41 protein-coding genes and 1 pseudogene (1 of these 42 cut by a window edge) are annotated in these 57,671 nt (G+C 69.9%); 20 read left to right on the top strand and 22 right to left on the bottom strand.

Annotated elements, in window-relative coordinates; all coding sequences use genetic code 11:
* The 3 genes from ACLQ28_RS20225 to ACLQ28_RS20215 form a co-directional block, all read left to right on the top strand.
* A protein-coding gene (locus ACLQ28_RS20225) for a hypothetical protein (protein WP_425687838.1) crosses the window boundary here: on the top strand, positions 1-172 show its end. The gene continues 254 nt to the left of window position 1, outside the view; 172 of the gene's 426 nt are visible here — the last part of the coding sequence; its start codon lies off the left edge, out of view; it ends in the stop codon at positions 170-172.
* Positions 165-1,073, top strand: coding sequence for an alpha/beta fold hydrolase (locus tag ACLQ28_RS20220; RefSeq protein WP_425687837.1), 909 nt, complete (start codon positions 165-167; stop codon positions 1,071-1,073). Before ACLQ28_RS20225 ends, ACLQ28_RS20220 begins: the two co-directional genes overlap by 8 nt.
* A 120-nt stretch (positions 1,074-1,193) precedes the next feature.
* Positions 1,194-1,880 (top strand): type 1 glutamine amidotransferase domain-containing protein, encoded by a 687-nt coding sequence (locus ACLQ28_RS20215; RefSeq protein WP_425687836.1) that lies wholly within the window; start codon positions 1,194-1,196, stop codon positions 1,878-1,880.
* A 121-nt stretch (positions 1,881-2,001) separates the two neighbouring features.
* On the opposite strand, the gene ACLQ28_RS20210 is transcribed toward ACLQ28_RS20215, so the two are convergent.
* A complete protein-coding gene (locus ACLQ28_RS20210) occupies positions 2,002-2,577 on the bottom strand; it encodes a hypothetical protein (RefSeq protein WP_425687835.1) in 576 nt (191 codons plus the stop codon).
* Positions 2,578-2,768: 191 nt separating this feature from the next.
* Between ACLQ28_RS20210 and ACLQ28_RS20205 the strand changes: the two genes are divergently transcribed.
* The 3 genes from ACLQ28_RS20205 to ACLQ28_RS20195 all read left to right on the top strand — a co-directional run bounded on the left by ACLQ28_RS20205 (position 2,769) and on the right by ACLQ28_RS20195 (position 5,572).
* Positions 2,769-3,155, top strand: coding sequence for a DoxX family protein (locus ACLQ28_RS20205; protein WP_425687834.1), 387 nt, complete (start codon positions 2,769-2,771; stop codon positions 3,153-3,155).
* Positions 3,156-3,198: 43 nt separating this feature from the next.
* The gene (locus tag ACLQ28_RS20200; protein ID WP_425687833.1) at positions 3,199-4,395 is read left to right on the top strand and encodes an NAD(P)/FAD-dependent oxidoreductase; all 1,197 of its coding nucleotides are present in this window, start codon (positions 3,199-3,201) and stop codon (positions 4,393-4,395) included.
* A gap of 280 nt (positions 4,396-4,675) precedes the next feature.
* The gene (locus ACLQ28_RS20195) at positions 4,676-5,572 is read left to right on the top strand and encodes an RNA polymerase sigma-70 factor (RefSeq protein ID WP_425687832.1); all 897 of its coding nucleotides are present in this window, start codon (positions 4,676-4,678) and stop codon (positions 5,570-5,572) included.
* Positions 5,573-5,754: 182 nt separating this feature from the next.
* Here ACLQ28_RS20195 and ACLQ28_RS20190 read toward each other — a convergent pair whose 3' ends face one another.
* The gene (locus ACLQ28_RS20190) at positions 5,755-6,294 is read right to left on the bottom strand and encodes a PadR family transcriptional regulator (protein ID WP_425687831.1); all 540 of its coding nucleotides are present in this window, start codon (positions 6,292-6,294) and stop codon (positions 5,755-5,757) included.
* An 82-nt stretch (positions 6,295-6,376) separates the two neighbouring features.
* Here ACLQ28_RS20190 and ACLQ28_RS20185 point away from each other — a divergent pair, with 82 nt between their 5' ends.
* Both ACLQ28_RS20185 and ACLQ28_RS20180 read left to right on the top strand, forming a co-directional pair.
* On the top strand, positions 6,377-7,204 hold the full coding sequence (locus ACLQ28_RS20185; protein ID WP_425687830.1) for an alpha/beta fold hydrolase: 828 nt from the start codon (positions 6,377-6,379) through the stop codon (positions 7,202-7,204).
* Between the two features lie 302 nt (positions 7,205-7,506).
* Positions 7,507-8,370, top strand: coding sequence for an LLM class F420-dependent oxidoreductase (locus tag ACLQ28_RS20180; RefSeq protein ID WP_425687829.1), 864 nt, complete (start codon positions 7,507-7,509; stop codon positions 8,368-8,370).
* A 99-nt stretch (positions 8,371-8,469) separates the two neighbouring features.
* On the opposite strand, the gene acnA is transcribed toward ACLQ28_RS20180, so the two are convergent.
* Positions 8,470-11,013: an aconitate hydratase AcnA gene (gene acnA, locus ACLQ28_RS20175; RefSeq protein ID WP_425687828.1), complete on the bottom strand. Its 2,544-nt coding sequence runs from the start codon at positions 11,011-11,013 to the stop codon at positions 8,470-8,472.
* Between the two features lie 94 nt (positions 11,014-11,107).
* Between acnA and ACLQ28_RS20170 the strand changes: the two genes are divergently transcribed.
* Both ACLQ28_RS20170 and ACLQ28_RS20165 read left to right on the top strand, forming a co-directional pair.
* Entirely contained in the window at positions 11,108-11,797 is a 690-nt protein-coding gene (locus tag ACLQ28_RS20170) for a GntR family transcriptional regulator (RefSeq protein WP_425687827.1), read from the top strand.
* Positions 11,794-12,324, top strand: coding sequence for a GDSL-type esterase/lipase family protein (locus tag ACLQ28_RS20165; RefSeq protein WP_425687826.1), 531 nt, complete (start codon positions 11,794-11,796; stop codon positions 12,322-12,324). Before ACLQ28_RS20170 ends, ACLQ28_RS20165 begins: the two co-directional genes overlap by 4 nt.
* A 1-nt stretch (position 12,325) precedes the next feature.
* On the opposite strand, the gene ACLQ28_RS20160 is transcribed toward ACLQ28_RS20165, so the two are convergent.
* From ACLQ28_RS20160 to ACLQ28_RS20125, 8 genes are read right to left on the bottom strand one after another with little or no spacing between them, the layout of a single operon-like run.
* A complete protein-coding gene (locus tag ACLQ28_RS20160; protein ID WP_425687825.1) occupies positions 12,326-13,357 on the bottom strand; it encodes an isocitrate/isopropylmalate dehydrogenase family protein in 1,032 nt (343 codons plus the stop codon).
* A gap of 35 nt (positions 13,358-13,392) precedes the next feature.
* A complete protein-coding gene (locus ACLQ28_RS20155) occupies positions 13,393-14,211 on the bottom strand; it encodes a hypothetical protein (protein WP_425687824.1) in 819 nt (272 codons plus the stop codon).
* Positions 14,208-15,041 (bottom strand): ABC transporter ATP-binding protein, encoded by an 834-nt coding sequence (locus ACLQ28_RS20150; RefSeq protein WP_425687823.1) that lies wholly within the window; start codon positions 15,039-15,041, stop codon positions 14,208-14,210. Before ACLQ28_RS20150 ends, ACLQ28_RS20155 begins: the two co-directional genes overlap by 4 nt.
* A complete protein-coding gene (locus tag ACLQ28_RS20145) occupies positions 15,038-15,826 on the bottom strand; it encodes an ABC transporter ATP-binding protein (protein WP_425687822.1) in 789 nt (262 codons plus the stop codon). The genes ACLQ28_RS20150 and ACLQ28_RS20145 overlap by 4 nt, the downstream gene beginning before the upstream one ends.
* 3 nt (positions 15,827-15,829) lie before the next feature.
* Positions 15,830-16,681 (bottom strand): ABC transporter permease, encoded by an 852-nt coding sequence (locus tag ACLQ28_RS20140; protein WP_425687821.1) that lies wholly within the window; start codon positions 16,679-16,681, stop codon positions 15,830-15,832.
* Positions 16,678-17,631, bottom strand: a complete 954-nt coding sequence (locus ACLQ28_RS20135) for an ABC transporter permease (protein WP_425687820.1) — start codon at positions 17,629-17,631, stop codon at positions 16,678-16,680. The genes ACLQ28_RS20140 and ACLQ28_RS20135 overlap by 4 nt, the downstream gene beginning before the upstream one ends.
* Positions 17,632-19,266, bottom strand: a complete 1,635-nt coding sequence (locus tag ACLQ28_RS20130) for an ABC transporter substrate-binding protein (RefSeq protein ID WP_425687819.1) — start codon at positions 19,264-19,266, stop codon at positions 17,632-17,634.
* 8 nt (positions 19,267-19,274) lie between these two features.
* The gene (locus ACLQ28_RS20125) at positions 19,275-20,393 is read right to left on the bottom strand and encodes a C45 family autoproteolytic acyltransferase/hydolase (protein WP_425687818.1); all 1,119 of its coding nucleotides are present in this window, start codon (positions 20,391-20,393) and stop codon (positions 19,275-19,277) included.
* 166 nt (positions 20,394-20,559) lie between these two features.
* Between ACLQ28_RS20125 and rocD the strand changes: the two genes are divergently transcribed.
* Positions 20,560-21,756, top strand: coding sequence for an ornithine--oxo-acid transaminase (rocD, locus tag ACLQ28_RS20120; RefSeq protein WP_425687817.1), 1,197 nt, complete (start codon positions 20,560-20,562; stop codon positions 21,754-21,756).
* A gap of 32 nt (positions 21,757-21,788) precedes the next feature.
* A complete protein-coding gene (locus ACLQ28_RS20115; RefSeq protein WP_425687816.1) occupies positions 21,789-22,715 on the top strand; it encodes a MurR/RpiR family transcriptional regulator in 927 nt (308 codons plus the stop codon).
* A 77-nt stretch (positions 22,716-22,792) separates the two neighbouring features.
* Here the strand turns inward: ACLQ28_RS20115 and ACLQ28_RS20110 are convergent, their stop codons facing one another.
* From ACLQ28_RS20110 to ACLQ28_RS20100, 3 genes are all read right to left on the bottom strand, one after another.
* Entirely contained in the window at positions 22,793-23,971 is a 1,179-nt protein-coding gene (locus ACLQ28_RS20110; RefSeq protein ID WP_425687815.1) for a MalY/PatB family protein, read from the bottom strand.
* A gap of 266 nt (positions 23,972-24,237) precedes the next feature.
* Positions 24,238-25,602, bottom strand: a complete 1,365-nt coding sequence (locus ACLQ28_RS20105) for a hypothetical protein (protein WP_425687814.1) — start codon at positions 25,600-25,602, stop codon at positions 24,238-24,240.
* Between the two features lie 237 nt (positions 25,603-25,839).
* A complete protein-coding gene (locus ACLQ28_RS20100; RefSeq protein WP_425687813.1) occupies positions 25,840-25,989 on the bottom strand; it encodes a hypothetical protein in 150 nt (49 codons plus the stop codon).
* Positions 25,990-26,140: 151 nt separating this feature from the next.
* Here ACLQ28_RS20100 and ACLQ28_RS20095 point away from each other — a divergent pair, with 151 nt between their 5' ends.
* Entirely contained in the window at positions 26,141-27,019 is an 879-nt protein-coding gene (locus tag ACLQ28_RS20095) for an alpha/beta fold hydrolase (RefSeq protein WP_425687812.1), read from the top strand.
* A gap of 69 nt (positions 27,020-27,088) precedes the next feature.
* Here ACLQ28_RS20095 and ACLQ28_RS20090 read toward each other — a convergent pair.
* Together ACLQ28_RS20090 and ACLQ28_RS20085 are read right to left on the bottom strand one after the other, a co-directional pair.
* Positions 27,089-27,220: pseudogene (locus tag ACLQ28_RS20090) on the bottom strand (IS30 family transposase); the annotation flags it as partial.
* 148 nt (positions 27,221-27,368) lie between these two features.
* Positions 27,369-27,761, bottom strand: a complete 393-nt coding sequence (locus tag ACLQ28_RS20085) for a hypothetical protein (RefSeq protein WP_425687811.1) — start codon at positions 27,759-27,761, stop codon at positions 27,369-27,371.
* A 381-nt stretch (positions 27,762-28,142) separates the two neighbouring features.
* On the opposite strand from ACLQ28_RS20085, the gene ACLQ28_RS20080 reads away from it, so the two are divergent.
* Positions 28,143-29,003: an oxygenase MpaB family protein gene (locus tag ACLQ28_RS20080; RefSeq protein ID WP_425687810.1), complete on the top strand. Its 861-nt coding sequence runs from the start codon at positions 28,143-28,145 to the stop codon at positions 29,001-29,003.
* A gap of 77 nt (positions 29,004-29,080) precedes the next feature.
* Here the strand turns inward: ACLQ28_RS20080 and ACLQ28_RS20075 are convergent, their stop codons facing one another.
* Complete coding sequence (locus ACLQ28_RS20075) at positions 29,081-30,340, bottom strand: glycosyltransferase (protein WP_425687809.1); 1,260 nt, start codon at positions 30,338-30,340, stop codon at positions 29,081-29,083.
* A 201-nt stretch (positions 30,341-30,541) separates the two neighbouring features.
* On the opposite strand from ACLQ28_RS20075, the gene ACLQ28_RS20070 reads away from it, so the two are divergent.
* From ACLQ28_RS20070 to ACLQ28_RS20055, 4 genes are all read left to right on the top strand, one after another.
* Positions 30,542-31,315 carry a hypothetical protein gene (locus ACLQ28_RS20070; protein ID WP_425687808.1) on the top strand — a complete coding sequence of 258 codons (774 nt, stop codon included), beginning with the start codon at positions 30,542-30,544 and terminating at the stop codon, positions 31,313-31,315.
* Positions 31,316-31,326: 11 nt separating this feature from the next.
* Positions 31,327-32,538, top strand: a complete 1,212-nt coding sequence (locus tag ACLQ28_RS20065) for a sensor histidine kinase (RefSeq protein ID WP_425687807.1) — start codon at positions 31,327-31,329, stop codon at positions 32,536-32,538.
* A complete protein-coding gene (locus tag ACLQ28_RS20060; protein WP_425687806.1) occupies positions 32,535-33,194 on the top strand; it encodes a response regulator in 660 nt (219 codons plus the stop codon). The genes ACLQ28_RS20065 and ACLQ28_RS20060 overlap by 4 nt, the downstream gene beginning before the upstream one ends.
* Positions 33,195-33,398: 204 nt before the next feature.
* Complete coding sequence (locus tag ACLQ28_RS20055) at positions 33,399-33,875, top strand: hypothetical protein (protein ID WP_425687805.1); 477 nt, start codon at positions 33,399-33,401, stop codon at positions 33,873-33,875.
* 9 nt (positions 33,876-33,884) lie between these two features.
* On the opposite strand, the gene ACLQ28_RS20050 is transcribed toward ACLQ28_RS20055, so the two are convergent.
* Both ACLQ28_RS20050 and ACLQ28_RS20045 read right to left on the bottom strand, forming a co-directional pair.
* Positions 33,885-34,433 (bottom strand): sigma-70 family RNA polymerase sigma factor, encoded by a 549-nt coding sequence (locus tag ACLQ28_RS20050; RefSeq protein WP_425687804.1) that lies wholly within the window; start codon positions 34,431-34,433, stop codon positions 33,885-33,887.
* Between the two features lie 88 nt (positions 34,434-34,521).
* Entirely contained in the window at positions 34,522-37,086 is a 2,565-nt protein-coding gene (locus tag ACLQ28_RS20045; RefSeq protein WP_425687803.1) for a hypothetical protein, read from the bottom strand.
* Positions 37,087-37,566: 480 nt separating this feature from the next.
* On the opposite strand from ACLQ28_RS20045, the gene ACLQ28_RS20040 reads away from it, so the two are divergent.
* Positions 37,567-39,315, top strand: a complete 1,749-nt coding sequence (locus tag ACLQ28_RS20040; protein WP_425687802.1) for an RICIN domain-containing protein — start codon at positions 37,567-37,569, stop codon at positions 39,313-39,315.
* A 431-nt stretch (positions 39,316-39,746) separates the two neighbouring features.
* Here ACLQ28_RS20040 and ACLQ28_RS20035 read toward each other — a convergent pair whose 3' ends face one another.
* Together ACLQ28_RS20035 and ACLQ28_RS20030 are read right to left on the bottom strand one after the other, a co-directional pair.
* Complete coding sequence (locus tag ACLQ28_RS20035) at positions 39,747-41,354, bottom strand: S8 family serine peptidase (RefSeq protein WP_425687801.1); 1,608 nt, start codon at positions 41,352-41,354, stop codon at positions 39,747-39,749.
* A 165-nt stretch (positions 41,355-41,519) separates the two neighbouring features.
* Complete coding sequence (locus ACLQ28_RS20030; protein ID WP_425687800.1) at positions 41,520-43,052, bottom strand: hypothetical protein; 1,533 nt, start codon at positions 43,050-43,052, stop codon at positions 41,520-41,522.
* Between the two features lie 285 nt (positions 43,053-43,337).
* Between ACLQ28_RS20030 and ACLQ28_RS20025 the strand changes: the two genes are divergently transcribed.
* A complete protein-coding gene (locus tag ACLQ28_RS20025) occupies positions 43,338-43,676 on the top strand; it encodes a YbaB/EbfC family nucleoid-associated protein (protein ID WP_363727762.1) in 339 nt (112 codons plus the stop codon).
* 16 nt (positions 43,677-43,692) lie between these two features.
* Here the strand turns inward: ACLQ28_RS20025 and ACLQ28_RS20020 are convergent, their stop codons facing one another.
* Positions 43,693-57,660 carry a hypothetical protein gene (locus tag ACLQ28_RS20020; RefSeq protein ID WP_425687799.1) on the bottom strand — a complete coding sequence of 4,656 codons (13,968 nt, stop codon included), beginning with the start codon at positions 57,658-57,660 and terminating at the stop codon, positions 43,693-43,695.
* Between the last annotated feature and the right edge of the window lie 11 nt (positions 57,661-57,671).

Here is a 57,671-nt window from a genome sequence, read left to right as displayed (position 1 = left end):
CCCGACCGCCGAATCCGTGTCGTACACGGTGGCCGGCGCCATGCTCGGCATCACCCGCCAGGGCGTCCACGACCTGGTCTCCCGCGACAAGCTCGCCCGGCACCCCGAAGGCGGCGTGCGCTCCGCCTCCGTACGCGACCGACTGCTCAAGGAGGGAACCCGACGTGTCTGAGACCATCATCGACTCCCCGACCGTGCCCGTCGCGATCCGCGACTTCGGCGGAGCCGGACAACCGCTGCTGCTCCTTCACGGCGCCGGCGGCAACCTCGCCCAGATGACCACCCTCGCCGAGCACCTGCGCCCGACCCACCGGGTGGTCACCGCCGACCTGCGCGGTCACGGCCGGTCCGGAGACGGCCCGTGGCGCTGGGACGACGTACTGGCCGACCTGGCCGCCGTCGCCGACCACCTCGGCCTCACCTCCCCAGCGGTGGTCGGCGTCTCCCTCGGCGGCATGCTCGCCACCCTCTGGGCCCAGCGTCACCCGGAGTGTCCCGGTGCGGTCAGCTTGGACGGCAATCCGCCGTTGAACCGTCCGGAGCAGCTCGCCGGGCTGGATCCGGAGCAGGCCGAGACCGAGCTGGCCAAGCTGCAGGCCGTCTTCGACGGGATGGCCGCGATGATGGCCGAACCACTAACCGCCGAACAGGTGGCCGCCATGCTGACGGGGCAGCGGGCCATGGCCCAGCACTACGGTGCCGCAGCCGAGGATTGGGTGGCAGCCTTCGAACGCAACCTCGTGCCCGGCGACGACGGCCGCAGCCGACTGCGGCCCAGCCCGGACCTCACCCGGCAGCTCCGGGATGCCATGGACTCCCTCGACCTGATGCCCGCCTACCGCGGCGTCCGCTGCTCGCTGCTGCTCGTCCTCGCCACCGAGGACCTGCCCGAACAACAGCCGTTCCACAGCCTGTACGAGGCGTACCGCAAGGTCACCGCCGAACGGCTTGCCACTGTGGACAACTCATCTTTGCGGGTGCGGCATCTCGCCGGCGCCAGCCACGCGATGGTCGCCGAACGCCCACAGGAGCTCGCTACCCTCATCACCGACTTCCTCAGCCCTCACGACTGAGGGCGACCCGCAGCAGCCCGCCTCCTGACGAAGGTCGGACCTGCCTGGCGGTCAGCCCGAAGAACGACCATGCCTGCCGTACGATTCGTTGCCGGCTGCCTGCTGTAACGAGGATGAGTGATGCTGCGTGTGTTGTTGGTGCTGACCTCGCACGGTCAGCTCGGACGGACCGGCATTGCGACAGGGGTGGGTCTGCAGACGTTCGCCTCGCCGTACTACCTTCTGACTGAGGCTGGGATCGAAGTCCAGGTCGCGTCGCCGATGGGCGGGCAACCACCGGTCGATCCGTTGAGCTTCGGAGATGGTGTCGAGACCGCTGCGTTGCGCCGCCTGTCTGCCGACAGAGAGGCTCAGAGCCTTCTAGAACACACGATGCCGCTCACAGCCGTCGATAGCGAGCGCTTCGATGGCCTGTTCTTCGCGGGAGGCCATGGCGGGATGTGGGATCTTCCGGAGAACGAGAGTGCGGGGCGCCTGATCAGCACCGCGCTGAACGCCAACAAGCCCGTCGTCGCTGTATGTCACGGCGTCGCAGCCCTGTGTTCACCTGATCCAGTCACCGGACACACTTCAGTGAAAGGCCGTCGAGTGACAGGATTGTCGAACCGCGAAGAAGTCTTGCTCGGCAGACATCAATCGGTCCCGTTCCTCTTGCAGGACCGATTGACATCTCTCGGAGCGGCTTTCGAGGAGGCTGCGGAATTCTCCTCCCATGTGGTCGTCGATAAACAATTGATCACTGGACAGAACATGAGATCGGCCGACCAGGCTTCACGCACGTTAATCGCGGCGCTGAACCGTTCCTGATGACGTACTTTCACTGCCATGAATAGAGGCGGCGGGATGCCCTGAAGCGCTCTCGACCAGCCGGGGGCAACATCCTCGTCAAGACGAGCCCAGGCCGCGGTATGAGCGTGCTTCGACTCAGTTACAGATCGCCCCGGTAACCCGGTTGCTTCTCGTCCGGCGACTGGAGGAGCTCCCTTTCTCGGGAAATGATGCGTTCCGCCAGCTTGTCATCCAGCTCGTGATAAGCGGGGTACTCGATGACCTGCTCTGGGTGCAGAACGCAAGGTTCCGGCACGTAAAAGCCCTGGCCGACGAAGGCCGGCTCGGGCGGGTGCACCAGCATGTTCCGCACGCTTGTGGACCGCCGCCACCATAGGTGCACCGCCGACCGCGCGTCCATGATTTCGTCGAACGGGCACCACAGCACCTGAAGCATGTCCGTGCCATCGGGACAGGGCAGATCAGGGACGTCCCGGGCGTAGAGCTGCGCCAGCGGGATGAGCGGCAGCGGCTCCACCGGCAGCAGCGCCGGGTCGTAACCGGCATCTACGCGGTCTATGACCACCTTCTCATCGGGAGTGAGCAAATTCGTTCCCGGCGGCCTGGGCCGTTGCCACGCCGCGGCGAGGATGCGTCGACGCGCGCGGACGTCCTCCAGCGTCGTCAACTCGTACGGCTCGTGCTCGTCGCTGCATGTCGGCCAGGCCTCGCCCACCGGCCACAGCAAAGGCCCACCCACCGAGCTGTCGCGCAGGCCGAACTGGAACGGGACCAGACCGCAGCGCCGACTGTGAGGGCTGCGCATCCCGATCCCACGCCTGTGAAGTGACCTGGCTCATGCGCTGTCACAACGACCGAAAAGGCGGTGTCTTGAGGCCGAGCCCGTAGGAACGAAAGGAAAACCCTATGAACCTCACACTGTGGATCGCCGCCGGACTGCTCGCCCTAGTCGCCCTCGGCGGCGGCATCAGCAAGACGTTCGTCCGCAAGGAGAAGCTGGAAAAGCGCGTCGCCTCGGGATGGGTCAAGGATGTCAGCCCTGGCTTCGTCAGGGCCCTCGGGGTTCTCGAACTCCTGGCCGCGGTTGGCCTGATCCTGCCCGCCGTGGTCGACATCGCACCGGTCCTGGTACCGGTGACTGCTGTCTGCATGGTCTTGCTGATGGCCGGCGCGGTAATCACCCATGTGCGCTACCACGACGGCACCAAGGTCGTGGTGGTGGTCTCGATCTATCTCGTGCTCGCAGCATTCATCGGGTGGGGCCGCTTTGGTCCCGAGGCCTTCACCGGCTGAACGAGCCCGCTGAGGCCGAAGCTCTCGAAACGAAGGAGACAACATGACCGGGAACACCGACGTCGTCGTGATCGGCGGCGGATACGCCGGCGTCATGGCGGCCAATCGCCTGACGCAGCGCGACGACGTGACAGTGACTCTGATCAACCCGCGTCCGGCCTTCGTCGAGCGGATCCGCCTACAGCAACTGGTGGGCGGGTCCGACGACGCGGTTGTCGACTACCCAGATGTCCTGGGCGAGGCCGTTCGGCTGGTGGTCGACACCGTGATCGATATTGACGCGGCCGGGCGCAGCGTGACGTTGGCGACGGGCGCCACGATCGGCTACGACTACCTGATCTACGCGGTGGGCAGTGGCAGCGCCGACCCGGGCGTGCCCGGAGCGGCCGAGTTCGCCTACCCGATTGCCAGCCTGGAGGAGGCGCAACGGCTGCGACCGGTCGTCGACGCCGCTCCCACAATGGCCCCGGTAACGGTTGTCGGCGCCGGCCCGACCGGCATCGAGACCGCCGCCGAACTGGCGGAGGAAGGCCACACAGTGACCCTGGTCTGCGGCGAGGTACTCGGCCCGTACCTGCACCCGAAGGGCCGACGCTCGGTTGCCAAGCGGCTGGCCAAACTCGGTGTGACCGTACTCGAAGGCCCCGACACGGAGGTGACGGCCGTGACGCGCGATGCCGTGCAGCTCAGCGGCGGCCGTGAGCTGCCGAGCACGGTGACCATCTGGACCGCCGGATTCGGCGTGCCGGACCTGGCCGCGCGCAGCGGGCTGAGCACCGACGCCTTGGGCCGCCTGCTCACGGACGAGACGTTGACGAGCGTGGACGACGTACGTATCGTCGCGGCCGGTGATTCGGCGGCACCGTCGGATCTGCCGTTCCGGATGAGCTGCCAGGCCGCCACGAGGATCGGCGCACATGCCGCCGACACGGTGCTGGCCCGGATCGCAGGTGAGCAGCCCGGGCCCATCAACCTGGGTTTTTTCGGCCAGTGCATCAGCCTGGGTCGTCGCGCCGGCATCTTCCAGTTCGCCTCCAAGGACGACACCGCGAATAGGTTCTACCTCGGAGGCCGCCCGGGCGCGAAGCTTAAGGAGTTCGTTTGCAAGCACACGCTTAAGCATCTGGCGGACGAGGCACGCAAGCCCGGCTCGCTCACCTGGGTCAAGGATGACGAGCGCCAGGAGTTGCTGCGGGCCAAGCGCGGCGAGGCGCCGGCCACCGCCGAACGGGCGGCCTAGCCAGGCATTCGTGGCCGGTCCGGTCGATCTGGGCTGCATGTCGTGAGGCGGCGCCCCTTATTGCGGGCGCCGCTGCACGCATGCGTTCATCGGCGGCCCTTTGAGCAACGGATCGTCGGCAGCTCGGGTGTCACAGCCGTGTGCCGGGTGGTGTCCCATTCTCGATCGCAGCAAACGGGTGGTCAGATCGAACGGCTACCAACGAAATGGACCTTGTGTGGATGCACGTTTGAATGCCTTCGGCAACCAGGGGCCGGCCGTGAAGGAGAGGGATCGAGAGATGAGCGACCACGCCGATGACTCGGCGACCGAGACTTTCGTCGCCCACCGCAACCTGCTTTTCACCGTCGCATACGAGATGCTCGGATCGGCGGCCGACGCCGAAGACGTCCTCCAGGAAGCCTGGCTGCGGTGGGTCAAGGTCGACGTCGGACAGGTGCGCGACCAGCGCGCCTACCTGGTCCGGATCACGACCCGACTGTCGCTCAATCGGCTGCGCACAATGAGGCGCCGCAGGGAGGCGTATGTCGGCTCCTGGCTGCCCGAGCCGCTGCTCACCACGCCGGACGTGGCCGAGGACGTCGAGCTCGCCGAGAGCGTGTCGATGGCGCTGATGATCGTCCTCGAGAGGCTCTCGCCGACCGAGCGTGCCGTCTTCGTGCTGCGCGAGGCCTTCGGAATCGGCTACGACGAGATCGCGGCCGCCGTCGGCAAGAGCCCAGCGGCCGTGCGCCAGATCGCGCACCGCGCCCGCCAGCACGTCGACGCCCGTCGCCCTCGCGAGGTGGTCTCCCCGAGCGAGACCCGGGCGGCTCTGGGTGCGTTCCAGCGCGCGGTCGAAACCAGGGACTTACAGGGCCTCCTCGACGTACTCGCCCCTGACGTCGTCCTGGTGGGCGACGGCGGCGGCGTCAAGCAGGCCGCGCTGCGCCCTATCACCGGCGCTGAGAAGGTGGTCCGCATGTTCTTCGGTGGTCTAGGCAAGGTCCAAGGCACGCTCACCGGTGAACCGACCGTGGTCAACGGCAACCCGGCACTCCTCGTACGCCTGGACGGCGAGCTCGACGGCGTCATGGCAATCCGCCTCGAGAACGCCCGAATCACCGGCCTCTACTACGTCCGCAACCCGGAGAAACTGACCCGCATCGAAGCCGAGACCCCGCTCACCCTGCGATGAACACCGGTCGCGGAATAGCCCCCTGGGATCAGGTGCAACGCCGGTCGCGAGCAAACGATGCCAGGCCTGTTCCGGGTGAGGAAGATCGTGGCCGGGCACCCGGCATGGCGGCACCTACGTGACAGCCCGAACGGCCGGCGTGCCATATCAGCGGCAGGACCGGCATGGGTACGCCGGTGCGCTTAGTCGCCTGTGGCGGATGCTTCCAGTTGCTCTAGGGCCCAGCGGGCCCATTCCTGCTGTGCTTGGTAGCTACGGATGCCGTATTCGATGGCCAGTCGGCCGAAGCGCAGCCGGCCACGTGGGTGCGCTTCGGCGTCGGCCGCAGCGGCGATGTCGATGAGTTCGGCGTGCCCTGTCTCGGCGTCGGCGAGGTAGCCGCGAACGAGTTGGCGTGCCTCGTCGGTGGTGAGAGTGGACAGCAGCGACATGCGCAGCACTTGCTCGTCGCGCACGGCGCGGGCGGAGGCGGGGGCCAGCAGCCAGGCGCGGAGTTCCGCCCGGCCCAGATCGGTGATCGTATAGGTCCGGCGACCACGAGCACCCTGCTCGCCGACGGCGATGAGGTCGTCGTCGGCCATCCGGTTCAACTCCGGATAGACGTGGCTTTGCCGGGCGGTCCAGACGTACTTGTGCAGCGACTTCTCGAAGCGTGCGGTCAGGTCATAGCCACTGGCGGGACCGTCTTCCAGCAATCCGAGCAGGGCATGGCGCAACGACATGCCGCCAGTCTGACACCTCCAGCTTGACAGGTACAACTGTAGGTGTCAGATTGGGGTGCTTTCGTCGCCACAAGGAGTTCCTATGACCGCCACCCCCATCCTGTTCGTCCACGGCTTCTGGCACGCCGCCTGGTGCTGGACCGAGGCTCTCACCCACGTGGCCCGTGCCGGACGCATCGGGTCCGCCATCGACCTACCCGGCCACGGCCTGCGGGCCCGCCGCCCAGCCGCAGCGACCGCCGGTCCCTTCGACCCGCAGGCGCTGGTCAACACTCCGTCCCCCGTCGCCGGCATCGACCTCGACGAGGCCAGCGACTTCCTGGTGGAGCAGATGAAGCACCTGGGCGGCGGGCGTCCGGTCACCGTTGTCGCGCACAGCATGGGGGGAACAGTGCTCACCCGAGCGGCACAACAGGCGCCGGAACTTGTCTCCCGCGCGGTATACCTGGCCGCCTTCATGCCGGCGTCGGACACCCCGGCGCTCGCGCACGCGCAGACCCCGGAACTGTCCCAAGCGCTGCGGGCCGATCCGGCGGCGGTCGGGGCACTGCGCCTCGATGTCGGCTCGCCCGATCCCAGCTACCGTCAGGTGTTGCGCGACATCTTCTACGGCGACGTCGACCCGATGCTGGTTGACGCGGCGATCTCGCTACTCAGTCCCGACGCCCCAATCAGCATCGCCCTGGGCTCGACCACGCTCACCGACGACGGCTGGGGCTCAGTCCCGCGCACCTACATCAAGACCGACAGGGACGTAGTGATCCCTCCCGCCGTGCAGGAACGGTTCATCGCCGACGCCGATGCGGCCTTCCCCGGCAACCCAACGCATGTGCTAGGACTCGACGCGTCACACTCGCCGTTCCTGTCGATGCCTGACCAGGTAGCCAACATCGTCTGCGGACTCGTCTAATCACGATCGCGAGCCGGAAACACGGGTCGGCAGATCGGGGTCACACCGTCGGTGGAACGCGTAAGCGGCCGGACGCCTGGCAGGCAGAGCTGCCGCCGCCGTGTGCGCCGACGGCGGGCCGTGACAGCGTCTGCGAAGCTCCCTAAGGGAGGACCAAACTCGGATGGTTTCCCAGCTGCACCAACTGCTCCTGGAACTGATCCCGGGGCGCGAAGAAGAGCCTGTCCGCCGCCTGGGCCAAGGCACTACTGGCCACGGTGCGGCGTCGCGCTCTTGTAGGAGTTGATGCGTAGTGTTCCGGTATGGCACAACGACTCGTCAGCGTATGGCAACCGTTCTTCCTTGTCAGCGAGAGCCAGGGCGCGGCCATCGATGCCGCGACCGAGTTGGAGGAGCTCGGCTATTCACGGCTCTGGTTCTCGGGCGGCTTCGGCGAGAACGTGGCCCCACGCTTCCGGGAGATCCTGGACGGGACCAAGCGCATCGGGGTCGCATCGGGGATTGTGAGCATCTGGCACTCGTCGCCCCCCGAGGTGGCGGCGTTCGCCCAGGACGCGGAGCGGGCCCATTCCGGCCGGTTCCTGCTCGGTCTCGGCGCCAGCCACGCTGTGCTGGTGGAGGGCAGCGGCACAACCTATCGCAAGCCGTACTCGAAGATGGTGGAGTATCTCGACGCTCTCGACGCGGCCGGGCTCCCTCCCGAGCGGCGGGTCCTGGCCGCACTCGGCCCGCGGATGCTCGAGCTCTCCCGCGACCGTTCAGCCGGGGCGCACCCGTACTTCGTTCCTGCTGAGCACACCGCCGAGGCCCGAGCGGCACTCGGGCCTGACCGACTGCTCGCCCCCGAGGCCGCGGTGGTCCTCGACTCGGACCCCACCACCGCACGCGCCACCGCGCGGCAGTACACGAGCAGATACCTCGCGCTGCCGAACTACACCAACAACCTGCGGCGATTCGGCTTCACCGACGAGGACTTCGCCGCAGGCGGCAGCGACCGCCTCGTCGACGCCCTGATCCCCTGGGGCACGGCCGAGAAGGTCGCGGCAGGGCTGGAGAAGCACTACCAGGCCGGCGCGGACGAGGTGGCGATCCAGGTACTCAACGGCGGCGACGCCACGACATTCCCCGCCGACGCGTTCCGCGCTCTCGCTGCGGTCCTGATCTGACCTACCGTGCGCAGGCAGCAACGACATTGATCTGCGACAGCTCACAGCGGCCACCGCGCCGCCCCGGACTCGAGAGGCGCCGCGGTTGTCAAGGAGGGCTCAGATCGTGCCGGCCAGACGCTGCGAGACCAGCTTCAGGATGCCCCCGCTGCGGTAGATCTGCTGTTCCCGGGTGGTGTCCAGCCGGACGACGGCGTGGAACTCACGCTCGTCCGCCTGCACCGTGATGGTCGACGCGAATTCCATCGACGCCAGACCACGGATGGTGATCACCTCGCGCCCGGTCAGTCCGAGTGTCCGAGCGTTCTCGCCCGGGAGGTACTGCAGGGGCAGCACTCCCAGCCCGATCAGGTTCGCGCGGTGGATGCGTTCGAACGATTCGGCCAGGACGGCGCGAACACCCAACAATGCGGGGCCCTTCGCGGCCCAGTCGCGGGAGGACCCGGTGCCGTACTGCGCGCCGCCGAGCACGACCAGGGGCACGCCCGCGTCGCGATACGCCATGGCGGCGTCGTAGACAGTGCGTACCTGCCCGTCCTCGGCGAGACTCAGCGTGTAGCCACCCTCGATGCCCGGCACGAGTTGGTTGCGGAGCTGGGCGTTCGCGAACGCGCCCCGGACCATCACCTCGTGGTTGCCGCGCCGGGAGGCGTACGTGTTGAAGGCGAACCGCCCCACCCCACGGTCGGTGAGGTAGCGGCCGGCCGGCGAGTCCACCGGGATTGCTCCCGCCGGCGAGATGTGGTCGGTGGTGGTCGAGTCACCCAGCATCACCAGGACCCGCGCGCCTTCGATGTCCGGGACGGGGTGCGTGACAGGTCCATCCGCGAAGGGCGGACGCCGTAGGTAGCTGCTCGCCGGATCCCACGCAAACCGGTCGCCGTCGGCCTGACCGAGGCCCTCCCACCGGGCGTCGCCGGTGTAGACGGCTCGGTATGCCTGGCTGAACATCTCCGGTGTCAGCACCGAATCAATGATCGTGGTGACCTCGTCCGGTGTGGGCCAGAGGTCGCTGAGGAAGACCGGCGTCCCGTCCGGGCTGTGACCGACAGGTTCGCTGGTCAGGTCGGTGCGCATGGTGCCGGCGAGCGCGTACGCGACCACAAGTGGCGGCGAGGCGAGGTAGTTCAGGCGGGTGTCAGGGTTGATCCGCCCGGCGAAGTTCCGGTTGCCGGACAGCACTGACACCGCGGTGACGCCCTTGTCCCGTACGGCCTCCTGGAGTTCGCCGACGAGCGGGCCGGACGCGCCGATGCACGTCATGCAGCCGTACCCGGTCAGGTGGAAACCCAGCTCCTGGAGGAAGGGGGACAGCCCGGCAGCATCGAGGTAGTCGGTCACCACCCGCGAACCGGGTGACAGGGTCGTCTTGACCCACGGTTTGCTCGTCAGCCCGCGTTCGACGGCGTTGCGCGCCACCAGGGCTGCGGTGACCATCAGCCGCGGGTTGGAGGTGTTCGTGCAGGACGTGATGGCCGCGATGCCCACCACGCCGTGCTCGTCGCCGAAGCGACCCTCGGATGCCAACTCGGCGTCGAGCGCCGACGCTGCTGCGGACAGGGTGATCCTGTCCTGTGGCCGGCGCGGCCCGGCCAGCGACGGCAGCACGCTGCGCAGGTCGAGTTCGACGACCTCGGTGTAGTCGGCGACGGAGTCCGGCTGGTGCCAGAGCTTCTGCGCCTTCGCGTACGCCTCGACGAGCGCCACCTGCTCGGCGGGCCGACCGGTGAACCGCAGGTACCGGATGGTCTCCTCGTCGATTGGGAAGTAGGCGCACGTCGACCCGAACTCCGGGCTCATGTTCGCGATGGTCGCGCGGTCCGGCAGCGACAGTCGACGCACTCCCTCGCCGTGGAACTCGACGAACGCGCCGACGACGCCGTGCGCACGCAGCTTCTCGGTGATCGTGAGGACGAGGTCGGTCGCGGTCGCGCCGACCGGCAGCGCGCCGGTCAGGCGTACGCCCACCACCGGCGGCAGCAGCATGGTGACGGCCTCGCCCAACATCGCCGCCTCGGCGTCAGTGCCACCGATGCCCCACCCCAGCACGCCGAGCCCGTTCACCATGGTCGTGTGCGAGTCGGTGCCGAGGCAGAAGTCGGGGAACGCCCAGTCGCCGTCGGTCATCACCACCTGTGCCAGGTGCTCCAGGTTGACCTGGTGCATGATTCCTTTTCCCGGCGGGACAACATCGAGGTTGCGCATCGAGGCCTGCGCCCAGCGTAGGAAGCGGTAGCGCTCGGCGTTGCGCTCGTACTCCACGTCGACGTTGCGCTCGAAGGCCGCCGAGGTGCCGAACACCTCCGCGATCACCGAGTGGTCGACCACGAGCGCGGTTGGTATCAGAGGGTTGATCGCATCGGCGCGTTCGGCGACGTCCCGCATCGCCGCGATGTCCGCCAACAGGGGCACTCCGTTGGTGTCATGCATGAACACCCGTGCCGGACGCAGGTCGACCGCTGTGGCGAACGACCGCTCCGATCCCCACTCCACCACCGCTTCGAGCTGGCTGCGGGGGACGCGATCGCTGTGGCGCAGCAGGTTCTCCAGCAGGATGCGGATCGTGTAGGGCATCCGGGACGTCACCAGGTCGGCGATCCCCGCAATCCGGTAGCGGTGTGGCCCGACAACCAGTTCCGACATCCCTGCCCCCTCCACCTGAAGCTTATAATCTGAAGCCTATTTGATCTAGGTTGCGGGCTGGGCCAGGTGAGACCGAGACAACAGGTTATAACCTGTGTCCGACGGAGGGAGCGTCAGCGTGGTGGCCGACATCTACACAACCAAGAGCGACTTGGCGTACGCCCTGGTACGCGACAAGATCCTCACCAACGTGTACGGCCCCGACACGGTGCTCAACCAGGCCGCCCTGGCGCGGGAGCTGGGCATCAGCACCACTCCCCTGCGGGAGGCGCTACGGCGGCTCAAGTCGGAAGGCCTCGTCGAGCTCGACGCCCACCGCGACGCACGGGTGACCGGCCTGTCCGCCGAGGAGGCCCGGGACCTGCTGGAAATGCGCCGGGCGCTCGACCCCCTGGCCGCCGCACTCGCCGCGGAGCGACGAGCCACGTCGGACATCGCCGCGATGCGTGCCGCGTACGACCGGCTCAGGCCACTGCCGGACCGTCCCGACCCGGCCGATCTGGCGGCACACCGCGAGTTCCACCGCGCCATCTACACCGCTTCGCACAACGAGGTGCTCATCGCGACCCTCGACGGGCTGTGGGACAAGGCCGACCGCTACCGCCTCGTCGGTCTCCGGGACAGACGCGACCAGCCCGAACGCGACGAGACGTCGGCCGAGCATCGCGCCATGCTGGAGGCGGTCATCGCCGGCGACGGCCACCTCGCCGCGACGGTGCTGCGTCAGCACATCCGTGGCAGCCTCGGCGCCAAGGCGTTGTCCAGCCTGAGCGGCTACGCATGACCCAGGTGATGCTGTTCGGCGACAGCATGTTGGCACGCTTCACCAAGCCGCACATCCAGCGGCTGGAGCATGAACTCGCGCCGGACACGACCGTGTTCAACTGCGCCGCCGGCGGCTGGGACAGCTCAGACGGGGCCGCCCGTGCCGCCCACCTCGGTCGGCTGAACTGGTCGGTCGTGGTGCTGTCCTTCGGCGCGAACGACTGCGCGCCGTGGAAGCGCGTACCTCTCGACCGCTTCACCTCGAACATCGCGACGATCCTGTCGGCACTTGGCAGCGCCCGACCGGTGGCGTTCCTGCCGCCGTCGATCCGCGAGGTGGACCGGCCCGGCCTCGGCATGCGGACCAATGACGAGCTGGACGCGTACCGGGACGTGCTACGGGCGGCGGTCGGGCCCAAGGCCAGCCTGGAGACCGGCGCGCACATCGGCGAAAGCGGGCTGGAGGCCGACGGCCTGCATCTCACCTCGGCCAGCTACCGGCAGTTGATACCCGCGCTGGCACGGGTCGTGTCAGCACGAATGTGAGTCACCCCAGCGCCGTGAGCACCGCGTCGGTGGTCGACCTGGTGCCACTCGCCGCGGTCCCGTCGGGGTTCAGTCTGACGCTGCCGTCGCGCAGTGCCGCACGGACCGCGCCACGGATCCTGTCGCCCGCCGCCCGTTCACCGAGATGGTCGAGCAACATGGCGGTCGCCAGGATCTGACCCAGCGGGTTGGCGCGGTCCTGGCCCGCGATCGTGGGCGCGCTGCCGTGGATCGGTTCGAAGTAGGCGTGTGAGTCGCCGATGTTGCCACTGGGGCAGAGCGCGATGCCTCCGACCGTGCCGCCGCCGAGGTCGCTGAGGATGTCGCCGAACAGGTTCTCGGTAACGATCACGTCGAAGTGCTCCGGTGCCAGGACCAGCGCCTGCGCGGCGGCGTCCACGTACAGGCACTCGGCCTCGATGTCCGGGTACTGCTCGGCGACCTCAAGGAACACGCTGCGGAAGAAGTACATGCTGCGCAACACGTTCGCCTTGTCGACGCAGGTGACCCGGCGGACGCCATCAGCCGGCGCCCCGGACCGGCGGGACGCCAACTGGAAGGCGAAGTGGGCGATGCGCTCACAGCCGGCCCGCGTGACCAGAAGGGTGTCGGTCATCGCGTGGGCGTTGCCGACACCCTTGCCGCGCGAGGCGTAGAGCCCTTCCGTGTTCTCCCGGACGATCACGTAGTCGATGCCGTCGTCGACCCGCAGAGCCGATCGCACGCCCGGCAGCAGGGTGATCGGCCGGACGTTGGCGTACAGGTCGAGGCCGTTGCGCAGGATCCCACCCAGCAGGCCGGCTTCGGTGCCGTCGGCCTGCCGGACGTCCGGCAGGCCGACCGGCCCCTTGAGGGTCGCGTCGGCCTCCCGGATGACGGCCAGTCCGGCGTCGGACATGGCGAAGCCCTCGGCACGGTACGCGCCGGCACCGGCCTGGACGTCGACGAGTTCGATCGGGAAGTCGGCGACGGCGTCGAGCACCGTGAGCGCCGAGTCGACCAGTTCGGGGCCGATGCCGTCGCCTCTGATCACGGCGACGCGGTACGTCCTCACTGTCACCGGAGCCGCTACCTCGCGATCAGGTCGCCGAAGAACTGGCGCACCGTGGGCAGGACGCCCATGCCCCGGTGGCCCACGCCCTCGACGAGGTCGAACTTCACGGCGATGCCATTGGCCTCGAAGTTGCGTCGCAGGGTCTGCAGACGCTCGATCCGCGTCAGGCCGGTCTTCTCACACCCGTCCATCCAGTTCGAGTCGCCCGGGTTGTTGATCTCGAACGTATCGTCGTCCTCGCTGCCGACCACCATGTGCACGGGCACGCGTCGTATCGCGGCCAGGTCGATGGGCTTGCCGAAGCGCTGCTCGAACTCCTTGGTGCCCAGCCACCACGGCAGTGAGTCGTCGAGCTGGGTGATCCGACCGGGCGCGCCGATCGACGCCGCGGCGAGTCGGTCCGGGTGCAGGAAGAGGAATCGGTGGGTGAACTGGCCTCCGCCGGAGAATCCGTGCAGGTAGAAGCGGTGGGCATCCACCGGGTAGCGGGCCGCGACCTCGTCGATGATGGTCAACAGCATGTGGTCGAAGCGGATGCCCCGGTAGGAGATGAACTTGAAGTTGTGCACGTCGTCCGGGTCGATCAGGCCAGCCGGGAAGATCGGCGCCAGGATCACGGCGCCGTGCTGGTCAGCGAAGTCGCGCATCGCGGTCCGGTACTTCTGCGCCGTACGGCCGGTGCCGTGCTGGATCACCACGAGCGGGGCCAACCTGTCGCTCGGCAGGTCGAGCGGGACGTGGAGGCAGTAGTGCAGCCGTTGGTCCACCTGGGACGCGACGACCGGCGTGGAGCCGTGGGTGTAGAGCACGCTGGTCATGTCAGCCTTTCTCATCGATCGTGAACTACTGCGAACGCGGCGCGCAGTTCGGCAACCCGCTCGGGACGCCAGCCGGGCCCGGGCGCGGACGACAGAAGCATCTCGGTGTACGGATGCTGTGGCCGGCGGAGCACGTCGGCCGTCGGTCCCTGTTCGACAGCTTGTCCCCGGTACATCACCAGGATGGAGTCGGTCACCTTGCCGACCACGGCGAGGTCGTGCGAGACGAAGATCAGGCTGACCCCGGTACGCGCCCGGATATCCGTGAGCAGAGCCAGGATCTGTGCCTGCACCGACACGTCCAACGCCGATGTCACCTCGTCGAGGACGAGCACCGCCGGCTCGACAGCGAGCGCCTTCGCGATCGCGACCCGCTGCCGTTGGCCACCGCTGAGCTGGTGTGGGCGGGACGCGAGCAGCCGCGACTCCAGCCCGACCGAGTCCATCAGCTCGGCGATCCGCGCGTCGACTGCGGAGCTGTCCACCTGGTGTCGGCGCAGGACGTCGCGCAGAGCGGCCTCGACGGTCAGCCGCCGGTCCAGTGAGCCGTACGGGTCCTGGAAGACCATCTGGACTTCCTTGGCCCGCCGTAGCCGCGCGGATCGGCCCCGTTCGCGCCACTCCCGGACGCGCCCCTCGAACTCGATGGTGCCCGCGTCCGGACGGGTCAGGCCGACCAGCATGCGGGCCAACGTGCTCTTTCCCGACCCGGACTCGCCGACCACGCCGATCGCGTCGGCCTTTCCGAGGCGGAAGCTCAGGTCGTCGACGGCGACAATCCCCGTGGTACGGCGGGTGGCGTCGAATGCCTTGCGCAATCCGGTCACGCGGACGACGTCGGTCATGGCCGCACCTCCACCGGGTCGCGCTCGGGAAGCACCGGCACGGCGTCTGCCAATGCCCTGGTGTACGGCTCGGTGGGATTGGCGAAGATCTCGCTCCCCTTCTGATGGTTCACGATGGAGCCGTCCTTCATCACGTAGACGCGGTCGCAGTATGCGGCGGCGAGGTGCAGGTCGTGCGTGATGAACAGGACGCCCATCTCCCGTTTCCGCTGCAGACGCCGCAACAGGACCAGCACCTCGGCCTGTGTCGTCACGTCGAGCGCCGAGGTCGCCTCGTCGGCCAGCAGCAGCCGGGGCGTGCTGCTCAGCGCCGCCGCGATCACGACTCGTTGCAGCATGCCGCCCGACAGTTGGTGCGGGTAGCACCGCAGCAACCGCTCGGTGTCCTTGAGGCCGACCTCGACGAGTAGCTCGGCGATCCGCGTACGGGCCTCGGCCCTGGCCATCCCCTGCACGTGGACGAGTCGCTCGGTGGCCGAGTCGCCGATGCGGCGTACCGGGTTGAGCACCGACCGGGGGTCCTGGAAGATCATCGCGGCCGTGGTCCGGCGAACCTGCCGCACCATGGCGGGGTCGGTCATGTCGTTGCCGCAGACCGTGACGCCGCCGGACGTCCGCGCGCCCGATGGTACGAGTCGCAGCGCCGCGCGTGCCGTCGTCGACTTACCGGAGCCGGACTCCCCGACCAGGCCGACCGTCTCACCTTCGGCGACCTCGACCGACACGTCGCGCAGGATCTGGTGGTCCCGCACCGACAGGTTCAGATTCTCGATAGATAGCAGCATGTGTCAGGCCTTCACCGCGAGCTTGTCCGACAGCCGGACGCCGACGACGTTCGTGGCCACCACGACGACCGCGATCACCAGACCGGGGATGAGCGCGGGACCGACGATTCCCTGGATCACACCTCCGCGCCCCTCCTGGACCATGAGGCCCCACTCTGAGCTGGGTGGTTGTGCACCGAACCCGAGGAAGTTCAGCGCCGCCAGGCTCATCAGTCCTTCACCGAACAGCACCACCAGATAGCCGATGAGCGTCGGGAACAGGTTCGGCAGGACGTACCGGACGCACAGCTCGACGCTGCCGATCCCCTGCAACCGGTAGGCGTCGACGTACGGCCGGGCCATCTCCTCCAGCGCGATGGCCCGGGTGAACTTGGCGATGACCGGGGCGAACGCCAGGCCCATTCCGATCACGGCGGTCGCCGGGCCGCGGTCGAACACCGCGATCACGAGTACGACGAACAGCAGGCCGGGGAACGCGAACATCACGTCGGTGACCCGGGCCAGCACCGTGTCCACCCACCCGCGTTTCCAGGCGGCGACAGTGCCGATGAGCACGCCGACCGCCGTGGCGAACGCCAACAGCGCGATGGCGCCGAGCAGGCTGGGCCGGGCACCGTGGATCACCCGCGACAGGATGTCCCGGCCAAGCTGGTCGGTGCCGAACCAGTGCGCGGCACTCGGCTGCTGATACAGCGCCGAGAAGTCCGTGGCCGACGGGTCGAACGGCGCTATCCAGTCGGCCAACACCGCGGCGACCACCGCCAGGCCGAGGAGCCCGAGGCAGAGGTAGAACACCCACGGTGCCGCCTTGCGGGTCGTCGCCACCGCGACTGGCCCGTGCGCTTCGATGGTCATGATCGGTCACTCCTCGCCATTGTTCGAGGGTCCAACAGCGGATAGGCCAGGTCGACGGCGACCGTGACGACCATGTAGCCGATCACCATGTACAGCAGGATCGCCTGCACCACGGGGAAGTCGTGGGTGTTGATCGCGTCGACGAGCAGCTTGCCGACTCCGTTGAGGCCGAACACGCTCTCGATCACCACTGTCCCGGCCAACATGCCCGCCATGACCAGACCGCACATGGTGACGACCGGGCCGAGCGAGTTGCGCAGCACATGTCGTACGACGATCTGACGCGTCGTCAGGCCGTAGCTGCGCGCGGCCTCGACGTGGTCGAGCGTCTGCTGCTCCGTCATCGTCTGCCTGGTCACCCGACTGATCAGGGCGATCGAGCCGAGTGCGAGAGCGATGGCGGGCAGCGTCAGGTGGTAGAGGCGGTCGGTGAGTCCCGCACCGTCGCCGGCGACGGGGAACCATCGCAGCTGCACCGCGAACACCGCCACCAACACCAGGCCGATCACGAAGTTCGGCACCGAGTTGACGAACGTGGTGAACCCGGTGACGACCGAATCGAGGGCGCTGCCCCTGCGCAGTGCGGCGAGCACACCGAGCCCGACCCCGATCAGGACGAACAGCACCGAGGCCATGGCGACCAGGGTGAGAGTCATCGGTAGCCGGGACGACAACAGGTCGGATACCGGTTGCTGGTAGTACATCGACTGGCCGAGGTCGCCGTGCAGTACGCCCGTGGCCCACCGGGCGTACTGCGTCCACAACGGCTCGTCCAGGTGGTACTCGGCACGCACCGCGGCGATCTTGTCCGGCGTGAGGTTCTCGGGGTTGCCGATCAGGAACGTCACCGGGTCGCCCGGTGCGGCGTACATGCCCGCGAAAATCACGAACGAGCTGATGACCAGGGTCAGCACCAGGCCACCGAACCGCCGTAGGAGTGCCGTTGTCACTTATGCCCCCTTGGCTCCGAGGTCGGCCGCCCACGGGTAGTACCGGTAGCAACCGGAGGCGGGTACGCCGGTGACCTTGTTGCCGAGCACGACAGTGGACGGGCTCTGCACGACCGAGATCCACGGCATCGCTTCGGCCCAGCGGTTGGACAGGTCGATGGCCAGCTTGGCGCGCTGGTTGTCGTCCAGTGCCGCGCGGGCCTGCTGGACCAGGCCGTCGTACTGCGGGTCCTTGAGCAGCCACTGGACGGTCGACGTGGACGCGCCGTTCTTGTAGAACCCGATGGGGTCGTTCTTGGAGATGTAGTAGTCGTCGGTGAACAGGTCCGCCTTCTGCCGCACCTCCTTGCTGCTGTAGTAGTCGCCGTACTGCTGGGTGGGGATCTGCGCGATGCTCGCCTCGAGGCCGATCTTCTTGGCGGCGTCGACCAGCGCGTTGGCGATCACGTTGCGGGCCGGCGTGGTGTCACTGGCCACGATGATCGGCTGCTTGGTCGGCACCTCGGCGACGAGCCTCTTCGCCTCTGCGATGTCCTGCTCCGACGGGGTGGCCGGCGCGCCGGCCAGCTTGTCGTACGCGGCGCGGAAGGCATCGGCTTCGTAGCCCCAGGCACCGGGGCCGACCGGCTCCTTCGCTGGCGCTCCGAAACCGGCGAGCGCGGCGCGGGCGACGCCGTCGCGGTCGAGCGCGAGAGACAAGGCCTTGCGCAGTCGGACGTCACTGAGCGCGCCGCGTTCGGTCACCATCAGGCTCCAGACGCGGGTGTCCCGGCCCTGGCTGACCGTCGTGGTCCCGCTGGTCGCCAGGCGGGTCGCCGAGGAGATGTTCTCCAGGTACGCGCCGTCGGCCGCGCCGGTGACGAGGGAGTTGACCAGGGCGTCGTCGTCCGCCCAGCGGAAGGTGACCTTGCCGGCCTTGGCCACGTGGCTGGTGTCCCAGTACTTGTCGAACTTCGTCAGCACGACTTCCTGGCCGGATTTCCACGACTGGAGGCTGAACGGGCCGGAGCACGCGTCGGTGCCGTTCGGAGTGCCGTAGGCCTTGCCCTGCGGCTCCGCGACCTTGCGTTCCAGCACGACCCCGGCGTCACCGGCCATCGTCTGCAGGAACACCGCGTCGGCCGCCTTGAGCGTGACGGTGACCTGGTTGTCGCCGGTCTTGGCGATCGACGTGACGCCGTCGAACTCGTCGGACTCGTTGCCGCCGTCGGCGGCGTGCCGCTGCAGGCTCCAGACCACATCGTCGGCGGTCAGCGTGGCGCCGCTGTGGAAGCTCACACCGCTGCGGACGGTGAACACCAGCGTGTTCGGGCTCGTCCACTCGTACTTCTCGGCCAGGCCCGGCTTGATGGTCAGGTCCGGCTGGAGCTGCAAGAGGCGCTCGCAGACGTTCGCCATGACCAGGTCGCTGTTCACGCCGGCGGCGTCGTTGTCCAGGTCGAGTGTCGCCGGCTCCTTGGCCATGAACCAGGTCGCCTGGTCGATGGGACCCGCCGCGGCAGGGGTGCTGTCGACCAGCTTGACGTTCTGCTTGGCCTCGCTGGGTGTGACGGACGGATTGCCACACGCTGCGAGCATCGTCGCGGCGAGGCAGGGCACGGCGATGAGCCAGAGCCTTGTACCACGTCTGAGCATGACCTCTCCTACTCGTAAAGGTTGAAGGGCAGAAGTTCGTAGGGGTTCGTACAGGGCGTGCCTGCCGCGACGTAGTACTCGCCGGTGGTCAGGTCGACGCAGCTGGACAACAACGTCGACCACCGTCTGACCTCGGGCAGGCGCTCGTCGGGGTGCGCGCACAGGGAGTCGGGGTATCCGAGGTGGTCGGACATCGCGGCGTGCACGGCGGACCGCACGTCGGCGGGTTTCTCGGCGACGGCCGCCGCCGCGAGCCCTTGCCGCGCCCTGGGTACGCGCAGCAGCGAGTCCGGTGCCGTTGGCCGGTGCGTCGCGGCGAGTTGTGGGGGGACGAAGGCCTGGTAGTGGTTGCCGTGCACGAGCAGGCCCTCGGACGGGTATTCCCAGCCGATCGGGCCGGGGGTGGTCTCCAGGTCGATGGAGTAGCCCGATCGGTGCGTGAGCAGCGCGTTGCTCGCGATGTGCGCCTTGGTCTCGACCAGGATCCGCAGTGCGTCGGAGACACTCGACGAGTCGAGCACCAGTCGGCGGATCAGGGTCTGCGGGACACCGACGGAGGTGTCGAACCGGCCGCCGAGGCCGTTGGCGTTGAATGCCAGCCCTTCGGAGTTGGCGCCGTGCCTGCCGATCTGGCCGGCCTCGACCTGCATGATCAGCGTCGGCTTCGGTGGCTGCACGATCCGCAGGATCATCAGCGTCGGCGCGGCCTGGTGTCGCCAGTCCCAGTTCTGGCCGCAGTAGACATGTCCGTCGCCTGCCGCCGCGCCGGTGAGCGAAAACGACGTGCAGCCCTCGGTCTCGTCGGCCGGGCGGGCCGGGCCGAAGTCACGGTCATAGATGATTTCGCCACGGCAGTTGAGGGTGACGATCTCGGTCAGTGAAACGCCCGCTCCCTCGGCGATCCCGGCCATCTCCTCGTGGAGCTCGGGGAACCCGTCGGCGATCAGTCGCTGCCACGGGCGGGCCCGCTCGAGCACCTCGGCCCAGGTGAGGCCGCACTGGTGCTCGAACGCGCGGGCGTAGTACGCGATGGCGTCGGCGATCAGGTCGGCCGCGGCGTGCCCGTACTGCGTGCCGCGGTTCAGCGCTGACGTACCGGAGATCTCGATCGTCCTGAGACTCGCCATCGGCGGAGACGCCCCTTCGGTCGTGGGAACCGTCCTGTAGCGACTACTACAAGGCACCCGATCTGTGCAGTGTGGGCTACACTGTAGCAACGACTACGCGTTAGTCAATGCATGAAGTTTCTACTACGACCGCTCCCCCGTCATCCGGCATGAACAGGAGTCCCCCATGACTGCGACAGCCGACGAGATCCAGCGCGCCGAAGCCAGCACCGCGCACAACTACCGTCCACTCCCGGTCGTCCTTCGCGAGGGCCACGGCGCCTGGGTCACCGACATCGAAGGAGGGCGCTACCTGGACATGCTGTCCGGATACAGCGCCCTGAACTTCGGGCACACCGACCCCGAGCTGCTCGCCGTCGCGCACGACCAGCTCGACCGGCTGACCCTCACCAGCAGGGCGTTCCACAACGACCAGCTCGCCACCTTCTGCACGGAGTTGGCCGAGCTCGCCGGGATGGAGATGGCGCTGCCGATGAACACCGGCGCCGAAGCCGTCGAGACCGCGATCAAGACCGCGCGGAAGTGGGGCTACCAGGTCAAGGGCGTGCCGCCGGGCCAGGCGAAGATCATCGTGGTGGACGGCAATTTCCACGGCCGGACCGTCACCATCGTCAGCTTCTCCGACGACCCCAAGGCGACCGCCGAGTTCGGCCCGTTCACGCCCGGCTTCGTCCGGGTCCCGTTCGGCGACGGGGACGCCCTGCGGTCAGCCATCGACGACAACACCGTCGCCGTCCTGCTCGAACCGATCCAGGGCGAACGCGGTGTCGTCCTCCCGCCGCCGGGCTATCTGCGGACGGTCCGCCAACTGTGCACCACTCACGGCATTCTGATGATGGCCGACGAGGTCCAGTCCGGGCTCGGCCGCACCGGCAGGACGTTCGCCTGCGAACATGACGAGGTCATGCCGGACCTCTACATCCTCGGCAAGGCCCTCGGCGGTGGCATCCTGCCCGTGTCCGCCGTCGTCTCCCGACGCGATGTGCTCGGCGTGTTCCGGCCTGGCGAGCACGGCAGCACGTTCGGCGGAAACCCGCTCGCCTGTGCGGTCGGCACCGCCGTCGTCCGGCGTCTGAAGACCGGCGAGCCGCAGCGACGTGCCGCCGAACTCGGCACGGTCTTCGCGGACGTACTCTCCGATCTGCCCGCCGCCGAGGTGGCCGAGGTCCGGACCATCGGCCTGTGGGCGGGTCTCGACCTGGCCACGAGGGACGGTCGCGCGGTCTGCGAAGACCTGCTGCGCAGAGGAGTCCTCGCCAACGCCGCCCATGGCCGCACCATCCGACTCAGCCCGCCACTTGTCATCTCGGAGGAGGATCTGCGCTGGGGTGTGGAACAGCTTGCCGCGATTCTGACTGACTGACCGTGAGTAACGGCTCCTGCTACCTTGTGCCGGTGACTACAGGCGAGCCCCAGGACGAGGCCGCATTCGCGGGCAAGCTGGCCAGCCTTTCCCTCGCGGAACGGATCACCGCCCGGGTGGCCACGATGAGCAAGGCCGAGCGTCGGGTCGCCGAGTTTCTGCGTACACACAGCTCCGAGGCCATTTTCGCCACCGCGCAACAAATCGGCGCGGCCACTCAGACCAGTGACGCGACAGTGGTGCGCACGGCCAAGACTCTGGGCTATTCGGGCTTGCAGGAATTGCGGCACAGTCTCGGCAAACAGGTGGTCGCCGCGACCAGCCCGCTGGACCAACTGCGTAAACGCCTGGAACGGCCCGGCTCCCAGTCGACAACTCTGCTGTCGCAGGTGATCGCCGAGGCGACCGAGCGACTCGCCGAGACCGCCCGACGAATGGTCGACGCCGACTTCGGTCTCGCCGTGGAGGCCATCGCCGGTGCCAGGGAGGTCATCGGCATCGGTGTCGGGCCGTCCGAGCTGACCGCGCGTTATCTCGCCCTGAAGCTCAACCGGATGGGCAGGCACGCGCGCTCCACCGGCGAGACCGGGTTCCGCCTGGCCGACGACCTGCTCACCGTCACCGGCGATGACACGCTGGTGCTGTACTGGCCCAGCCGGCTGCGCGGCGAGATGGAGGTCGTGCTCGACCACGCCGAGGCCGTGGGCGCGCGCACGGTTCTGGTCTCGGACTCGCTCGGTCCGCTGATCGGCGACCGGGTGAGCGTCGCACTGCCGGCCGCCCACTCGCCCGGAGACATCGTGAGCGAAGGAATGACCACTCAGGTGCTCACCGATGCTCTCGTGGCGGGAGTACGCGCACACGACGAGGAACGCGCGACGAGCGCCCACGAACTGCTGACCGACCTACGCTCCTCGCTCAGCCAGGTCAACGGCCCGAGCCTGCGGAGTCGCGGCTGAGGTCGTGCAGGTCGAGCGCGTGAATCCCCGGAGCGCGCCCGGCATCCGGCTGAGGTGGTGGCACGACACGTGGCTTCTCAGGCGACGGCGGTGGCCATCCGGCGTACCGCCTCGGTGATCAGCTCCGGTGCGGTGGCCAGGTTCAGCCGGACGTGGCCGCCACCGCCGGTGCCGAAGGCCGGTCCGGAGTTGAGCGCCACCCGGCCACGGTCGAGGAACACGGCGGCGGGGTCGTCGCCGAGGCCCAGGGCGCGGCAGTCGAGCCAGGCGAGGTAGGTGGCCTGACCGGGGTGGTAACGGATGGCCGGCAGGTGCTCGGCGAGCAGCGCGGCGAGGAGCCGACGGTTGTCGTCCAGACCGGTCAACAACGCGTCGAGCCACTCGCCGCCGTCGCGGAAGGCTGCGGTATGGGCGATCACGCCGAGGTGGCTGGTGCTGTCGCTGACCTCGAACGGAACGCGGGCGAGGTCTCCGGCCGCGTCGGGGCCGGCGATGAGGAGCGCACCGCGCAGGCCGGCCAGGTTCCACCCCTTGGAGGCAGACATCAGCGACAGGCCGTTCTCGGCGCCGGGCACCGAGAGGTACGGCACGAACCGCGCTCCCCCGAGCACCACCGGGGCGTGGATCTCGTCGGCGACAACCCTCACCCCGTGCCGTTCGGCCAGACTGGCGACGGCGGCCAGTTCGTCGGCGGTGTGCATGACGCCTGTCGGGTTGTGCGGGCTGCACAGCAGGTACGCCGCTGGCCGCCCACCGACCCGGGCCTGCCGGAAGGCGTCCTCCAGGATGTCGAGATCGATGCGCAGGTCACCGCCGAGCGGCGCCTCCACAATCCGGCGACCGGCGTGCGCCACGAACTCGTAGAACGGCGGGTAGACCGGGCAGTTGACGACCACCGCGTCTCCCGGCTCGGTGACCAGCCGCAGGGCCTCGACGACGCCGTGCATCACGTCGGGCACCAGCGCGGTGCGTTGCACTGCCAGCCCGTTCCAACCCCAGCGCTGCCGGGCGAACTCCGCCAGCGCCTGCGGGTACGCCGTACCGGCGGTGTAGCCGGTGTCGCCACGCACGACGGCGTCGGTGATCGCCCGCGCGACCGGGTCGGCCAGCGGCACGTCCATCTCCGCCACCCACAGCGGCAGCACGTCGTCCGGGTACTCCCGCCATTTGAGGCTCGTCCGTTGCCGGAGCTGATCGATCGTGAGCTGGCGAAGGGGATTCGCCGTGTCTCGGGCACCACTGAGCACACCAGTCATCGCCGAAGCCTATTCGGGGTCACCGAGCCGCGGTAGGGCTGAGTCCAGGCTCCAGGCGGCTTCCCAGACCGGCGCGGTGATCGGGCCGGCCACGTGCCATACGTGTCGGCGGTTGCACACGCCCGCACGCCGGACCAGGTGTCAAAGTGTGCGCCGCCTGCGCAGCGGACACCGAGATACGGTCACCGTAGTAACGTTTCAACAAGGCGACGGCGGCTGACCGACTTGAGTAATCTGTCGCGCGGAGATGAGTTGGGCACTGGACGCTACTGCTTCGGGCTTCGTAGTCTCTTGCGGAACCAGAAGGCGGCGACTGCCAGTGCTGCGGTGCTGGCGCCTGCGGCAAACGCGAGCGCCGGACGGGTCGGGCTTCTCGATGCGGATGAACCGATCGGTCTGAGCGCCACAGAGGTGCCGAATGGCGGACTTGACGGGGATGTTCCGTCTGCTGTCGGTGGGTCCTCCAGGAGTTCCGTACCACGTGGACTTAATTGGCGCGGCGCGTCGATTGCATTGCCGTCTCCGACAAGCAGGCTCACTGCCGCCTCCGAAGCGCCTGCGTCTTCATTAAATTCCGCAGCGGCCTCAATGGCTGAGGGTCCGCGCAGGTCCAGGAATCTATCGGTGAGCACCTTCACCAACACGGCGACGAAGAACAGACTGGCGCCGGTCACTATGAGCCCTACAGCCCGACCCCATGCCGTCTCAGCTCCCAGCCCATTCGGATCGCCCCCAGACAAGCGATTGAGGAGCCAATAGACAGCGTTCCAGTATGTCGCTGGGCGGCCATCGCAGGATCCGCCGTCGCATGCCGAGCTCTCCATAGAAGCGACCGACTTAGCACCTGCAGCTATTATGAACGCGATGCCAGTGAGCGTCCCGAGCACCATCACTGCATGCGGTGATATTTTCGGCTGGTGGACCTGCAATTCCATCCCTGGGCGCTGGGCGAGCACCAGAAGCGACGACGACTCGTCACCTAACGGATCTACCTGCGACGAGGCCTTGAGGCACTCAAGGGCTCGGGTGGTAGTCACTGCGTCGGCAGGAATGACAAGCGGATCCTTGCCCTCTAGAGCCGTGAGGATGCCGGTGACGTCGTCGCCGACGAGATGGAACAATTCGATGGACCAGTTCGCGTCGAGCACCGCATCGACATAAACCATCTCGATGCGGCCTGTCGGCCATCGGAAGAACGACCGCACAAAACTGACTGCACCCAACATCATTCCGGCTGTCCAAAAAAGGGCTGGCCAGAACGTGACTGCGAGAACCAGCGAAATTTGAAGCCATGGGGGTGCGGTGATCGCGACGGCGATTGCAGCCAGAGCGAAGAAGGCCACCGCAGGGCCCAACAATACGAGTACGTCCCAGCTCCGATCGAGCCAGGGTCGACGCCTCGTCGATTTCGGCCTGTTCAGGATGATGAGGCTTCCGAGTTGCTCATCCCGCAGAAGGCAGCCATTGCGGCTGGCATAGTAAAGAAGAATTGTCAACGGCGGTCGAGAGCGAAACAACGACAGCCCTCTCGGACGCAAGAAGCCGCGCACGGTCGGCCACCGTTCACCGAGGCGGATCTGGCGCGCCAATGAATAGCATTCCGTCAACGACATAGCGGCAGCAGGTCTCACGACGACAATTATGGACCAACAAGCACGGAGAGGCTAGCCTTGGCCCTTTGTTAAGGTTTGCCCGCATTGTGGATCGAGAAAGACGAAGCGCCCTCCGATCTGGGAAGATCTGGCCACCGGGTTGACCAGCGCGTTCAGCGACGCCCTTGCGGTATTGAGGCAGCGGCGGTCCGGGCATGACCCAAAAGAAGACGCCCCTTCCTGGAAACCGTGCAGTGCCTGTCATCAGGTTCCGGTCTACGGGGTGCGGCGGGTGGCGAGGGTGGCGGGCATGACGGCGGCGGCGCCGAAGCGGCGGTGGGCGGTGTCGGCGGCGGCTTCGATCAGCTGGGCCCGGGGGCTAACCCCATGGTGCTCACTGGCGTCAGCTTCATCACCAACAGACATGCCAGCCCGATCGCGTAAGCGATCAGGCGCCCGAATGCTTGGACACGTACAGCAGCACCCTCTTCCCTCGAAGGATCAGATCCTCATGTCCCGCACCCTCCGCAAGCACCGCAAGCACCGGTCCACGTATCGCGTTCTGTCGTCTCTCGCCGTGCTGACCCTGGCCGCCGGTGGCGTCACGGCGTGTGGCGACGACGGTTCCTCCGCCACCTCCTCGGCCTCGAAACCCCCCACATTGTCCGCCTCGCCGTCGACCAGCCGGGCGGCCGCAGCGAAGCTGCACATGGTCAACAACGGAGGACATCGCCTGGCCTTCTACGTCACGCAGGGCAGCGGTTCCACCATTGTCCTGGACTCCGGCGGCGGCGAGTACTCCTCGCAATGGGAGAACATCGCCCCCAAGCTTCACGCGGCCACCGGCGCCACCGTCATCACCTACGACCGGGCCGGCCTCGGCGAGAGCGACGTGGTGCCCGGCGCGTGGAAGGTCGAGAGCGCAGTCAGCGACCTCAAGGCAGGTCTCAAGCAGCTCGGCGTCACCAAGGACGTAACCCTGGTGTCCCACTCCCAGGCCGGCGAGATCGCCAACAACCTTGCCCAGGACAACCCGGAGATGCTCTCCGGCGCAGTCCTCGTCGACGCCAACCTCCCCCAGTTCTTCACCGACGAGCAAATCCCCCGCCTCGTGGCCGCGGGCCAGCCGGACGTCGACGTGGCGAAGAAGGATCCCGAGAAGCCTGCGAACCGCCAGCTCATCTCCACCGCGGAAGGCTTCGCCGCCGCCCACCAGACCTTCCACAAGGTGAGTTGGCCCGCCTCCGTGCCGGCCACGGTCATGGTGTCGGAGAAGACCCCCTTTGCCGGGTCTCCCGAGGACGCCCAGCGCTGGCGCGACGCCGCCGCCTCGTTCGTCCAGGAAGCCCCCAACCGCAAGCTCGTCACCGCCGAGGGCACCTCCCACGAGATCCCGACAGATCGCCCCGACCTCGTCATCAAGGCGATCGAAGACATGTTCGCGGCACAGCACTGACCGAAGGAGAGGCCCTCCCCCACCGGCGGGGCGGTTTCTCGGGGTCGTCGCAACACGTGGTCGTGTTGATCAGGCCGTGAGCAGTTGATGCGGGCGCTCGACTGGGGTTTCCCGGTCGAGCGTTTTGCGTGGGCGGCCGTTGAGCTGGGTGGCGACGGCGTCGAGGTCTGTGCGGGTGTGGGCGGTCAGGTCGGTGCCCTTGATGTGATGCCGGAACTAAGGCCTTCAACCCCACCGGATCGAGACGTTCAAGTTCTCCACTGACCCGCAACTGGAGACGAAGATCCGTGATGTGGTCGGCTTGTCCCTCGAACCGCCGTGGTACGCGGCGCAGCTCGCCTTCACGCCCCTAATCGGGAAAGACGACCCCGGACGCACCGATGAACGGGGGCCGATCAAGCTCCACCCCCAGGGCCTGACACGTCGCCGCCACCGCGGCGAATTTCACGTCCCCCACGCCGGTGTCCGCCGGGGCGTCGCAGATCCTCGTGACGGTGACCAGACGCCCATCACCGTCACGACGGCCGAGTACGTACCGCACACCCTCGACCGCCTCCGCCACCATCTGCTGATCAATCGGGCCGCCACTGACCGCGCCGGGACCGTAGACCTTACGCCGCCAGGCAAACACACCTTCAGAAACAGCGACTGCATCGTGAGTAAATGACTCGACCCGCACCGCGACGTCCGCGACGTGCGGCACACCTCCGACGATCCGTCGCAGCCGAAACGCACTCTCCATGATCCGATTTTAAATGATCAAGACGCTCCCGCTAATCCACTTCAGACACGTGACACTAGAGTCACTGCGCTGGCTGTTGACATGCCCGACTGAAGCGCACGCTGCGCTGATCATCCTTGAATCCAGTCGTGCTGCGCTTCATCAACCGTGCGTATATTTGGCCTGCGCGCTGCGTCGGCATGGCACCGGTCTTGTGGCTGCGGTCCCGCAGCCTGGCGACGAGCTGCATCGCCCGGACGTTGGCTACGCCGGTAAGGTCGCGTGGCTAACACTCGTCAGAGACGACTACGCCCATTCGCCGGTGGTGGCACAGACGCTCGCCGCGACGCGAGAGCTCACCGGTGACGGCGACCCGCAACCCACGGTTGGAGAAGCCCGCCGATGAGAGGCCGCTACGCGAACCTGGCCCGTATCCGCACGCTGGACCCAGAGCGCGACTACCTGGACATCTACCAGACCATGCTGCGCTACGAGTTCAGCTGGGACATGAAGCTCGGGCTCAACCTCGCCTTCAACCGATCCTTCTCCATTCCCAACATCGCCGCCGTACACACGGCCACGGGCGAGCTGACCGAACGCACCCAGAAGCGGCTCGACGACACCGGCCTGTTGATGTACGAGATGGTGCTCAACGGCTTCGAGCAGCCACGCGGCCGCGACGCGTTGCGGCGGGTCAACCAGCTCCACCGCCCGTACGACATCAGCAACGACGACTTCCTCTACGTCCTGGGCTGCCTGGTCGTGGTCCCGACGCGGTGGTTGCAGGAGTACGGCTGGCGCCCGCCCTGCTGCCACGAGCGGCAGGCCACCTACCTGTTCTACCGAGAGCTAGGCCGGCGGATGGGCATCACGGACATCCCCGGGTCGTACGACGAGTTCGAGACCTGGTTCGACGCGCACGATGCCGCTCACCTGCAGCCCAGCGACGACGCTGCGGCCATCGAGCGGGCCACCCGCATGCGGATGCTCACCCGGATCCCCCGCCTGCTCGCGCCGCTGGGGAACGAACTGGTCAGCGCCATGTACGACGCCCCGCTGCGGCGCGCCATGCGGGTCGATGCGCCGGCCTGGCCGGTCCGGGCTGGCCTGCACGTGGCGCTGAAAATGCGCTCGCGGCTTCAACGGTGGTTCGGTGCGCCACGGACAACGGCGTTGTTCGCCGACGGGCTCAGAGCCAAGAGCTACCCCGACGGGTACGAGATCAGCCAGCTCGGTCCGCAGCACGACCGCGTGCGCGAGTAGCACGTCCTCGGTCGCGGCGCGTTGGGGTACGCCCTGGCCCGCAGGCGCGTGCGAGCCGCACTCCGCCGCCCGCTCGGTCAATCGGCTGCGTCGAGCAACAGCCTGGCGGCCCTCGCCGCCCCATCGGTGCGGATCGTGCCGGCGACGGCGGTCGCCCGTGTCCGGGTCTCGGGATCCAGGGCCACCCTCAGCGCGGCCGACAGCGACTCGGCGGTCGGGGTCGGGCCGGCGTGCGCCGCGCCGATGCCCAGGTCGGCGACGCGGCCGGCCCAGTATGGCTGGTCAGTCGCCAGGGGCACCACCACCTGCGGCGCACCGGCCCGGGCCGCCGTCGTCAGGGTCCCCGCGCCCCCGTGGTGCACCACAGCGGCCACCTGGCGGAACAGCGCCTGCTGATTGACCTCACCCACGACAAAGCAGTCCTCGGCGTCATCGATCGGAGCCAGCCCGGCCCAGCCTCGCCCGATCAGTACGCGGCGCCCCTGCGCCCGGATCGCCTCGATGGCCACCGCGGCGATGCCCCGCGGGGCGTGCATGCTGCCGAAGCCGACGTACACCGGGGGCGCGCCGGCGTCCAGGAACGCGACCAGTTCGGCGGGCAGCGGGCGTTCATCGGGCAGGATCCACGCGCCGGTCTGCACCACGTCGAGGTCCGCCGTCTCCCGCCACGGGCCCAGGATCGGGTCTGCCGCGAGCCACGGCCGGTCGGTCAGCACGTGGTCGCGGACCCTGTCCACCGGAGGCAGGCCGACCGACGCCCGGTGGGTGTTGATCGGCTCGCCGAACATCGCGTCATAGGTCCGCGCCTCCAGCCGCCACAGCGTCCGGTTGTCCGTCACCCCCCTCGGGAACGGCCGGCCCCAGGGCCACGGCGGGTGATGCGGCGACGGCAGCACGATCGGGCAGAAGGACACGTACGTGTACCGGATGCCGAGCTTCTCGGCCACCGACGGCGTCACGAAGAGCACCATGCCGGCAGCCACGAGCAGGTCGCATCCCTCGGCCGCCGCGGCGATCGTCTCGAACTGCGTGGCCATCATCTCGGCCACGGCACGCGAGGCGTCCGCCGCCGACGACGGTCGCACCAACGAGCGCCAGGGCTGGCCGATCGTCACCAGCGGTACGCCGACGCCGGCCAGCAGCGCGACGAACTCCTCATCCGGGGGTGCGCACACCCGTACCTCGGCGCCGAGTTCCCGCAACCGCACCGCGAGTCCCACGATCGGTTCGACGTCCCCGCGTGACCCGTACGTCGACAACAACACCCGCACTTCGCGTCTCCCGTTTCCGTAGGTGCCGCCCTCGGTCAGCGATTCTGCGACACCGATCGGATTCACGCGCAAGTCCCAGGGCGGGGACGCCGGACGCATCGCCATAGCTCTCTATAACGACGCCGGGACTTCCCCTGACATCGACAAAGTCGGTATCAGTTGAGCAACCCCCGGTTCACGCACAGGTAACGATTGGTAGATTCTCAGCCGTGTCTACGGCGAAACCGTTCGCTTTTCTCGACCACCGCCAAGGGCTCGGGGAGTAGCGTGCCCAACGACCCGATCACGGACACCCGCGATCCGCTTCACCCGATCCTGCACGGGACACCGGAGCTGGGGCGTTCCCTCCAGCCACCGGTCTGGGCCGGGATCACCGGCCTGGCGGCCGTCATCCTCCTCGCCGCGCTCGCCATCCCGCCGCTGATCTCCCGCGGCAAAGACCAGCGGCCCGACGGGTCCCAGGCGCGACCGCCCACCGCTACCGCCCCGGCCACCGCTACCGCCCCGGCCGCCTCGATGCCGCCGACCGGCGGAGCATCGCCCCACGTCGGTCCGAGCGCGACAGTGGGCGGCGCGCCGCCGGTCGCGACACCGGATCGTGGTACCCCGAGATCCGCGAAGGGCTCGTCGAGCCCGTCGAGGACCACACCACCCAACGCGAACCCGCCCACTCGGTTCACGACAGTCACCGTCCAGGCCGAGAACCCCGCCAACAGCCTCAGCGAGGGAGCCATCCCCGTCTCCTGCGGCACCTGCGACGGCGGAGCCCGCGTACGCTACCTCGGCAGGATCACCGTCTACCTCAACACCAACGTGGCCGGCACCCGAACCGTCACCGTCACCTACGAGCTCGACGGCAATCGACGCGTCAAGGTGGCCGTCAACAACGCGGCGCCCACCACCTTCAGCCTCAGCGGCACCGACTGGAAACAACCGATGACCTTCTCCTTCGCCGCCCCGATCCCCGCCGGGCGCACTGCCATCACCTTCTACAACGACGAGGGAGACTGCCCCGACATCGACAAAGTCACCGTCAGCTGATCGGTCGATCGATGAGCTGGTTTGTCGCGTACGCTGCCGTGTCCCGGGCGCTGCTGCTCGGGCGGCTCACCCTGACGTTCGCCGCGGTCGGTGTCGGTGTGGGACTGGTCAACGACTTCTGGCAGAGCCTCAGCTCGCTGGCCCTCATCGCCGGGACCACGATAGTCCAGCTCACGGTGCTGAGCCGGTGGCCGACGGCGATCCGGTGGCGGTTGTGCGTCATCGCCGTCGACGTCGTGCCGATGATCGGTGTGCTGCTGCTCAGCCGTGGTGGAGTCGCCTACTTCTGCTACGCGGCCGGGCACGCCGCGCTCGCCGGCGCGTTGCTCGGCGTACGCGGGCTGCCGCTGTGGATCGCCGACGCGGGGCTCGGCCTGGCCGTGGCCACGGAGCTGCTCCGGGCCGGCGGCAGCGGGGCCGCCACGTCCATCGCTGCCCCGTTCATGCTCGCCTTTCCGATGATCGACATCGTCTGCGGGATCGCCGCCGCCGTCGTGACCGCTGCGCTGGCGAGATACATCGACGCGTCGGTGGCGGCGGTGACCGCCGTGCAGCACTCGACGGCCGCGTCGGAACGCACCCGGCTGGCCCGGGAGCTGCACGACTCGGTGGCGAAGACGCTGCGCGGGGTCTCCTTCGCCGCGGTCGCGTTGCCGTCCCTGCTGCGCCGCCAGCCGGACCTGGCCGAACAACTCGCCGCCACCGTCTCGGAGGGGGCGAACGCCGCCGTACGCGAGGCCCGCGAGCTGCTTGCCGGGTTGCGCCGGGACGCGCCGGACCAACCGTTCCCGGACGTCGTACAGGGCATCTGCCGGGCCTGGTCGAGCAGCGCCGGCATTCCGGTGCGGGTCACGGCCACAGCGGTCAACCCGCCGGTGGCGGCCCGGTACGAACTCACCCAGATCCTGAACGAGGCGCTGCAGAACGTGGCTCGGCACGCAAGTGCCAGCCTGGTACAGGTTGACCTCAACCAGCCGGAGCGGCACGTGGAACTCACCATCCGGGACAACGGCTCGGGGTTCACGGTGCCTGGCGAGTTGACCGAACTCTCCGCCTCCGGCAACTTCGGGATCATCGGGATGACCGAGCGTGCCCAGGCCGTCGGTGGCACCCTGCGAGTCGACTCGACCACCGGGGCTGGCACCAGGCTCGTGGCCCGGGTCCCACTGACCGCCGATGTCGACCCGGCGGTCAGCCGCTACGGACAGGTGGTCTCCCCGTGATCGACGTCCTGATCGTCGACGACAACCCCATCGTCCGGGTTGCCATTCGCGGCTACCTCGCCGGTATCGAGGACGTGCGGGTGGTCGGCGAGGCCCCCGACGGGCGGACCGCCGTGACCATGGCACGACGGCTGCGTCCGAACGTGACCCTGCTCGACCATCGCATGCCGATCGCCGACGGGCTGAGCGTCGTCACCCAACTCTCCGAACACACCGCCGCGCTCGTCCTGACCAGCGACACCGCCGACGAACTCATCGCCGCGATGCTGCGCGGCGGCGCCAGCGGCTACCTCGTTCACGGCGAGTTCGACCCGCCCGAGTTGGTCCGCGCGATCCGCGCGGTGGCGTCCGGTCAGGGCTGGCTGTCGTCCCGGGGCGCCTCGGTCACCATCGCCGCCCTGCGGGACCAGGCGGCCCGCGAGCGGGACCAGGCCGGTCAAGTCGACCAGATACGCCTGGTGCGGCAGGGGTTCGGCCTGACCCGGCGGGAACAGGACGTCATCGAGCTGCTGTGCGCCGGCCACTCGAACGCCGCGATCGGCCGGCGCCTGCTGCTGACGGAGAAGACGGTCAAGAACCACCTGCATCACATCTTCGTCAAGCTCCGGGTCACCAACCGGACGGAGGCGGTTCTGCGCTGGTCGGGCCGGCAGTAGCCGTCCGGGTTCTGGCGACGGGCGCCCGGGTTCGGCCGCACCCACCCACGGACGGCGCCGCCCGTGGCGACGGGCGGTAAGCCGGCGAAGACCGACCGGTCGATTGAACGCGCGGACTCCGGTTGCCGTTGTGTTGACCGTCAACGGTTTCAACAGGACGGGAACGGCGCCGGATGGCACACGCATGAACGGCGGGCAGCCGTAATGACGAGCAAGCGCAGCGACCAGGGACATCCGTTTGTTCCGGCCACCCCCGCGATCAGTGTGTTGCTCGCGCATCCGAGGCCGACCGAGCGGGCGGCCATCCGTGCCGTGCTCGACACCGACGATCGGGTACGGGTGGTGGCAGGCACCGGTGACGGCGGCGAGGCGCTGGCCCTGGCTCGCCAGCTACGGCCGACCGTGACGCTGCTCGACGACCGGGTTCCCGCGCCCGACAGCACGGACCTCGTGGGCTCGCTCGCCCGGCGTTCGCTGGTGATCGCGATGACGGGCGTGACCGAGCACCGCGCGATAGCCGCGAAGCTGAGCGCGCCCGTCCAGGGCTGCCTCGTCTACGGCCACTTCGAGCCCGCCGACCTGCTGGGTGCCGTACGCGCCGTCGCGAATGGGCTGGCCTGGCTGTCACCCGTGGCGGTGGCGGCCGTCATCTGGTCGCTCCGCGTACCCGCCGTGTCGTAGAACGACGCCTTATGACCGTGCGTCGGCCTCGGCGAGGATCCCGCGCGCCACGCGCAGCGCGTAGAAGGAACGCGAGCGTACGGTGCCCTCCGGGATGCCGATCCGCGCCGCCACCTCCGCCACCGACGCGTCACGGTAGTAGAGCTCGACCAGCACGGTCCGGTGCTCGGGGGTCAGCTTGCGCAGGACCGTGTGCAGGGCGAGCTTGTCGGAAAGCGTCTCGAACGTGTCGTCCGGCGAACTGGCCCAGCTGATGTCCACCCCGGAGATCTCCGATCTCACCTGGCGGGAGCGGGCCAGGTCGATCGCGAGGTGCCGGGCCACGATGAACAGCCACCGGCGGATCGTGGTGGCGTCATCCGGCAGATCGTCCAGCTTGCGCCAGGCCCGCAGCATCGTCTCCTGCAACAGGTCCTCCGCCGTTCCGGCCTGCCCGCGCGTCAGCCGGAGCAGAAAGTAGTACAGCGGTTGGGCGTTCGCCTGGAAGACCTCCCGCATGCGGCGCTCGAGGTGGGCTTCCCGGTCGGACCGGTCGGCTACGCACACGTCGCTAGTCATCGCCTTTTCCCTTTCCGGCGTGGAAAAGCGCTTCGTTTCGCAACGGACGCTACTGACGGTCCACCCCGGAACTCCTGAGCCGAAAGGCTCAGTGGGACCCAGGTTGGGTCCCGGATGCCGCAGGCAGACTCGGACGCTCTGGCCGGTTGGTCCGGTCTCCGCCGCCGGGGAGCAACTCGGCCAGCGTCCGCGCCGACGCGTCGCCGACCGCGCGCCAGCCCAGCCGCCCCGCAGTCAAGACCCGCACGACGTCGACCCGCTCGTACTCGCCGCCGGGCAACAGCAGTTCCACCTTGGCCTCGAGCAGCGCGGCGGCTGCGGAACGGACCGGCGCCAGGCCGGCCATCTGGAGTGCGGTCGCGCGCACGTCGACCGCGCGCCGCCACGGCACGCGCAACTCCAGCAGGCGGTGGCCCGGGCGGACCCTCGGTCGCCGACGCAACAGCACCAGAGCGCCGTTCGACGAGGCGATCTTCGGGCCGGGCAGCAGCGCGTACGCGGTCGCGTCGTGCTCCCAGGGCCACCGCGAGACGTCGCTCGGCAGCCCTTCGATGCCGTGCTCCGCCCCCGAGCAGCGCATCGCGAGCGCGGGTCCGGTGGGCGGGGTGGCGCGGGCCGTGAGGTGCCCCGACGCGGCGACGTCGTAGCTCGCGACCAGCCTCGTCCGGCCCAGCAGGCCGCCCGGCAGCAGATACGCTTTCTCCCGGTTGGCGAGCAGGGCCTGGACCACCGGCGGTTCGTGCACGTTGATCGATGACGTGTCCACCGCGCCACCCGGCTCGACCCGTACGCGGAGCAGGTGTTCACCGGCGGCGAGCGTGCCGGGGGCGGGCGGCCGGAGCGTACCGACGAGGAACAGGTGCGGCGTGGGCACGCCGCGCTCGACGGCCTCAGCCGGCGGGCACCCGCACACCACATAGAGGTCGACCGGCTCCTCGTTGACCTCCGGCCGCGCGGCGAGCCAGTCGATGCCGTGCCGCAGCCCACGCCGGGCCGTGACCAGCGAGGGCGTCGCGCTGACCGGAAGGTCGGGGCTGGCGGGCGTACGTGACACAGCCGGACGATTCGGCACCAGGCTCGACGTCGCGGGTGTTGGGGGCCGCGGCGGAAGGTCGGGTCGCGCCGTTGGCCGGGCAGGACGGCCCGGGTCCAGCGGCCGTTCCGGAGCACGTCCGGCAACCGCGGAAGGCCGCGCGGAACGGTCAGTGGCGACCAGCACGCCGTTCTCGCTGCGCCAGCGCCGCTGCGGCTCGCCCAGGTCCAACCGCTGCCAGTCGACCGGCCGACCGTCTCGATCCACCGCGCGCGGCGTACCGTTCAGGCTCTCGACGTCGGCGTCCGGCGGCAGGATCCAGACCTGCGCGCGGAGCCCGCTGGTGAGCTGGGTGCCGTAGTCGCGCAACCCCGACGCGGCGGACCCCGGATAGCCGGCGAGCAGTACGAGATCCTCGCCCTGCCAGCCGGCGGCCCGCAGCATCCGGTGTAGCACCCTGGGTCCCAGCGCGTGCGGGACGCCGTCGGCGTGCTGTGCCGCCCACCGCCCGTCGGCGAGGACCGTCAGGTCGAGATGGAGCAGCCCGTGCTGGGCACGCAGCCCTGCGTAGCGGGCGGCCATCGCACGTTCGCGCTCCGGCGCGACGGTGACCAGCGGTACGCCCGGATAGCTGCTGACGATCCGCTTCCCGACCGGGGACAACCGCCCGTCCAGGTCGGACTCGAAGCGGGAGGATCCGGCGGCCGGCGGCAGGTACGCCCGCCACGCCGCCGGTCCACCGGCCCGGTCGGCGGCGCTGAGGTCGTGGCAGCTCTCCAGGATCTCGGTCAGCGCGTTGCGCTCCGGCGCCCAGACGATCGCGCCGGTGTTCTCGGCGAAGGCGGCAAGGTTCCCGTGTAGCAGCGCCTGCTCGTCCCCGTCGAACGGCCACCGTATCCACATCCGTACCTCGGCGCCGTACAGCGGCATCTCGGAGAGGGCGGCGGCGAGCCGTCGTCCGCCGACGACCTGGTACGAACCGCCGTAGTCGCCGAGCACGAACCCGCCACCGCGGACGGCGGCACCGATAGTGGTCAGCTCCGGGTGGCCCGCCGCCAGGTCGGCTGCGGCGGCGCGCCGGGCCACGAAGTCCGCGCGGGTCGCCAACGTGATCCCGCCCGGCAGCGGTGCCGTGACGACGCCGGTCCGCGGCCGGAGCAGTCCACCGGCGGCCTCGTACCAGCCGGGCAGGTCGGTCGCCATGGCCGGCGGCTGGATGACGAGCCAGTCAACCGGCCGGCCGGTCACGGTGTCGACGAGCGCCGGTTCCCGATGCGTACCGTGGCGGTAGCGGAGCTTGCTGCGGGCGGGGGCGATGTGCACGTCACGGCCGAGTATCCCGGCGAGTTCGGCGAACACCTCCCGGTGCTCGGCCGCGCCGTCCATCATCACCCGTACGTCGTCCCCGGCCCCGCCGCCGCGTTGGACGAGGTCGGCTATCGCGGTGGCGTCCAGGGGTGCACCCCGGCCCTGAGCACCGGCCAGCCGACCGTCGGCCCCGACCCGTAGCCAGATGTCGAACAGGCCGTCGAGGCGCCGATACTCCGCGCGCTCGGCACCGGTGGTCTTCGCCGGTAGGCCCGGCAGCCCGCCGGCGACGGTGCCCGTACCGTTGTTCATCTCGGTCCGCTCGTCTGCATACCCCCCCAACGAACGGCGAGGCCCGGTCTTCTCAATCTCGACGCCGAAACCATGAGCGGTACGGGAGGAATTTTCCCGGATGCCCGGGAAATTTGCGGTGGCGGTCATCGGAAGCAGACCCGGGCCGCGCGTTGGTCAGGCCGGGTCGCCATCGACGCTCCTCACCGGCGCTCCGATCCGCAGCGCAGGCATCCCACCACTGTCCTCCCCTTCCGGCCCACCACAGCGAGAATCAGCCTGGCAGTCGGCCGGAGCCGACCACCAGTCCCTCATCCGGCGGCCGGCGTCCCCGTCACCGCCGGCCGGAGGGCCACCCGCGCCCCGGGTGTGGCGTCCCTGAAAAGGGGCGCCCGGCGCCCCCGTACTCCGGACGCCGGAGAAGTTCTTCAGCGCGTTGAACGCGGTCGGGCCGGCGTTCGTCGTGACGGCGATCCCGATGCGAAGAAGGGTACGAACACTGTGCGAACCTCCTCGTCCTGGAGCCCGAGCCGGTGGCTCGGCCAGCTCCGCAACCGGCGCGGCCAGCGGCTCGGCTGGCTGGGGCGCCGCGCCGTGGGCACCGTCATCGCGAGCCTCGCGGTCCTCTCCGCCGTCGTCGCCAGCATCGGCTGGGGCATCTCGGTGGCGGCCAACAACAACGATCTCACCGGGCGTTCCATCTCGGACGACCAGATGACGATGATCGCCACGGCCGCCCGCTCCTGTCCGATGTTGACCCCCGCCCGTCTCTCCGGCCAACTGATGGCCGAGTCCGGCCTCGACACCGCCGCGTCCGGCACCGTGTCCGGCGGTCGGGGCATCGCCGGGCTCGACGACGACGACTGGAAGAAGTGGACCCCGTGGCCGCAGGCGCGCCGCACGGACACCTCAGCCAACATCCTCGCGCTCGCCCACCAGGTGTGTGACCTCAGCGGGCAGCTACGGCTGGCGAAGGTCCCCGGAGACCAGTGGGGGCTCTCCCTCGCCGCGTTCCGCGCGGGGTTGGAGGCCGTACGGGACGCCGGTGGGATCCCACAGTCCGCCAGCGACTACGTCGACAAGGCCAACGCGTACGCCAACTACTACGACACGTTGCCGCAGTTCGGTGGCGCGGGCACGCGGGGCCAATTCACCCCGACCGGAGCACCGGCCGCCGTCAAACCCCTCCCCGGCACGTACGTCCAGCCCCTGCTCGCCGCGGGCAAGGTCTGCGCACAGGTGCCGCCGTCCGCCGTCGCGGCGGTCCTCATGGCCGCCTCCCAGTTCAACCCCAACAGGTTGGGGGCGAAGAGCGAGCAGGGCATCGCCCAGTTCCGCGCCGACCTCTGGCAGCGCTACGGCCCACCGAACGCCTCGGCCTGGGACCCCGCCGTCGCCATCCCGGCGGTCGGTACCGCCCTCTGCGAGATGGTCAAGGAATTCTCCGCCCTCCAGGGCGACCCCTATCTCCTCGCGCTCACCGCATTCCGGATCGGGCCCGACGCCGTACGCCAGAGCGGTGGCACCCCGGACGCCGCCACCCAGACGTTCCTCCGGGACGTCGCGTCCTACACCTCCTACTACGCGCTCGACACCCGCCTCACCGCCAAGCCAGCGGCCGGATCGCCGTCGCCCACCACGCCGGCGACCCGCACAGCCCCGGGCACCTCGCCGACACCCTCCCCGACGGTCACGGCCCCGAAGCCAACGGTGCAGAGCACCAAGCCACCAGCCCGCAGCAACCAGCCCGCCGTCATGGCCAAGGATGCGCACGGCACCTACGGTCCGTACTTCATCTACAACAACGCGACCAAGCTCTGCGTCGACCTTCCCGGATTCTATGGCGGGAAGGTCGACGGACCGGTGAACCAGTACCCGTGCGCCAAGACCACCACGGACAACCAGGAGTTCGTCTTCATACCGCGAGCCACCGGCCAGGACGGGCACCAGCTTTACTGGATCCGCAACATGGACGACAACTTCTGCCTCGACCCGCCCGGCACCGGCACCGTGGCCAGCAGCACCCCGCTCGGTGAGACCGTCTGCTACGACAAAGACAACCAGTACTTCCAGCTCGAACCCAGGTTCGTTTCGGGCGGCTTCGAGTACTACCGCCTCCGCAACGCCGTCAGCGGCTTCTGTCTCGACGTACCCGGGGCGGGCCAGTCCAAGGAGGTCCGCTTGGCGCTCACCCCGTGCCAGGACAACGACGACCACGAATGGGCGCTGATGGAGAAGTCGGAGTGGTGACGCGCTCCTGACGCACGACGACACGGCCGGGCGAGGATCGGTTCCGATCCTCGCCCGGCCGTTTCCATGCCGATTCCTCCCCGTGCCGGTAGCCCGCAGGGCCCCGGACCAGGGTGGTAAGAGAGCCAGCCGCAGGGCGTCGCGCGCACCGACTGCTCGCACAACGTCCGTGCCGGTTCGAACCTCGCGATGCGGGCATCCAGGCCGGCTCGCGCCTCGCCTTGCGGGCATCCAGGCCGGCTCGCGCCTCGCCTTGCGGGCATCCATGCCGGAGCAGCCGGTAGTGCGGGACGGAAAACGAGAGCCGGTGACGCGGAGGCGGTGCCCCTCGGGGCCCGACACTCCCGCGTCACCGGCTCTTCCGGTGCGCCGCCGGCTACCGGCGTTGCCTACCTACCGCCGACTACCGGCGTTGCCTACCTACCGCCGGATCACCGGCGTTGCCCACCTACCGCCGGTTCAGCGGCGTCGTCGCCCGTCTGCCGCTGCGAGGCCGTCTCGTCCCGTGCCGATCCCGGCGGCGGGCCGGACTCCTCCAGTTCGCCCGCGGCGAGATCGCTTCCCCTGGCCCAGCGCCGGGCCCGCAGCAGGAGCAGCGCGATCGCGGCGAGCAGGATGAACACCACGACGACGATCGCCACCGTACGCGCCAGGCCACCGCCGCCGCTCCCGCCGGTCGCCGTGGCACTCGCCTCGCCCTCGACCGTGGCGCTCACGGCTGCGGCCGGCTTGATCATTCCCCAGCCGTACTGCTGGTCCGGTGGCGCGGCGCCCATCCGCTCGGCGGTCACCTCGATGCGGTGCTTCACCTGGGCTGCGCTGAGCGCCGGATAGGCGGATCGGACCAGGCTCGCCTGGCCGGCGACGAAGGCGACCGCGTACTGCGAGCCGCTCATGTTCACCGTGCCGCTCCCGTTGATGCCGAGGCTCTCGACGTCGACACCGGGAGCGACCACGTCCACCGTGGAGTCCTGGTACGCCTCAGCCAGCTTGCCGTCCGCACCGATCCCGCCCACCAGGAGCAACGCGCCTGGAGTGCCGGCACCCTCGGAGGGCGTCGGTATCGTCGCGGACTCGGTGGGCGCGGCGGCGACGATGAGCACGTCCTGGGCCAACGCCTTGGTCACCGCCGCGGCCACCTCCGGCTCTTTCAGGCTGACGAACGAGCCGACGGCGATGACCGATGCGCCGGTGGAGACGGCCACCTCGATCGCGTTCACCGCGTCGGTCGGCTTGGCCTTCGCGCCGTTACCGACGACCCGGATCGGCAGGACTGTCGCGTCCGGCGCCATGCCGCTGGGCACCTCGGGCTGGTCGGAGTCGCCGGCGATGATGCCGGCCATCGCCGTACCGGAGCCGAGGCAGTCAGAGTCGCCCTGACCGTTGCCGCTCGTGACGTCCGCGCCGACGGCCACCCGCCCGCTGAGCTGCGGCAGGCTCGCGTCGACACCCGAGTCGACCACCGCCACCATCACCCCGTCGCCGCGGGACCGTTCCCACGCGTTGTGCGCCGCCAACTGCTGCTGGGCCCAGTTCGACTGCTTGCTGGTGGCGGCGGTGCGACCGCAGTTCCCCGCCGAGCCGCCACCGGTCCGCGTGGACGGCTTGGTGACGTTGCTGGGCGACTTGGTGGGGTCGACGCGAGGAGCGCCACCGGTGCTCGGCTTCGTCGTCGGTTTGCCTGACGCCGCAGGCTTGCCCGACGCGCCCGTATTCGGGACCGCGGACCCCGTCGGCAGCAGCCCGTACCGCACGCCGTCACCGGCGGCGTCCCACGGAAGGACGAGCACCCAGCCGGCGTGCAGGCGGGCGGGATCGCTCAGCCCCGCCCCGTCCGCCTGGGGGCGCCCCGCGTTGAGCGCGTATATCTCGGCGGACCGCTCGCCGCTGCCGAGCACCCGTACGGCGATCTCGGTCAGATTCTCCGGCGCCCCCTGGTAGGAGGCAGCCACCGCGTAGTACTTCACGAAGCCGGACGCCGTAGCGGGATCCGCGGTCGCCACTTCGACCGTCGTCAGCTGGGCCAGTCCGCATGCCACGAAAAACACCGCGAGTAGCCGATACAGGGTCTTACATCTCGCTGGCACCGCCAGCCTCCTTCGCGTCACCGCGCCCGGTCGGACGTCGACCTGACGACGAAGGCGTGCCGCTCCGCGTTCAGGCAATCCGACGCGGATGTCGAAACCGCGGTGTCGGGCGAGACGTCAGTCCGTGACGTCGAGCCGGATCGACCAGCGTCCGGCCGGCACGGAACCGAGGATCACCGGCACGGCACGCCCCTGGGTCGCCCTGGCAAGCTGTCGGACGATCGCGGCCGGCTCCGGCAGACCCGCGCAGAACACCACGTACGGCTCCGGGCGCGGCTCGTCGGGAGCCGGCAGCTCTGGAAAGCGCTCCAGCCGGCGGGCACCCGGAACGGTCTCGTGGCCGAGCGCATCGCCGATGAGGGTGACCCCGAGACCCGCGCCGCGCAACTGCCGGGCGTACGCGGCGGCGCGGCGGCGGCAGTCGCCATCCGGGCCGACGATCGTCAGGACATCCGGGGTACGGGCGAGGTCGACGTGCAGCCGCCACCCGTCCCGGTGCCCGAGCACCAGCGGCGCGGTCGCCGGTGGCGGTTCCTCCCCCTCGGCCAGCCAGGCGTAGGCGGGTACGCCGTGCCCGGGCGTCACCCCGGAGAGCCGTACGTTCACCGGACCGTCCTCGGTGAGCAGCGTCTCGCTCACGTCGGGCGCCCGGTCGTCCGCACCGGGCAGGGCGGGCCGGGGCTCGACCGGGCGCGTCGCGTCGGCCGCGCCGTCGTTCGTGGTCGCCGCGACCGGGTCGGTGGCGCGCGGTGCCCCGGCCGCGACGGTGGTGTCCTCCGGCAGTGGCACGTCGACGACGGCACGGCCGCCGCCGGTAGCGGACGGGACCGGTCGCGGCGGTGTCTCGGACCGCCCTGCCTCGGGCGTCCTGGGCCCGGGTGTGCGGGCCGTGGAAGTCCGTGCCGCGGGCGTCCGGGTGCCGGCGTCCGGGTCCGGCCCGGTGGTGGGGGGCGTCGCGGCGGACGCGGACACGCTGGGCACTCCGGGCGCGGCGGGCCGGTTCACCGGCTCCGGTGGGTCGCCGGGGTCGATGGCGGCGTCGGAATCGATCGTTGGCCCGGAGGCGACGGCCGGCTCAGGCCGGGAGGCGACTGGTTCCGGCCCGGACGCCGGGCCGGTCGCGGCGCGCGCCCTGCGGCGCGACCCGCCGTGCAGCACGCGCAGGGCGAGGATGACCAGGAGGAGCGTGATCGCGAATCCGCCGATCCGCAGCAGGGTGCCGTCGATCTCGCGGTCGTCGTGGGCTGCCGCCCGCGGAGGCGGTGCCGAAGAGCCCTCCGGGGACGGCGTGCCGGGCACCACCGCGGGGATCGGTCCGGTACGCACGCCGGGGCCCTTCGCGCCGGCGGGCAGCACCAGGATCCAGCCGGGCTGGACCGTCAGTGCGTCGGTCAGGACGCCGCCGTCGGGCTGGCGACGGCCGCGGTTGAGGTCGGCGATCTCGTGGTAGCGGTTGCCGTTGCCGAGCGTCTTGAGGGCAATCGCGTAGAGATGCTCGCGCTGGCCGTTGACCGGCTGACCGACCACGTAGTACTTGCCCGTCTCGGCCGGGGTGGCAGGCGCGCCCGACGCGTGGGCGATCGGGCCGGTCAGGGCCCCGAGAACGGCACCAGCGACCGCTGCGAGCACGAGCGCCAGCCGAGCCAGCATCGACACCTCCCACGATGTTTCCGTGGCACCGTACTCTGCGCCGTCACGGCCGCCGCGACCGTGACGGACCCGCGCCCCCTTTCGGGCGTCCCTCTTACCTGATCGTCGAGCCGGCGGCGCACGGATCACGGCGCCGCGGCGGCGAATGTCCCGGCGGACGGTGAACCGAACGCGCCGGCCCGTCGTTGGGAGGCCGTCGACGCGCGCCGGGAGCGATCCGGGCGCCGATCCGACGTGAGCCGCGAGGACCGGGTCGGTGCGACCCACGACGAGAGGAGTTCGGCCATGCAGCCGCAGCAGGAACCGTTCGGCCTGGAGGCGTTCGCCCAGCAGACCCGGGAGATGCAGGAACGGATGCAACACGTGCAGGACCGGCTGCTTGCCGCCGAGGCGACCGGGACCGCCGGGGATGGTCTGGTCAGCATCACCCTGACCGCGGGCGGGGAGGTGCGGCAGGTGTTCGTCGATCCGAGCCTCGCCGACCCCGCGCGGCTGGGGACGTTGGAGGAGTTGCTGGCCGAGGCCTTCACCCGAGCCAACGAGGCGATGCGACGGCTGACCGACGACGGCATCCGCCCGCTCATGCAGGACCTGGCCTGGCTGACCGACCGGCTGCCGGGCTGACCGGCGGCTGCGCCGGTCACGGCTCGTAACAGGTCATGATCAGCGTGGCCAGTTCGCCGAGCTCCGCGCTGCGGTCGGGGTACCGGGTGTTCAGCAGGCGCAGGTGGCGGGCCCACTCTGTCGCGTCGTTTCCGTCGCGCAGGTACGCCCGGTTGTTCAGGATGAGCTGGCGGGCCTGCTCGGGAATGATGGGCTCGTCGCCCCGCTCGCCGGCAGGCCGGTCCAGGCTGATCCGCAGCGCCTCCAGCACCGCCGCGTCCGCGCCGTACGACGGATCCTCGTCCGCGCCGTTCGCGAGTTCGACAAGCGGTTCCAGGGGCACGTCCGGCCCGGACTTCAACCACGCGACCAGCCGGTCGCGGCGGGTCTGGGGGTCCGGCTCGGTCAGGTACTCGAACGAGCGGGTCGTCTCCGTCTGCTCGGCCAGGTTGAGGATCACCCGGTAGGCGCCGGCGTTGTTCCCGGCCTGCCGATCGGTGCCGGCGGCGAGGTCCGGGGCGGGGTGCCGCTGGAGGATCCGGTCGAGCGCGGCCTGGTTCTCCGGGCGCAGCAGCTCCTCGCGACGGTCCCGGAAGATCTCCCGCCGGCGGGTCCAGTCCGACGCCGCCAGCCACGCGTGCAGCTCATCGGAGAGCACGTCGCCGTACGCGGGTTCGACCCCGGTGCGGGCGGCGATTTCCAGAGCGGCACCGACGCTCTCGACCCGCGCGGGCTCGGCGGGCTCCGGGAGGCGCACCTCCCACAGCCAGTCGAAGCCGCGCAACACGAGCGCGCCGGCACCGGCTGCCGAGGGCGTCTCGTCGGCGATCCGGCGTACGAGCGGCACGCCGTACCGCGCGAGCAGCGCGTGGTCGTCCTTGGCGGGTTCGCCGGCGAAGACGACCACCGGCCGTACGCCCAGCTCGAAGTACGCCTCAAGGACGCCGTTCAGGTCACCCCGGATCCGCCTGGTCTCGACCGGTCCGGCGCCCCGGCCGACCACGACCGTGGGGGACTCGGACCAGGCGACCGCCTCCCCGCCCGAGGCTGGCCCCGTTCGCGCCGCGGCCAGCCGTTGCGCGGCGGCGGCGACCGGAGCCAGCAAGCCCTCATCCGGCCTCGGCCCCACCAGGACCAACACCTGCTCGACCGTGGCGCGTCGGGGCAGGCGGGGCCGCCGACCCGACGGGTCCGGCCGAGCAGGTGCTGGTCCACTCCGCGCGAGGTCCTCGGTCCCGGGATCGGCCTGGGCGGGACCGCCGGAGAGGCGTACGGGGCGCATCAGCTCACCGAGCCGCCAGTCCTCCGCCGGTTCACCGGCAGCCTCGTCGTGCGACAGGCCCAGGAGCGTCAGTGGTTCAGCCAGCGACACGCCTATGCCCAGCCGCTGGTCCAGCTCGACCAGGCCGAGGCGCAACGCCGCCACCACCTGCTCGTCCACCGGGCCGACGACAAGCGGGACCAGACGAACCCGCATCGGCCCGGCGGCGCCCGGCGCGGCCCTCGTCAGCAGCCGGTGACCGAGCTGAGCCAGCAGCGCGGCGCCAGGGGCGATCCCGGAGTCACTCGTGTGCCAGCTCGCCGGGCCACCCGGCAGCGGCACCATGTCCGGCCCGGCCCAGTAACCGACGACCAGCTCGTCACCGTCGGCCGTGGTGAGTTGGTCCGGCCCCACCCCGGCCGGTCCCCAGAGCCCGGCATCCGCGTCGATCACACGCAACTCGAGGGAGGTCAGGTTCAACCGTGTTGCGGACGCCTGCGCCGCGCGAGCCAGGTCCTCCATGGTGACGCCGGGCATGGTCGCCAGCTCCAGCGCCCGCATCAGGCGCACCGGGAGATCGTCGGCTTCCGGGTCCACGTCGTCCTCGACCCACTCGATCAGATCCGCCACCACGGCGTCGCCCACCGGCAGCTCACCATCGGCTAGACGGGCCCGCAGCGTTCGCAGCGCCAGCAGCGCCCGGTGCGCCGAAGCCAGCCGGGGCGCGTCCAGCCCACCAATGCCGTACGCCCGGGCGGTGACGAACGCGATCGACAGCAACTCTCGGCGGGACGCCCCCAGCCAACCAGCCAGGTCGTCCAGCGCGGCGACGAGCACTCCCGGGTCCCGCTCCGCCGGGTCGGCACCGGACACCTCCAGCAACCCGTCCAACAGGTGGTACGCGGTGAAGGCGAGGTCCCTGTCCGCCGGCTCGGCGTCGTGGTCCCGGCCCGTTGGCTGGTAGGCGAACGAGGCCGGATCGAGGGCATCCTGACCGCCGAAGGCGGCGCGGAACAGCAGCCTGTCCTGGTCGTCGACGGCGTGGAGCGACGCGACCGTCGTGGACGGCACCGCCGGCGGCTCAGGGTCCGGTCGGTGCACCCGCACGAACCCCTCGTCGGTGGTCCTCCCCACCTGGCTGGCCAGCATCCGGGCCAGCCACAACCCGTGCTGCCAGACCGTCCACGGTGTGTCCCGCGAGGGTGTGCCGATGACCACCGGCGGATCGTCGGCCTCGACCGTGGGATCCTCGCCAGCCGGCCCGATCCACACCCGCTCCCCCACCGGCACCACCTCGAAGTCCGGTACCAGCTGGTATCTGCCACCCCCGCGATGGGGCAGCGGGAGCATGGACTTGGGCGGCGTCAGAGGCGGATTCTGCGGTGTGGCGTGCACCGTGTGGTAGTGGGCGAAGGAACCCAGCGTCCGCCCGTGCCCACGGGCGTGGGCCACGAAGTGGTCGACCAGCCGGCCGGATGGAGAGACCAGGTCGGCAGCGATCGCGAGCACCTGGTCATCCCTCAGCACTCCGGCCAGCTCCACCGCCCGCGCCGAGGTCACCGGGTCGGTGGTCACCAGCTCCACCAGCGCGTTGGCCGGCAACCGGTCGCGCAGCTCGTCCAGCACGCGATGGGCCTCCGCCGGATGGGCCACGGACACCACCACGAGCGGACGATCCGGATGCGCCAGCCGCTGCGGCAGAGCCATCGCGGACGTCGACGGCCGGACGAAGCTACCTGCCGGGCCAAGGCTCAGCACTTCGTATCCCCTGATCGGGAGGACCTGCGCGGCCGGCTCCCGGCTCCAGTCACGCACCGAACCGTCCGCCGCGAGGTCCAGCTCCAGCATCAACGCCTGCGCCTCGAACGGGATGTCGGCGTACCGGGCGAGCATGTCGACAACCTGCCGCCGCAGCTCGACAGCGGCCCGGTGCAGTCGGTCGCGAACCCGGATGCTGAAGCCGTCGACGAGATCCGCGCGGCTTAGCCGGCGTCGGGCGTGGCGAGCCGAAAGGCCAACAAGCGGCAGCGCCTGGTACACCGGTTTCATCCCGGGCTGGTCCTTGTACGCCAACAGCCGCTCCGCGGCCGGATACCTCGGGTCACCCTCGACCCGATCGTTCCACAGGGCGGTCTGCACGTCGGCGTTCTGGCTGAACCGGGCCAACACCGCCCTGTCGTCGGTGTGCGTGGCCAACCACTGTGCCATCACCGTCTGGTGCTCGACGTGCAGCATCTCGTGCACCAGGGCGGATCGGACCGGGTCCAGTTCCTGGGTGGTGTCGAGTCGTACCTGCCACGGGCCGGGGAGGAACTCTCCATCGCACATGTTGTTTGCCAGCGGCTGGTCCAGTACGACAGGTCCCCGCAGCGGCGGGCTGCCGATCTCCCAACCGATCCGCCGCGCGAGGCGCTTCCAGCCGTCCCACGCTCCCCCCTCGTCGGTCAGCCTCGCGTAGTCCTGATGCACCAGACGACGGGTTTCCGCGTGCAGGCCGGCGGAGCGGAACATCCGGTGTTCCAGTGCCAGGTGTGGCGGCCCCATCGCCGCGAACGCGATCTGATGGGCCGACCGCAGCGTGCGCAAGGCGGCGTCGCCGAAGACGTCGAGGCCGACCTGCCGCGCGTCCGGATCGATGGTGTCGGCGTGGCCACTGCGCACCCGCCAACCGGCGTCGAGCAGATCCGTCAGGATCTTCTCCCCGGGAGTTCGCTGCAACGCGAGGTCCAGCGGCAACGGCGGCCGGGCCCGCACGACCCGGTCCTGGCCGTCCACCTTCCGCACCTTCGCCCGCACCAGGACGGTCCGGTCGTTGACGGTGGCCCGGTACAGGCCGTAGCCGGCCCCCCTCGGGTCGTCCACAGCCGGTATCCGCGTGCCGGAGTCGACCACATGCTGCACGAACTCGCGGGCCTTGTCCTCCGGTGTACGCCGGCCGGCCGCCTTCGCCGCGCGGTGCCTCAGCCGCTCCGCGGGACCGTCAGCGGACGTCCAGTCGGCGTCCTTGGCCATCCGGTAGAAGTACCGCGTCTCCGACGACGACAGCACACCCGTGGACCACGTGCGTACGCCGTCCGCGTCGGTGCCGGCGTGCAGCCGGTAGACGGCGTTCCCGGTCGCCCCGCTGACGATCTGGAACGTGTCGGCGTCGACCTGCCGTCCCGACACCTGCCGGGTCCGCCCGTCCTCCAGTGTCTCCGTCACCACCGCGAGCGGCGTGCCGTCCGGAGTTGTCGGCGCCCATCCCGGCTGGTCGCTGGTCCAGGGATGGCCGAACGGCGGCGTCGCCACGGTGCCCCCGTCGGGAGCGAGCGTGCCCCCGAGCCGTTCCAGCCGCTGCCGGGCGATCCGGTCCGCCGCCACCCGCGTCATCCGGTAGTCGTGCGCGCCCTCGGTCGAGCTCGACAACAGCTCCATCCCGTACTCGTCCCGGAGGACCTGCTGCGTCGCCTCATCGGTCACACCCGTCAACTGCAAGTGGTCCTGGTCGCCGCGCCCGGCCGCCGAGATGATCATCAGCTCCAACACGCCCGGCACGGCCGAGTGGACGGTCTGCCATGACGCCGTGACGTAGTCGTTCCCCTCCGCTGTGTGCGCGGTGTGGTTGCCCCACGGCGTGCCATCCGGCCCGAAGAGCCGGAAGCCGGGGTAACCGGATTTGCCGCCCGTGTCCGCCTGCGGCGGCTTGGCCACCGCGTACGAACCGTCGGCGAACACGGCCGCCCGATAGGGCCACACCACCGGCGGCTCGCACAACGTCACGCCCAGGCCCAACCGCTGGTCCAGCTCGGCAACACCGGTACGCAGCCTCGCGGCAGCCCGCGCCTCGACCGGGCCGGTGGTGACCGGCACCAGCCGTACCCGCACCTCTCCGTCCGCGTTCGGAATCTCCGAGCGGTGCCGAACGTCCGCGCGTACCCGCTCGCCCAACTGGGCCAACAGCGCGGGCCCACTTCGTACGTCCGGCTCGGGATTCGGCGACTCGTCGGGCAACAGGGGCGACCCGTCCGGCCCCGCCAGGTACCAGACCTCCAGCTCACCGTCGGCCGGGCCGGGCCGACGGCCCGGCACGACGCCGGCCAACGCCCAGATCCCGGCCTCGGCGTCGACCGGACGCAGCCCGTAGGACAGGAGGTTCAACCGGATCTCGGATGCCTCCGCCTCGCGGGTCAGGTCGAGCATGGTGGTGTCCGGCCCAGTCGTCAGCTCCAGCGCCCGGACCAACCGCACTGGGAAGTCCCGGTCTGCCGGGTCCGGGAAGTCGCCCTCAATCCACCCGAGCAGCCTGATGACCGCATCGTCGCCCACCGGCAGCTCACCGAGGGTGGCACTGCCCGGCGCCGGACGCGACCCCGTCCTGGGCGCGGGCCTCATCATCTGGCTCTCTTGTGCCCGCAACGCCCGCAACGCCCAGTACGCCGTCCGCAGCCGCCGTTCGCCGACTCCACCGATGCCGTAGGCCCGGGCGGCCAGGTACCCGACCGCCAACAGGTCACGCCGGACGGCGGCCTCCGGCGTGCCCGGCGCGACCATGCCCAGTCGCCCGGCCAACCCGGTCAACGCGGCGACGAGCGCCACCGGGTCCCGCTCCGCCGGGTCGGCGCCGGCCGCACTCAGCAGGTGATCCAGCAGGCTGTCCATGGTGAAGCCGAGGTTCCCGCCGGTCGCCCCGTACCCGAGCGCGTCGACGCCGTCGCCGAAGACCAACCGCGACAGCTGCTGGTCCCGGTTCGCCACGGACGGGGAGCGTTCCGGTGTCGCACCGGACAGATCCTGACGGGGGTCGGCCGAGGACGCCTCGCCGGTGCCCGCCAGGAACTCCATCAGCCCGGTGTTCTCCGGGCCGCGCTGCGGGGGACGAGCCGAGTCCGGAGCTGCCGACCCGGCTCGCTGCGGTGGTACCGGCGGGTTCGCCACTCGCAGCGGTTGCTCGACCGGCTCGACAGGGCTGCCGACCGGGTCACCGCCGGTGACCCGGTCGCCGTCAGCGGCGCCGATCGTGGGCCGCACGGTGTCGGCCGGTAGGTCGGCCCGTACGTCGTCCGGTATGTCGACCCGTACCCAGCCATCGTCCTCCGACGCCGCGAACAGCCGGTCGAGCTGCCGCTCACGCTCGACAGCTGGGCCCTCCCGGGGCAGCTCCGCGTAGGTGGGCACCAGCATCAGATAGGCGGCCAGGGCCTGCATCTTGTCCAGGCCGGACATCGCGCGGTCGTGTACGCCGAACGCCGGATCGCGCAGGATCTTCCGGTGGCGGTCGTCGGCCTCGACCATCCGGTCGTACGCGTCCTTCGTTGCCTTTTCGACCTGCCTGGTCACGCTGGCGCTGGCCAACTGGGCCTGGTATTCGCCCTTGGCGAGTTCGTACTCGCTCGACCCCGGCGTCAGCGGGTGGGCCACCGCGGCCCGCAGCATCGCCTCCGCTTCCGGAGTCAGGTCTGCGCGCCGCGTCACCTCGCTGCTGGGGACCGTGGCGGGATAGACCCGCAGCAACGATTCCACAGTGGTGTGGGTGGCGGCCAGGTACCGGGCGGACCGGAAATACAGCTCGATGTGCTCCCACTCGTGCCGCATCGTGTCGACCACGACCTGCCACGTGTCGAGATCCGCGGCGAGCAGCAGGCTCCACGTCGTCGGATTGACGGCACCACGGCGTTGGCCCAGCGGCTCGTCGGCGACGAAGGCGGGAGGGGGAACGTCCGGATAGAGCGTCGACGACAGGTACTCGAACAACGTGGCCGCGCCCCGGGCCAGCTCGTCCCGCGTCGGTGCGGCGCCCATCCCCCAGCCGATCCAGGCTGCCCGTTCGAAGAACTCGACCAGCTTCTGGTCGGGCGGAAGGTGGTGGTCCGGGCGTTGGGTCACCAAACTCTGCATGACCAGCCTGGACACCTGCTCGGCCGGCGACCGGCGCAGCCCCTGGCGTAGCTCGTCCCAGACCGCGGGCGGCGGATTGGCGCCCGGAGCGCCGACGAACAACCTGATCTGGCCGGGCTGTCCGGCAGGTCGGGAAGTGATCACGTCGTCCGGCACGCCTGGCGGCCTGACCCAGATCAGGTCCGGGTGTCGGAGGATCTCGTATCCCGCCGGCGCCGGGTACCTGCGAACCTCCCCGGGTGGCAACTCCTCCAGCATGCTCTCGGGCTGTCTACCGTTCGCCACCGACGACCGGTGGTCGACACCGTCGGAGTCGTCCGGTTGCCGGGCCGGATCGAGGTGGTGACCCACGTACGCCTCGCGGAGCAGCTCCTCCCCCAGGTTCGAGAGGTCGAACGTCTGGCCCTGGACGCCGATGTAGTCGAGCATTTCCTGCTTGGACAGCGAGCCGTCGGCGAGCGTCCGAGACTTCGCACCGTCCGCGGCTGGCCTGAGCGGCACCTCTCCCTCAGCGATGGCTCGGGCCTCCGCCGGCGAGACGCCGCCCGCCACGAGATCAGCGGTGCGCTGAGCGAGATACGCACCGCGAAGCGGCGGCAGCGACAGCAACTCGCCATTTCGCACCGTACGGACACCAAGCGCGTGGAGCGCTTCGAGCAGAGCCGCCCGGTCCATGGCGCTGGCCTGGTTTCGGAACTCCTCGACCCCGCCGGGCCGGCGCTGACCGGAGATCGTGCGCGCATTGGTATCCAGCGGCGGCTCCACGGGCGGTGCAGGCTCGACCGAATTTAGGGTGAGCTGCCGGATGCGCTGCTGGGCGGGGCCGTCGGAGACGGGTACGAGGGGCTCGGTGAACTGAACCGGGCTTCCGTCGGGGAGTACCGGATCATCCAGGACGACCCGCCAGTCAAGCCGGTCGTTCAGTTTCACGAGATCATCCAGGAGGACGTAGAAGGCGTTCCGGGTGATCGGCGCGTCGGTGACCGGCACCAGTCGTACCCGAACATCGCGACCCCCGTCCGGGTTGAACCGGGCGCGGGCCTGGTCTCCGAGGAGCGCCAGCAGCGAGGCGGGCACCTGCTCGGCGGTGTCGACCGGAGTGCTGCCCGGCGGCACCGGCTGTAGCTGAGGACCGGCCAGGTACACCAGCACGAGATCGCCGTCGGTCGACCTCGGCCCCACCTGCGGGCGGAGGCCGGCGGTGGCCCAGACACCGGTGTTGTTGCGCTGCGCGAGCCCGTCGAGGGTGGAGAGGATCCGCTCCCAATCCGCCTGGTTGGCGGCGGTCAGCTCAGCCATCGTGACGCCCGGCTCCGGCAACCGGTCCAGCACTTGCATGAGCAGCACCGGAAGGTCGGCGGCCCAGGTGTCCACGTTGACGCCGTCGATGAAGGAGAGCAGTTTAGCTGCCACCGTCGGCCCTGAGGCCAGGGGCCCGTCGGGTTCCAGCAGCCGCAGCGCGCGGTAGGCCGCGGTGATCCGGCGGGGACCGAGACCACCGATCCCGTACGCCCGGGCGGCGAGATAGCCGGCGGCGAGCAGGTTCCGCAGGGCGTCCGGCCCAGTGGAGCCGATCTTGCTGGCCAGCGCGGTCAGCGCGTCGAGCAGCACCTCGACGTCCCGCTCGGTCGGCGCCACGTCGGTCGCGTCGAGCAACGCGTCGATCAGGTTGTGCACGGTGAACGAGAGGTCCTCGCCCGGCACGACCCCGAGCGGGGGGTCCGGGTCGGGGAAGGAGTACTCATTGGAGGCGAGCGGGTTTTGGTCGCCGGTGACCAGCCGGGCCAGTTCGGCGTCCTGCTCGGTCACGGCGTGCTCCAGGTTGCCGTCGAGTCGTCGTATCGGCGGTGGCGGTTGCGTCTCGGGTCGGTGCACCCGGGCGAGCGGGGCGTCCGGAGTGCCCTCCTGACCGGCCAGCATCCGGGCCAGCCACAGGCCCCACTGCCAGGCCGGCCAAGGGGTGTCCCGGGATGGCACACCGATGACCACTCGCGGGTCACCGTCCTCGATCACCGGTGTCGCGTCCTTCGGCCCCACCCAGACCCGGTTGCCCACCGACGTGGCCTGCCAGTCCTCGCCGAAGACCGCCCACCGGCCACCGCCGAGGTTGTCAAATTTGATTGTGAGGGCGGCGAGCTTCGGGAACTGCGGACTGTGGTGCACGGTGACGTATCGGGCGAACGCCGGCAGCGTCGCGGTGTGCAGCCGGCTGTACGACACGAACTGGTCGGACAACTCCACCCCGGGCGGTTCGATCAGGTGTGGCGCCAGAGCGAGGTGCTGCTCCGGACCGAGCAGCCCGGACAGCTCCAACGCCCTGGCCGCGCTGATCGGGGCGGGAACGACCAGCTCCACCAGCGCAGGTTCGGGCAACTGGGTGCGCAACTGGCTGAGCACCTGGCCGGCCCGAGCCGGGTCGGGAAGCTCGATGACGAGCAGCGGCCGTTGCGGGTGCGCGAACCGCTGAGGCGGTTCGGTGGCCGTCCCCGTCGGGCGGAGGACACTTCCAGCCCGACCCAGGTCGACCACCTCGTAGCCGTCCGGCGGCGCCACCTGAGTGACGGGCGTACCGCGCCAGTCGCGTACCGATCCCAGTGACGTGTACCGCAGCTGGGTCAGGAACGCCTGCATCTCCTCCGGCTGGGTGTTGTAACGCAGGGCCGCGATTTGTCCCTGCCGATTCAGTAGTTGGAGGCCGCGTCGCAGTCGGTCGAGAACCCGGGGCGAAAACCCGTCGATCCGCTCGGCGGCCGAAAGTCGTTGCTGCGCGTCTCTCTTCAGCAGCTTGAGCGGCCTGAGGAAAGCGTTGACTTGATTAGCAACAGAGTCCTGGTGGCGGTCCCACACCTGCTGCATCGCCCGATATCTCGGGTCGTCGGTAACCCGCCGATCCCACAGTTCCCGCTGGACGTCCGGGTGACCGGTGACCATGCCAGCCGCCACCGGATCGCCGGACCGGGTGGCCAGCAGCTGCGCGATCACCGCGGACTGTTCGAGATGTGCCAGCTCATGCACCAGATACGACAGGACCTCGTCCACCGGATGGTCCGTCGCGACCTCCATGATCCAGTCCCGTTGGCGGAAGGCACCCTCACGACCGGCACGGGGTCCAACAATCGCTCGGACAGGTGGGACCTCAAGGGCCTTGGTGATGAAGCCGGCCATGTCCCACCAGACGTCGGCCGCGAGCTGCCCCTGGCCGTCGATCTTCGCGGCGATCAGCCGCCGCGCCTCGTCGTGCACCTTCGCCAGGTGCGTCCAAGCGGCGGAGCGGAGTTCCCGGTAGTCCGGCCCAGGCGGCGGGATGTGCCCTATCGGTGCGGTGGTCGTTGTCGTGGCCTCGTCGGGTCCCGGCAATGCGGGGGCCCGGTCACCGGCATCGAGCGGATCGGCTGGCTGGAACCGGGGTGCCGAGACGTTCGGGGTCGTCGACCCCACGTACGGCGATGCCACGGCGACGAACCGCGCGAGTTCCTCGGACGTCACCGCGTGACCGGTCCGCGTGCCCATCAGGCCCTCGGCCGGCGGTTGACGTCGCCAGCGCCGCCGGTCGTCGCCGCCGTCGGGCGGCGGCAGGTTCTCCGGCGCCGGATGCCACAGGCCCAGCCCGTGCCCAACCTCGTGCGCGTACGCCTCCTCCGCCGCCCCGACCGGCCAGCGGTCCTGGGTCATCCCCCTCAGCCCGCCGGCCACCACCTCGATCACCTGGTGCGGATCCGGCGAGTCGAAGTCCAGCTCGACACGGAGCAGCGGCGTCCCGCCGTCCACGTCGAGCCGGTGCCCGGGCGCGTTGAAATACCGCCGCACCCCGGCTTCGGCGGCCCGCCGGACCTCCGCCAGCTCGACCGGTCCGACCCCCGGACCGGCCCGCAGGCGCAGCCGACGCCGCACCGTCCACTGCTGCGGCGTCGCCGACAGGTGGTAGCGAACCACCGTCCGTTCACCGCTGCCCGACGGGCGACGCAGCGACGGACGGCCGCCTGGGCCCTCCGGTGGCGTGAACTCCCACGGGATCGGCCGGTCCAGGGTCCCCGGCAGCGGTTCCCACAGGTCCGTGTCCACCTCGACCACGCGCGGCTCGGCGGAATCGAGGTGGAACTCGGCGCCGCCGGCCGCCGCCGTCGGGCGCGGTCGGTCCACCGGTACGCCGGGCAGGTAGCCCGTCCGCTCGCCGTCGCCCACCCGGATGAGGATCTTGAGGTCTTCCGCCGACTCGCCGTGGTTGGCGAGGCTGCCGTCGGGGTGCAGCACCGCGATGTTCAGCCCGAAGGCGAGCACCGCCAACTGCAGGGCGATCTGCCCGGCGACGCCCCCGGTGTGGCCGGGCTTCGGCAGGTCGCGGCGTACCTCCTCGGCCCGCCTGGCGTCGATGCCGAAGGCCGCGTAGTGCCCCGGACGCGCGGCGAAGTCGCGGGCGAAGAAATCGGCGAGATGCTGACGGACGATCTCGACGGTTAGCGTCCGTGACTCGCTGCTCGGCGTCCGGTCGCCGCCGCTCGGCGGGTTCTCGGCTTCGATGGCGGCGCGGATCTCGGCCCTCGCGAGGGACAGCAGTGAGCGGACCAGTCCGTCGCCGTCGAGCGGCTCCCCGGCGGCGGTAGGAACCGCACCGGGCAGCGTGGCGGGGACGGCCCGACCGGCGGCGCGCAGGGCGGCGTGCTGGGCGGGCGTCATCGGTGGCCGGCCGGTAGTCGTCGACCCGGGTCCCATGGCGAACCGGCGGGTCGCGGCGACGGCGCTGTGCTCGTACCACTGGCCGGCCACCGCGGGGTCCGGTGCGGCGACCAGGGCTGCCGGACCGTCGGCGAGCAACTCGGCCATGGACTGTCCGGCGGGGCCGGGCACGGCGGCACGCGGATCGGTGAACGCCACCGTGACCGGGCCGTCCAGCCCGGCCACCGCCTCCGACAGCTCCGCCACCGTCATCGGGCCGCCGACGCCGCCGACGGTCTGCCGCTCCGGATCCACCGGCCCGGTCACCACCAGGCTCGGCCCGGCCCCCGCGTCAGGTCGGCCGCGCTGGACACCCTGTCGCAGGTGGACCGCCACGAGGTATTCAAACGTGACGCGGTCGGCCTCTGCCGCGTTCGGCAGAAGGAAGAGCCCGGCGTCGGAGGGCGCCGCGACCGGACCACGCGGCCGGGAGTTGACGCCGTGCCGGGCCACCCAGGGACGGCCCTCCGGCGCCAGCTGATCGAGGATCGCTTCAACGCGGCGGTTCACCTCGTCGGGTACCGGCCGGCCGGGCACCCCGACGATGATTCCCGGGCCGGTCCCCGTGGACGCACGGAAGGGCAGCACCGGGGCGGTGACAGCCGGGTCGAGCGACGCGGGCCGGAACCACACCACCGCCGGTTCATCGTCGGCGTCGCCCCGCCGGGCCTCCCCGACGACCCAGTCGTCGTCGTTCACGCCGAGCGCGAACTGGTCGGACCGTGAGGTCTTACCCAGGTCGTACGGCGTGCCCTCCGGCACGGTACCGGCATAGACCAGGAACGAGTGGTGCAGTGGCCGGAGGGTACGGCGACCCACCGCGTCCACCGGCACGAATGGCCCGTCCGCTGGCGGGTCGTCAGCCAGCCGCCGAGTCGGGATGGAGAGCACGCCACGGGTGCCGCGCACCAACGCGGTGGCGAGATCCGCCGCCTCGGCCGGAGTCAGCCGTGGCCCACCACGCGGCAGTCGGACCAGCGGCACGTCGTCGGTCAGCGTCTCCAGGTGGGAGACGTACGCCCGGATCACGGCGTAATCGGTCACCGACGGATCGATCAGCAGCAGCTCATGGCCGGGTCGAGGGTCGACCCGATCCATGGCAGTCGGGGATGCCACGGGTGCCTCGCCCCGGTAGTAGACCCACCCGGCCCGGACCCTCGCGAGCCCGTGCCCGTCGGCCACGGCGCTCAGCCGAGCCTCCAGCCTTTCCTGCCAGAGCCGCTGCGTCGCCGCCGCCTGCCGGGCCCAGACGCGGGCGTTGCGGACGATCTGGTAGCGGTGATCGGGCCGCTGGCCGAAGCCCGCGCCGACACCGGCGAGGGTCTCTTCCTCTCGCGCGGTCAACGGTCCGCCGAGCCGGACGAGGCGCGCCCGGTCCGCCTCGGTGATCCGGCTCCACCGTCCGGTGACCCGACCGTCCCGGACACCATGCTCCGGCAGGCCGTAGGGATTGTCCCCCTCGCCGATGCGGTTCAGTTGCGACCGCAGCTCGTCGATGTCCGCCCGGCGGATCGCGCGTCCGACGTCGGACAGGGACTCGTCCGGGCTGCCGGCCCGGTCGGCCAGCAGCCGGTTCAGCCGGGCCTCCGCCCGCGCCGCGAAGGCCCGGTACGCCAGCACCACCTCGCCCCGCTCGCGCGGGTGCAGGCCCCTGCCGATGCCATTCCCGGTCAGGATGCGCGACTCCGCCGGTGTCGCCCCTCCCGTCCGGAAGTCCAGCCACATCCGCAGTCGACGCAGCTCGGCCCGACGTGCCGCCGCATCGGCACCAACGGATTCGGGAAGCTCACCCAACAACCGCAGCGCCTCAACCCGCGCCGCCAACTCCTCCCGACTCAGCCTGTACGCGTCGTCGGACCGGCCCACGCCCGACCGCCCACCACCAGCACCAGCACCAGCACCAGCACCGATCCTGTCCACAGCGGTCTTGTCCGTAGCAGGCTTCGCCTTGGACTGCGCCTTGGACTGCGGCTTGGGATCCAACCGGGCCAGGAACTCGGTGCCGTCCGGCGCCAACCCCGCACGAGCCCGCTCCACCCGCTGACCCAACACCAACAACTCGTACTGCTGCTCCGGCGACGGAGACGACCCAAACCTCTCCCGCAACCGACCCAACTCCGCCTCCGCACTCTGCGCACGCTTGCGCAGCGTCACCACCACCTCCT

The organism is Micromonospora sp. DT201 (assembly GCF_049841575.1).
In the GTDB taxonomy this organism is placed as follows: Bacteria; Actinomycetota; Actinomycetes; order Mycobacteriales; family Micromonosporaceae; genus Micromonospora.
This window is presented reverse-complemented; position numbering and strand designations above follow the sequence as displayed.

Coding starts and splice junctions, on each gene's coding strand:
- ACLQ28_RS20215 (WP_425687836.1), top strand. CDS start 1,194: ATGCTGCGTGTGTTGTTGGTGCTGACCTCGCACGGTCAGCTCGGACGG.
- ACLQ28_RS20205 (WP_425687834.1), top strand. CDS start 2,769: ATGAACCTCACACTGTGGATCGCCGCCGGACTGCTCGCCCTAGTCGCC.
- ACLQ28_RS20200 (WP_425687833.1), top strand. CDS start 3,199: ATGACCGGGAACACCGACGTCGTCGTGATCGGCGGCGGATACGCCGGC.
- ACLQ28_RS20195 (WP_425687832.1), top strand. CDS start 4,676: ATGAGCGACCACGCCGATGACTCGGCGACCGAGACTTTCGTCGCCCAC.
- ACLQ28_RS20190 (WP_425687831.1), bottom strand. CDS start 6,294: ATGTCGTTGCGCCATGCCCTGCTCGGATTGCTGGAAGACGGTCCCGCC.
- ACLQ28_RS20185 (WP_425687830.1), top strand. CDS start 6,377: ATGACCGCCACCCCCATCCTGTTCGTCCACGGCTTCTGGCACGCCGCC.
- ACLQ28_RS20180 (WP_425687829.1), top strand. CDS start 7,507: ATGGCACAACGACTCGTCAGCGTATGGCAACCGTTCTTCCTTGTCAGC.
- acnA (WP_425687828.1), bottom strand. CDS start 11,013: ATGTCGGAACTGGTTGTCGGGCCACACCGCTACCGGATTGCGGGGATC.
- ACLQ28_RS20165 (WP_425687826.1), top strand. CDS start 11,794: ATGACCCAGGTGATGCTGTTCGGCGACAGCATGTTGGCACGCTTCACC.
- ACLQ28_RS20155 (WP_425687824.1), bottom strand. CDS start 14,211: ATGAGAAAGGCTGACATGACCAGCGTGCTCTACACCCACGGCTCCACG.
- ACLQ28_RS20150 (WP_425687823.1), bottom strand. CDS start 15,041: ATGACCGACGTCGTCCGCGTGACCGGATTGCGCAAGGCATTCGACGCC.
- ACLQ28_RS20145 (WP_425687822.1), bottom strand. CDS start 15,826: ATGCTGCTATCTATCGAGAATCTGAACCTGTCGGTGCGGGACCACCAG.
- ACLQ28_RS20140 (WP_425687821.1), bottom strand. CDS start 16,681: ATGACCATCGAAGCGCACGGGCCAGTCGCGGTGGCGACGACCCGCAAG.
- ACLQ28_RS20130 (WP_425687819.1), bottom strand. CDS start 19,266: ATGCTCAGACGTGGTACAAGGCTCTGGCTCATCGCCGTGCCCTGCCTC.
- ACLQ28_RS20125 (WP_425687818.1), bottom strand. CDS start 20,393: ATGGCGAGTCTCAGGACGATCGAGATCTCCGGTACGTCAGCGCTGAAC.
- rocD (WP_425687817.1), top strand. CDS start 20,560: ATGACTGCGACAGCCGACGAGATCCAGCGCGCCGAAGCCAGCACCGCG.
- ACLQ28_RS20110 (WP_425687815.1), bottom strand. CDS start 23,971: ATGACTGGTGTGCTCAGTGGTGCCCGAGACACGGCGAATCCCCTTCGC.
- ACLQ28_RS20100 (WP_425687813.1), bottom strand. CDS start 25,989: ATGTCTGTTGGTGATGAAGCTGACGCCAGTGAGCACCATGGGGTTAGC.
- ACLQ28_RS20085 (WP_425687811.1), bottom strand. CDS start 27,761: ATGGAGAGTGCGTTTCGGCTGCGACGGATCGTCGGAGGTGTGCCGCAC.
- ACLQ28_RS20080 (WP_425687810.1), top strand. CDS start 28,143: ATGAGAGGCCGCTACGCGAACCTGGCCCGTATCCGCACGCTGGACCCA.
- ACLQ28_RS20065 (WP_425687807.1), top strand. CDS start 31,327: ATGAGCTGGTTTGTCGCGTACGCTGCCGTGTCCCGGGCGCTGCTGCTC.
- ACLQ28_RS20055 (WP_425687805.1), top strand. CDS start 33,399: ATGACGAGCAAGCGCAGCGACCAGGGACATCCGTTTGTTCCGGCCACC.
- ACLQ28_RS20050 (WP_425687804.1), bottom strand. CDS start 34,433: ATGACTAGCGACGTGTGCGTAGCCGACCGGTCCGACCGGGAAGCCCAC.
- ACLQ28_RS20045 (WP_425687803.1), bottom strand. CDS start 37,086: ATGAACAACGGTACGGGCACCGTCGCCGGCGGGCTGCCGGGCCTACCG.
- ACLQ28_RS20030 (WP_425687800.1), bottom strand. CDS start 43,052: ATGCTGGCTCGGCTGGCGCTCGTGCTCGCAGCGGTCGCTGGTGCCGTT.
- ACLQ28_RS20025 (WP_363727762.1), top strand. CDS start 43,338: ATGCAGCCGCAGCAGGAACCGTTCGGCCTGGAGGCGTTCGCCCAGCAG.